At 64.6% G+C, this 53984-nt stretch carries 57 protein-coding genes and 1 pseudogene (2 of these 58 running past the window's edge); 23 read left to right on the top strand and 35 right to left on the bottom strand.

Features of this window, described 5'->3' with window-relative positions:
- The 4 genes from sdhA to ACVJ19_RS12445 all read right to left on the bottom strand — a co-directional run.
- A protein-coding gene (gene sdhA, locus ACVJ19_RS12460; RefSeq protein ID WP_453948881.1) for a succinate dehydrogenase flavoprotein subunit crosses the window boundary here: on the bottom strand, window positions 1–1635 show its 5' portion. The gene continues 201 nt to the left of window position 1, outside the view; only the first 1635 of its 1836 coding nucleotides appear in the window; the start codon lies at window positions 1633–1635; its stop codon lies off the left edge, out of view.
- A gap of 3 nt (window positions 1636–1638) precedes the next feature.
- Window positions 1639–2043, bottom strand: a complete 405-nt coding sequence (gene sdhD, locus ACVJ19_RS12455; protein ID WP_453948882.1) for a succinate dehydrogenase, hydrophobic membrane anchor protein — start codon at window positions 2041–2043, stop codon at window positions 1639–1641.
- On the bottom strand, window positions 2040–2438 hold the full coding sequence (gene sdhC / locus ACVJ19_RS12450) for a succinate dehydrogenase, cytochrome b556 subunit (protein ID WP_453948883.1): 399 nt from the start codon (window positions 2436–2438) through the stop codon (window positions 2040–2042). Before sdhC ends, sdhD begins: the two co-directional genes overlap by 4 nt.
- Before the next feature lie 403 nt (window positions 2439–2841).
- Window positions 2842–3747, bottom strand: coding sequence for a LysR family transcriptional regulator (locus ACVJ19_RS12445; protein WP_453948884.1), 906 nt, complete (start codon window positions 3745–3747; stop codon window positions 2842–2844).
- A gap of 170 nt (window positions 3748–3917) precedes the next feature.
- Here ACVJ19_RS12445 and ACVJ19_RS12440 point away from each other — a divergent pair, with 170 nt between their 5' ends.
- Window positions 3918–4775, top strand: coding sequence for a sulfite exporter TauE/SafE family protein (locus ACVJ19_RS12440; protein WP_453948885.1), 858 nt, complete (start codon window positions 3918–3920; stop codon window positions 4773–4775).
- 208 nt (window positions 4776–4983) lie between these two features.
- Here ACVJ19_RS12440 and ACVJ19_RS12435 read toward each other — a convergent pair whose 3' ends face one another.
- Window positions 4984–6513: a malonate--CoA ligase gene (locus tag ACVJ19_RS12435; RefSeq protein WP_453948886.1), complete on the bottom strand. Its 1530-nt coding sequence runs from the start codon at window positions 6511–6513 to the stop codon at window positions 4984–4986.
- A gap of 95 nt (window positions 6514–6608) precedes the next feature.
- Here ACVJ19_RS12435 and ACVJ19_RS12430 point away from each other — a divergent pair, with 95 nt between their 5' ends.
- The 4 genes from ACVJ19_RS12430 (at window position 6609) to ACVJ19_RS12415 (ending at window position 9867) form a co-directional block, all read left to right on the top strand.
- Window positions 6609–7370, top strand: coding sequence for an SDR family oxidoreductase (locus ACVJ19_RS12430; RefSeq protein ID WP_453948887.1), 762 nt, complete (start codon window positions 6609–6611; stop codon window positions 7368–7370).
- 332 nt (window positions 7371–7702) lie between these two features.
- Window positions 7703–8257: a fasciclin domain-containing protein gene (locus tag ACVJ19_RS12425; protein ID WP_453948888.1), complete on the top strand. Its 555-nt coding sequence runs from the start codon at window positions 7703–7705 to the stop codon at window positions 8255–8257.
- A gap of 183 nt (window positions 8258–8440) precedes the next feature.
- Entirely contained in the window at window positions 8441–9070 is a 630-nt protein-coding gene (locus tag ACVJ19_RS12420) for a cytochrome b/b6 domain-containing protein (RefSeq protein WP_453948889.1), read from the top strand.
- A gap of 14 nt (window positions 9071–9084) precedes the next feature.
- On the top strand, window positions 9085–9867 hold the full coding sequence (locus tag ACVJ19_RS12415) for a molybdopterin-binding protein (RefSeq protein ID WP_211405238.1): 783 nt from the start codon (window positions 9085–9087) through the stop codon (window positions 9865–9867).
- A 118-nt stretch (window positions 9868–9985) separates the two neighbouring features.
- Here the strand turns inward: ACVJ19_RS12415 and ACVJ19_RS12410 are convergent, their stop codons facing one another.
- Window positions 9986–11188, bottom strand: a complete 1203-nt coding sequence (locus tag ACVJ19_RS12410) for a YbfB/YjiJ family MFS transporter (protein ID WP_453948890.1) — start codon at window positions 11186–11188, stop codon at window positions 9986–9988.
- A 132-nt stretch (window positions 11189–11320) separates the two neighbouring features.
- Between ACVJ19_RS12410 and leuB the strand changes: the two genes are divergently transcribed.
- On the top strand, window positions 11321–12433 hold the full coding sequence (leuB, locus tag ACVJ19_RS12405; protein WP_453948891.1) for a 3-isopropylmalate dehydrogenase: 1113 nt from the start codon (window positions 11321–11323) through the stop codon (window positions 12431–12433).
- Between the two features lie 186 nt (window positions 12434–12619).
- Complete coding sequence (locus tag ACVJ19_RS12400) at window positions 12620–13255, top strand: DapH/DapD/GlmU-related protein (RefSeq protein ID WP_453948892.1); 636 nt, start codon at window positions 12620–12622, stop codon at window positions 13253–13255.
- A 187-nt stretch (window positions 13256–13442) separates the two neighbouring features.
- Here ACVJ19_RS12400 and ACVJ19_RS12395 read toward each other — a convergent pair whose 3' ends face one another.
- Both ACVJ19_RS12395 and ACVJ19_RS12390 read right to left on the bottom strand, forming a co-directional pair.
- Window positions 13443–13826 carry a hypothetical protein gene (locus tag ACVJ19_RS12395; protein WP_453948893.1) on the bottom strand — a complete coding sequence of 128 codons (384 nt, stop codon included), beginning with the start codon at window positions 13824–13826 and terminating at the stop codon, window positions 13443–13445.
- Window positions 13827–13982: 156 nt separating this feature from the next.
- The gene (locus tag ACVJ19_RS12390; protein WP_453948894.1) at window positions 13983–14765 is read right to left on the bottom strand and encodes a hypothetical protein; all 783 of its coding nucleotides are present in this window, start codon (window positions 14763–14765) and stop codon (window positions 13983–13985) included.
- Window positions 14766–14881: 116 nt separating this feature from the next.
- Between ACVJ19_RS12390 and ACVJ19_RS12385 the strand changes: the two genes are divergently transcribed.
- Entirely contained in the window at window positions 14882–15916 is a 1035-nt protein-coding gene (locus ACVJ19_RS12385) for an aspartate-semialdehyde dehydrogenase (protein WP_453948895.1), read from the top strand.
- A 232-nt stretch (window positions 15917–16148) separates the two neighbouring features.
- On the opposite strand, the gene ACVJ19_RS12380 is transcribed toward ACVJ19_RS12385, so the two are convergent.
- Window positions 16149–16793, bottom strand: a complete 645-nt coding sequence (locus ACVJ19_RS12380; RefSeq protein ID WP_453948896.1) for a carbonic anhydrase — start codon at window positions 16791–16793, stop codon at window positions 16149–16151.
- A 111-nt stretch (window positions 16794–16904) separates the two neighbouring features.
- On the opposite strand from ACVJ19_RS12380, the gene ACVJ19_RS12375 reads away from it, so the two are divergent.
- Window positions 16905–17786: an HpcH/HpaI aldolase/citrate lyase family protein gene (locus ACVJ19_RS12375; protein WP_453948897.1), complete on the top strand. Its 882-nt coding sequence runs from the start codon at window positions 16905–16907 to the stop codon at window positions 17784–17786.
- Between the two features lie 4 nt (window positions 17787–17790).
- Here ACVJ19_RS12375 and ACVJ19_RS12370 read toward each other — a convergent pair whose 3' ends face one another.
- Window positions 17791–18639, bottom strand: coding sequence for a Crp/Fnr family transcriptional regulator (locus ACVJ19_RS12370; RefSeq protein WP_453948898.1), 849 nt, complete (start codon window positions 18637–18639; stop codon window positions 17791–17793).
- Between the two features lie 280 nt (window positions 18640–18919).
- Between ACVJ19_RS12370 and ACVJ19_RS12365 the strand changes: the two genes are divergently transcribed.
- Complete coding sequence (locus ACVJ19_RS12365) at window positions 18920–20584, top strand: caspase family protein (protein ID WP_453948899.1); 1665 nt, start codon at window positions 18920–18922, stop codon at window positions 20582–20584.
- Between the two features lie 132 nt (window positions 20585–20716).
- Window positions 20717–21490, top strand: coding sequence for an N-acyl homoserine lactonase family protein (locus ACVJ19_RS12360; protein ID WP_453955102.1), 774 nt, complete (start codon window positions 20717–20719; stop codon window positions 21488–21490).
- A gap of 9 nt (window positions 21491–21499) precedes the next feature.
- On the opposite strand, the gene ACVJ19_RS12355 is transcribed toward ACVJ19_RS12360, so the two are convergent.
- Window positions 21500–21919, bottom strand: coding sequence for a hypothetical protein (locus tag ACVJ19_RS12355; protein ID WP_453948900.1), 420 nt, complete (start codon window positions 21917–21919; stop codon window positions 21500–21502).
- Between the two features lie 234 nt (window positions 21920–22153).
- Window positions 22154–22939: a hypothetical protein gene (locus ACVJ19_RS12350; protein ID WP_453948901.1), complete on the bottom strand. Its 786-nt coding sequence runs from the start codon at window positions 22937–22939 to the stop codon at window positions 22154–22156.
- A 532-nt stretch (window positions 22940–23471) separates the two neighbouring features.
- On the opposite strand from ACVJ19_RS12350, the gene ACVJ19_RS12345 reads away from it, so the two are divergent.
- Window positions 23472–24815: an IS1380-like element ISBdi2 family transposase gene (locus tag ACVJ19_RS12345; RefSeq protein WP_208086440.1), complete on the top strand. Its 1344-nt coding sequence runs from the start codon at window positions 23472–23474 to the stop codon at window positions 24813–24815.
- Window positions 24816–25047: 232 nt separating this feature from the next.
- Here the strand turns inward: ACVJ19_RS12345 and leuD are convergent, their stop codons facing one another.
- From leuD to ACVJ19_RS12330, 3 genes are all read right to left on the bottom strand, one after another.
- Window positions 25048–25653 (bottom strand): 3-isopropylmalate dehydratase small subunit, encoded by a 606-nt coding sequence (gene leuD / locus ACVJ19_RS12340; RefSeq protein ID WP_456739381.1) that lies wholly within the window; start codon window positions 25651–25653, stop codon window positions 25048–25050.
- 135 nt (window positions 25654–25788) lie between these two features.
- A complete protein-coding gene (locus tag ACVJ19_RS12335; RefSeq protein WP_453948902.1) occupies window positions 25789–26367 on the bottom strand; it encodes a hypothetical protein in 579 nt (192 codons plus the stop codon).
- A gap of 56 nt (window positions 26368–26423) precedes the next feature.
- Window positions 26424–26822: a metallopeptidase family protein gene (locus tag ACVJ19_RS12330; protein WP_453948903.1), complete on the bottom strand. Its 399-nt coding sequence runs from the start codon at window positions 26820–26822 to the stop codon at window positions 26424–26426.
- 172 nt (window positions 26823–26994) lie between these two features.
- On the opposite strand from ACVJ19_RS12330, the gene ACVJ19_RS12325 reads away from it, so the two are divergent.
- Window positions 26995–27282 carry a hypothetical protein gene (locus ACVJ19_RS12325; RefSeq protein ID WP_453948904.1) on the top strand — a complete coding sequence of 96 codons (288 nt, stop codon included), beginning with the start codon at window positions 26995–26997 and terminating at the stop codon, window positions 27280–27282.
- Window positions 27283–27682: 400 nt separating this feature from the next.
- Here the strand turns inward: ACVJ19_RS12325 and ACVJ19_RS12320 are convergent.
- Window positions 27683–27733: pseudogene (locus ACVJ19_RS12320) on the bottom strand (DUF1330 domain-containing protein); the annotation flags it as partial.
- A 13-nt stretch (window positions 27734–27746) separates the two neighbouring features.
- The gene (locus tag ACVJ19_RS12315) at window positions 27747–27947 is read right to left on the bottom strand and encodes a DUF1330 domain-containing protein (RefSeq protein WP_453948905.1); all 201 of its coding nucleotides are present in this window, start codon (window positions 27945–27947) and stop codon (window positions 27747–27749) included.
- Window positions 27948–28062: 115 nt separating this feature from the next.
- Here ACVJ19_RS12315 and ACVJ19_RS12310 point away from each other — a divergent pair, with 115 nt between their 5' ends.
- Window positions 28063–28599 carry a hypothetical protein gene (locus tag ACVJ19_RS12310; RefSeq protein ID WP_453948906.1) on the top strand — a complete coding sequence of 179 codons (537 nt, stop codon included), beginning with the start codon at window positions 28063–28065 and terminating at the stop codon, window positions 28597–28599.
- Between the two features lie 105 nt (window positions 28600–28704).
- Here ACVJ19_RS12310 and ACVJ19_RS12305 read toward each other — a convergent pair whose 3' ends face one another.
- The 7 genes from ACVJ19_RS12305 to ffh all read right to left on the bottom strand — a co-directional run bounded on the left by ACVJ19_RS12305 (window position 28705) and on the right by ffh (window position 34767).
- On the bottom strand, window positions 28705–28914 hold the full coding sequence (locus ACVJ19_RS12305; protein WP_453948907.1) for a hypothetical protein: 210 nt from the start codon (window positions 28912–28914) through the stop codon (window positions 28705–28707).
- Between the two features lie 91 nt (window positions 28915–29005).
- The gene (gene leuC / locus ACVJ19_RS12300; protein WP_453948908.1) at window positions 29006–30412 is read right to left on the bottom strand and encodes a 3-isopropylmalate dehydratase large subunit; all 1407 of its coding nucleotides are present in this window, start codon (window positions 30410–30412) and stop codon (window positions 29006–29008) included.
- Window positions 30413–30882: 470 nt separating this feature from the next.
- Entirely contained in the window at window positions 30883–31263 is a 381-nt protein-coding gene (gene rplS / locus ACVJ19_RS12295; RefSeq protein WP_018643929.1) for a 50S ribosomal protein L19, read from the bottom strand.
- 108 nt (window positions 31264–31371) lie between these two features.
- Complete coding sequence (gene trmD, locus ACVJ19_RS12290) at window positions 31372–32127, bottom strand: tRNA (guanosine(37)-N1)-methyltransferase TrmD (protein ID WP_453948909.1); 756 nt, start codon at window positions 32125–32127, stop codon at window positions 31372–31374.
- A 104-nt stretch (window positions 32128–32231) separates the two neighbouring features.
- Window positions 32232–32777, bottom strand: a complete 546-nt coding sequence (gene rimM, locus ACVJ19_RS12285) for a ribosome maturation factor RimM (protein ID WP_453948910.1) — start codon at window positions 32775–32777, stop codon at window positions 32232–32234.
- 9 nt (window positions 32778–32786) lie between these two features.
- On the bottom strand, window positions 32787–33119 hold the full coding sequence (gene rpsP / locus ACVJ19_RS12280; protein ID WP_166811321.1) for a 30S ribosomal protein S16: 333 nt from the start codon (window positions 33117–33119) through the stop codon (window positions 32787–32789).
- Between the two features lie 100 nt (window positions 33120–33219).
- The gene (ffh, locus tag ACVJ19_RS12275; protein WP_453948911.1) at window positions 33220–34767 is read right to left on the bottom strand and encodes a signal recognition particle protein; all 1548 of its coding nucleotides are present in this window, start codon (window positions 34765–34767) and stop codon (window positions 33220–33222) included.
- 436 nt (window positions 34768–35203) lie between these two features.
- Between ffh and ACVJ19_RS12270 the strand changes: the two genes are divergently transcribed.
- Both ACVJ19_RS12270 and ACVJ19_RS12265 read left to right on the top strand, forming a co-directional pair.
- Window positions 35204–36268, top strand: coding sequence for an MBL fold metallo-hydrolase (locus tag ACVJ19_RS12270; RefSeq protein WP_453948912.1), 1065 nt, complete (start codon window positions 35204–35206; stop codon window positions 36266–36268).
- A 175-nt stretch (window positions 36269–36443) separates the two neighbouring features.
- Entirely contained in the window at window positions 36444–36854 is a 411-nt protein-coding gene (locus ACVJ19_RS12265; RefSeq protein ID WP_453948913.1) for a hypothetical protein, read from the top strand.
- Window positions 36855–36890: 36 nt separating this feature from the next.
- Here ACVJ19_RS12265 and ACVJ19_RS12260 read toward each other — a convergent pair whose 3' ends face one another.
- Window positions 36891–37592, bottom strand: a complete 702-nt coding sequence (locus ACVJ19_RS12260; protein ID WP_453948914.1) for an SIMPL domain-containing protein — start codon at window positions 37590–37592, stop codon at window positions 36891–36893.
- A 5-nt stretch (window positions 37593–37597) separates the two neighbouring features.
- A complete protein-coding gene (locus tag ACVJ19_RS12255) occupies window positions 37598–38320 on the bottom strand; it encodes a GyrI-like domain-containing protein (protein ID WP_453948915.1) in 723 nt (240 codons plus the stop codon).
- Window positions 38321–38556: 236 nt separating this feature from the next.
- On the opposite strand from ACVJ19_RS12255, the gene dapF reads away from it, so the two are divergent.
- Entirely contained in the window at window positions 38557–39432 is an 876-nt protein-coding gene (gene dapF / locus ACVJ19_RS12250) for a diaminopimelate epimerase (RefSeq protein WP_453948916.1), read from the top strand.
- On the top strand, window positions 39432–40685 hold the full coding sequence (gene mtaB, locus ACVJ19_RS12245) for a tRNA (N(6)-L-threonylcarbamoyladenosine(37)-C(2))-methylthiotransferase MtaB (RefSeq protein WP_453948917.1): 1254 nt from the start codon (window positions 39432–39434) through the stop codon (window positions 40683–40685). The genes dapF and mtaB overlap by 1 nt, the downstream gene beginning before the upstream one ends.
- A gap of 194 nt (window positions 40686–40879) precedes the next feature.
- Here the strand turns inward: mtaB and ACVJ19_RS12240 are convergent, their stop codons facing one another.
- Together ACVJ19_RS12240 and ACVJ19_RS12235 are read right to left on the bottom strand one after the other, a co-directional pair.
- Window positions 40880–41989, bottom strand: coding sequence for a DUF2336 domain-containing protein (locus ACVJ19_RS12240; protein WP_453948918.1), 1110 nt, complete (start codon window positions 41987–41989; stop codon window positions 40880–40882).
- 265 nt (window positions 41990–42254) lie between these two features.
- Entirely contained in the window at window positions 42255–42956 is a 702-nt protein-coding gene (locus ACVJ19_RS12235; protein WP_453955103.1) for an RluA family pseudouridine synthase, read from the bottom strand.
- 57 nt (window positions 42957–43013) lie between these two features.
- Here ACVJ19_RS12235 and ftsY point away from each other — a divergent pair, with 57 nt between their 5' ends.
- Complete coding sequence (gene ftsY / locus ACVJ19_RS12230; protein ID WP_453948919.1) at window positions 43014–43958, top strand: signal recognition particle-docking protein FtsY; 945 nt, start codon at window positions 43014–43016, stop codon at window positions 43956–43958.
- A gap of 122 nt (window positions 43959–44080) precedes the next feature.
- Window positions 44081–44683: a septation protein A gene (locus tag ACVJ19_RS12225; protein WP_183249435.1), complete on the top strand. Its 603-nt coding sequence runs from the start codon at window positions 44081–44083 to the stop codon at window positions 44681–44683.
- Between the two features lie 92 nt (window positions 44684–44775).
- On the opposite strand, the gene ACVJ19_RS12220 is transcribed toward ACVJ19_RS12225, so the two are convergent.
- The 5 genes from ACVJ19_RS12220 to ccmA all read right to left on the bottom strand — a co-directional run bounded on the left by ACVJ19_RS12220 (window position 44776) and on the right by ccmA (window position 47955).
- The gene (locus tag ACVJ19_RS12220; RefSeq protein WP_453948920.1) at window positions 44776–45360 is read right to left on the bottom strand and encodes a DsbE family thiol:disulfide interchange protein; all 585 of its coding nucleotides are present in this window, start codon (window positions 45358–45360) and stop codon (window positions 44776–44778) included.
- A complete protein-coding gene (ccmD, locus tag ACVJ19_RS12215) occupies window positions 45357–45542 on the bottom strand; it encodes a heme exporter protein CcmD (protein ID WP_453948921.1) in 186 nt (61 codons plus the stop codon). The genes ACVJ19_RS12220 and ccmD overlap by 4 nt, the downstream gene beginning before the upstream one ends.
- A complete protein-coding gene (locus tag ACVJ19_RS12210; RefSeq protein ID WP_453948922.1) occupies window positions 45539–46324 on the bottom strand; it encodes a heme ABC transporter permease in 786 nt (261 codons plus the stop codon). The genes ccmD and ACVJ19_RS12210 overlap by 4 nt, the downstream gene beginning before the upstream one ends.
- A gap of 76 nt (window positions 46325–46400) precedes the next feature.
- Window positions 46401–47069, bottom strand: a complete 669-nt coding sequence (gene ccmB / locus ACVJ19_RS12205) for a heme exporter protein CcmB (protein WP_130362890.1) — start codon at window positions 47067–47069, stop codon at window positions 46401–46403.
- Between the two features lie 283 nt (window positions 47070–47352).
- Window positions 47353–47955, bottom strand: a complete 603-nt coding sequence (ccmA, locus tag ACVJ19_RS12200) for a heme ABC exporter ATP-binding protein CcmA (RefSeq protein ID WP_453948923.1) — start codon at window positions 47953–47955, stop codon at window positions 47353–47355.
- A 241-nt stretch (window positions 47956–48196) separates the two neighbouring features.
- On the opposite strand from ccmA, the gene acnA reads away from it, so the two are divergent.
- The 3 genes from acnA (at window position 48197) to ACVJ19_RS12185 (ending at window position 52928) form a co-directional block, all read left to right on the top strand.
- Entirely contained in the window at window positions 48197–50917 is a 2721-nt protein-coding gene (gene acnA, locus ACVJ19_RS12195) for an aconitate hydratase AcnA (protein ID WP_453948924.1), read from the top strand.
- 233 nt (window positions 50918–51150) lie between these two features.
- A complete protein-coding gene (locus ACVJ19_RS12190) occupies window positions 51151–51927 on the top strand; it encodes a DUF1223 domain-containing protein (RefSeq protein WP_453948925.1) in 777 nt (258 codons plus the stop codon).
- A gap of 629 nt (window positions 51928–52556) precedes the next feature.
- Window positions 52557–52928 carry a DUF2794 domain-containing protein gene (locus tag ACVJ19_RS12185; protein WP_453948926.1) on the top strand — a complete coding sequence of 124 codons (372 nt, stop codon included), beginning with the start codon at window positions 52557–52559 and terminating at the stop codon, window positions 52926–52928.
- A gap of 119 nt (window positions 52929–53047) precedes the next feature.
- Here the strand turns inward: ACVJ19_RS12185 and ACVJ19_RS12180 are convergent, their stop codons facing one another.
- Both ACVJ19_RS12180 and ACVJ19_RS12175 read right to left on the bottom strand, forming a co-directional pair.
- Window positions 53048–53578: an N-acetyltransferase family protein gene (locus ACVJ19_RS12180; protein WP_453948927.1), complete on the bottom strand. Its 531-nt coding sequence runs from the start codon at window positions 53576–53578 to the stop codon at window positions 53048–53050.
- Between the two features lie 304 nt (window positions 53579–53882).
- Window positions 53883–53984 carry the end of a Bax inhibitor-1/YccA family protein gene (locus ACVJ19_RS12175; RefSeq protein WP_453948928.1) on the bottom strand. The gene runs 690 nt beyond the window's last position, so 102 of the gene's 792 nt are visible here — the last part of the coding sequence; the start codon falls outside the window, past its right edge — the gene reads right to left on this strand; its stop codon occupies window positions 53883–53885.

The raw sequence follows: 53984 nt of genomic DNA, 5'->3' as shown, positions 1-53984 counted from the left end.
CATCGTCACCACCGCCTGCGAGATCAGATTGTCGAACTCCAGCGTCTCGACGAGGTCCGAATTCCACACCAGCGAGCGGTCGGACACGGCGATGTCGGTGATGCCGCTGTGGACCTTCTGGATCAGGTTCTGGCCTTCGCTCAGGACTTCGCCGGTGCGGAACACCGCGCAGTTGTTCTGCATCACGTGCTGCATGCCCTCGCGCAGCTTGGCGGTCGGGGTGCCGCCGGAGGCGTAACGATAATGGTCGAGACGGCCGAGCGCGAGCTCGGCCGAGTTCGCCGGCAGCTCCGGCTGCTTGGCGTTGGGCGTGAGCTTCTCGGCGAGGCGGAGCGCGGCGGCGCGGCCGAACACGACGAGATCGATCAGCGAGTTGGAGCCGAGGCGGTTGGCGCCGTGCACGGAGACGCAGGCGGCTTCGCCGATCGCCATCAGGCCCGGAATGATCGCGTTGTCGTCGCCATCCTTCTTGGTCAGCACTTCGCCGTGATAGTTGGTGGGGATGCCGCCCATGTTGTAGTGCACGGTCGGCACGATCGGGATCGGCTCGCGCGTCACATCGACATTGGCGAAGATCTTTGCCGATTCCGAGATACCCGGCAGGCGCTCGGCGAGCACCGCGGGATCGAGATGGTCGAGATGAAGGAAGATGTGGTCCTTCTTCTTGCCGACCCCGCGGCCTTCGCGGATCTCGATGGTCATCGCGCGCGAGACGACGTCGCGCGAGGCGAGGTCCTTCGCGGACGGCGCATAGCGCTCCATGAAGCGCTCGCCTTCGGAGTTGACGAGATAACCGCCTTCGCCGCGCGCACCCTCGGTGACGAGACAGCCCGAGCCGTAGATGCCGGTCGGGTGGAACTGCACGAACTCCATGTCCTGCATCGGCAGGCCGGCGCGCAGCACCATGCCGCCGCCGTCGCCGGTGCAGGTGTGCGCCGAGGTGCAGGAGGCGTAGGCGCGGCCATAGCCGCCGGTCGCCAGAATCGTGGTCTGGGCGCGGAAGCGGTGCAGCGTGCCGTCGTCGAGCTTGAGCGCGATGACACCGCGGCAGGTGCCCTGGTCGTCCATGATCAGGTCGATGGCGAAGAATTCGATGAAGAACTCGGCCGCGTGGCGCAGCGACTGGCCGTACATCGTGTGCAGCATGGCGTGGCCGGTGCGGTCGGCGGCGGCGCAGGTGCGCTGCGCCTGGGCCTTGCCGAACTCGGTGGTCATGCCGCCGAACGGACGCTGGTAGATCTTGCCGTCCTCGGTGCGCGAGAACGGCACGCCCCAATGCTCGAGCTCGTAGACCGCGTCGGGCGCGTTGCGCACCATGTATTCGATCGCGTCCTGGTCGCCCAGCCAGTCCGACCCCTTCACGGTGTCGTACATGTGCCAGCGCCAGTCGTCCTTGTGCATGTTGCCGAGCGAGGCCGAGATGCCGCCCTGCGCCGCAACCGTGTGCGAGCGGGTCGGAAACACTTTTGTGATGCAGGCGGTGCGAAGACCGGCCTCGCTGCAGCCGACCACGGCGCGCAGGCCTGCGCCGCCGGCACCGACGACGACGACGTCATAGGTGTGGTCTTCGATCGGATAGGCTTTGCCGTTGGTGGCGGGAGCGCCGTTGCCCTTGCCATTCGTCTCGTTGGCCATGGGTTACACTCCGGAAGACAGTTTCAGGATCGCGTAGGTCGAGGCGAGCGCCACGGCGACCGAGAAGAAGTTGTTGAGCATGATCGCGGTGAGCTTCAGCTTCTCGTTATGGACGTAGTCCTCGATCACGACCTGCATGCCGATCTTCATGTGCCAGGCGCTGGCGAAGATGAAGAGGAGCAGGATCACCGCGACGGGAATGGAGCTCAGGGTCTGCGCAGCGTAGACCTGGTTGCGGCCGAGCAGCATCATGATGATCACCAGCGCCGGGATCATCAGCAGCGTCATGGCGACGCCGGTGATGCGCTGGCGCCAGAAATCGGACGTGCCGGAATGCGCGGCGCCGAGATTGCGGACGCGGCCGAGCGGGGTGCGCATGCTGCGCTTCGGCGTATCGGCTGTGCTCATCGGCCGCCTCCGTTCGCATAGGCGATGATCCAGATCAGCACCGTCAGCGCGATGCCGCCGATCAGGGCGCCCCAGGTCAGCGCCTCGCGCTCATTGGCCTTGAAGCCGTAGCCAAGGTCCCAGACGAAATGCCGGATGCCGCTGAGCATATGGTGCATCAAGGCCCAGGTGTAGCCGAACACGATCAGGCGGCCGATGATGCTGCCGGTGAAGGCCTGGACGTGCGCGTAGGCGGCGGGGCCGGAGGCTGCCGCGATCAGCCACCAGACCAGCAGCAGGGTTCCGACATAGAGGGCGATACCGGTGGCACGATGGACGATGGACAGAGCCATCGTCAGCGTCCAGCGATAGACTTGCATGTGTGGTGAAAGCGGTCGTTCGATCCGTGCGGTCATGGGCTTTGATGTTGTATGGCGGCCCTTGAGGGCGCGCGCGGGGATCGCGAAAGGTCGGCTCTATTTACGGAGTCGATTTGGCCTGCGCAATCACCAAATCGCCATAAATCGAACCTGGGTTCATCCCTACAGCCTTGATGAAACAAGGCCAATCAGGGGCTTGGTATACCAGGGCGTCGGTCCGCCAACAAAGAAGCGAACATATATTCATATCTTTTGAGAGCGCTGAGGCGCGTTGAAATTGCTATTGGAACACCTCTAAACGGACCATGCCGTCCAAACCGGGCAGATATCGGCCAAAGGCACCGCCAGCCTTGTTCAACCGGGCGCCTAGCTTCCTCCTCACCATTCGATTTGATCGGGTCCGGATATGCACATCCTGCATCCCACCCCGCCACGGAGATCACCGGCTGAGCGGATCGCTTCCGCGCCAGCGCGCGACCAGGAAATCGATGAAGGTGCGAATCTTGGTCGAGCCGAGTCGCGACGGCTGATACAGCGCTTGCAGCGGCGCCGGCGCAGGCTCGTGCGCGCGCAGGAGACGTCGCAGGCGTCCTTCCGCCAGCTGCCTCTCCACCTGCCATGACGGCACGCGGACGATGCCTGCGCCGTTCTCGGCGGCGGCGGCGAGCGCATCGAGGCTGTTGATCCAGAGCCGTCCCGAGATGCGAACTCGCGTTCCGCCGTTCGCCTCGCGGCCGAAGCGCCAGGTTGCAGCGCCCGGCGCGTCGGAAAACACCAGGCAATCATGCTGCGCCAGATCGGCAGGCGCATCTGGTTCGCCGCGGCGTGCGAGGTAATCGGGCGAGGCGCAGTGAATCATCTGCACCTCCGCGAGCTTTCGCATCACCAGCTGCGAATCGGGCATGCGCCCGACGCGAAGCGCCAGGTGAACATCCTCCTCGATCAAATCGACGTTGCGATCGACCAGCAGCAGGTCCACGGAGAGCGATGGGTAGGCGCGGAGGAAATCGCCGAGCAGCGGCGCGATCAGCAGGCGTCCCATCAATGTCGGTGCGCTCAGACGCAGTCGTCCCGACGGCTCGCGGCGATTGCCGGCCAGCCCCTCTTCGATTTCCTTGAGCTCGCCCAGGATCGACTTGGCGCGCTCGTAGAGCATGCGCCCATCCTCCGTGAGCGCGAGCTGCCGCGTCGTCCGCATCAGCAGGCGCGTGCCGAAATGCCGCTCGAGCGCGGAAATCTGCCGGCTCACCGATGTCAGCGAGCTCGGCAATGATCGCGCCGCCGCCGACAGGCTGCCGGCGTCCACGGCCCGCACAAAGGTCGCCATCGCCGCTAGCTGGTCCATCGCGATCCTTCCGAAATTCGCAAGGGAGCGTTCCGCTTGCAAAGAATAGCCCCGAAAATCGGAAGGGTCTAGCTTGGCCGGATCCAAGCAGACCGGGACTTGCCCATGCCCACCCATGTCAGCCTGACCTCCATCGTGCATCCGCGAGGGCTGCCGACGGATCGCCGCCGATGAGCGGCCTCGAGGTTTTTGACGTCGTCGAGCTCGCGCTGCTGCTGATGGCAACTGGTGCGCTCTCCGGATTTCTGGCCGGTGTGTTCGGCATCGGCGGCGGCGCTATACTCGTGCCGGTGTTCTACGAATGCTTCCGCATCGCCGGCGTGCCGCTGGAGGTGCGGATGCCGCTGTGCGTCGGCACCTCGCTCGCCGTGATCATCCCGACCTCGATCCGATCGTTCCAGGCGCATTACAAGCGCGGCGCCGTGGATATGTCGATTCTGCGCGTCTGGTGGCTGCCGATCGTGATCGGCGTCGCCGCCGGTAGCGTCATCGCGCGCTACGCGCCGGAGCGGCTGTTCAAGTTCGTGTTCGTCGCCGTCGCCTGGTCCGCGGCCGCGCGTCTCATCTTCGCGCGCGAAGGCTGGAAATTCGGCGACGATCTGCCTGAGGGACCGCTGATGCGGGTCTACGGCTTCTGCGTCGGCATTCTGTCCACGCTGATGGGCATCGGAGGCGGCTTGTTCTCGAACCTGCTGATGACTTTCTATAACCGGCCGATCCACCAGGCGGTCGCGACCTCGTCGGCGCTCGCGGTGCTGATCTCGATCCCCGGCGCGCTCGGCTACATCTATGCCGGCTGGCCGGCGGCGGCGACCTATCCCGCCGTCGCAGCGCTGCAGATCCCCTTCGCGCTCGGCTTCGTCTCGCTGATCGGCGCCGTGCTGGTGATGCCGATGAGTCTTGTCACCGCGCCGCTAGGTGTGAGAGCCGCGCATGCAATGTCGAAACGGACGCTGGAGGCCGCGTTCGGGTGTTATCTGTTGATCGTCGGCAGCCGGTTTGTGATGAGCCTGGTGGGCGGGCAGTGACGGCTTGAGGCGAGCCCTGCGCCACATACTCCGCTGTCATCGCCCGGCTCGACCGGGCGATCCAGTATTCCAGAGACAGCAGTGATTGAATCGAAAAGTCGCGGCGTACTGGATGCCCCGGTCAAGCCGGGGCATGACAGCTTGTTGTGTGGTGACGAGCTCGTCTTGATCGCAAGCTGCGCCGAGAGCACGCTCGCGACGAGCGCCGCTATTTCTTCGCGTAGATATCCTTGTACGTATCGCGCAGCACGTTCTTCTGCACCTTGCCCATCGTATTCCGCGGCAGCTCGTCGACGACGAACACCCGCTTGGGCATCTTGAATTTGGCGAGCCGCCCGTCGAGCGCCTTCAGCACCGAGGCCTCGTTGACGCCGGCGCCCTTGTTGCAGACCAGCACCGCCGTGACGCCTTCGCCGAAATCGGCATGCGGCACGCCGATCACGGCGGACTCCACCACGCCCGGCATGGCGTCGATCTCGCTCTCGATTTCCTTGGGGTAGACGTTGAAGCCGCCGGAGATCACGAGATCCTTGCCGCGGCCGAGGATGTGGACGTAGCCCTTGTCGTCGATCTTGCCGAGGTCGCCGGTGATGAAGAAGCCGTCGGGCCGGAATTCGGCCTTGGTCTTCTCCGGCATGCGCCAGTAGCCCTTGAAGACGTTCGGGCCCTTCACCTCGATCATGCCGATTTCCTCGCGCGGCAATTCCTTGCCGGTCTCGGGTTCGGTGACGCGGACCGAAACGCCGGGAAGGGGGAAGCCGACCGCGCCGGGCACGCGCTCGCCGTCGTAAGGGTTCGACGTGTTCATGTTGGTCTCGGTCATGCCGTAACGCTCGAGCACGGCGTGGCCGGTGCGCGCCGACCATTCGCGATGGGTGTCGGCGAGCAGCGGCGCCGAGCCCGAGATGAACAGCCGCATGTGCTTGGTCGTCTCCTTCGACAGCGCCGCGTTCTGCAGCAGGCGGGTGTAGAAGGTCGGCACGCCCATCAGCACCGTTGCGCGCGCCATCAGCTTGATGATCAGGTCCGGGTCGAGCTTCGGCAAGAAGATCATCGACGCGCGCGAGAACAGCGTCACGTTGGTCGCCACGAACAGGCCGTGCGTGTGATAGATCGGCAGCGCGTGGATCAGCACGTCCTTGTCGGTGAAGCGCCAGTAGCCGACGAGCGAGAGCGAGTTCGACGCGAGGTTGTCGTGGGTGAGCATCGCGCCCTTGGAGCGGCCGGTGGTGCCCGAAGTGTAGAGGATCGCGGCGAGATCGTCGCTCGCGCGCGCAACGGTCGTGAATTCGCTGCTCGCCTTGTCGGCGGCGTCCGTCAGCGAGCCCTTGCCGTCAGCGCCGAGCGTCTCGACCTTGGCCGTCACCTTGGCGGCGATCGGGGCGAGCCCTTCCGCCTTGGAGGGATCGCAGATCACCAGCGACGGCTCGGCATCGCCGATGAAGTAGTCCAGCTCGTTCAGCGTGTAGGCCGTGTTCAGCGGCAGATAGACCGCGCCGGCGCGCACGGTCGCCAGATACAGCACGATGTTGGCGACGGATTTCTCCACCTGCACCGCGACGCGGTCGCCGGGCTTCACGCCGCGCGCGACCAACACGTTCGCCATCTGCCCCGCCCGCGCGATCAGGTCGCCATAGCTGATATGGGCGCCGTCCTGCGTCTCGATCGCGAGGCGCTTTGGATCGTCGAGGCCGTCGAACAGGCGGGAAAACAGGTTGGCGTTCGCTGCGTGGTTCATGCAAGATTTCCTCGACCGCAAGACTGACAAGGCCGGTCAAAACCGAGGGCTGGATTAGCAAAAACCGCCCCAATGAAGCAACGGAGACAGTTTGCATGTCAAAAAATGGGAAACGCGTGGCCTGGGTGACGGGCGGCGGCAGCGGGATCGGGGAGGCCGGCGCCGAGGCGTTAGCTGCCGACGGCTGGACGGTGGTCGTGTCCGGCCGCCGCAAGGACGCCCTGGATACCGTGGTGGCGAAGATCGCCGGGGCGGGCGGGACGGCCGAGGCCATTGCACTCGACGTGTCCGACGCGACTGATGCCCAGAAGGCGGCCGATCAAATTGTCGCCAAACATGGCCGCATCGACCTTCTGGTCAACAATGCCGGCATCAATGTTCCCAAGCGCAGCTGGCAGGACATGGAACAGGAGGGCTGGGACAAGCTGGTCCAGGTCAATCTCAACGGCGTGCTCTATTGCATGCGCGCGGTGCTGCCGACGATGCGCAAGCAGCAGGACGGCTCGATCATCAACGTCTCGTCCTGGGCCGGCCGCCATGTCTCGAAGATGCCGGGCCCGGCCTACACCACCACCAAGCATGCAGTGCTGGCGCTGACCCATTCCTTCAACATGGACGAATGCGTCAACGGCCTGCGCGCCTGCTGCCTGATGCCGGGCGAGGTGGCAACCCCGATCCTGAAGCTGCGCCCGGTGGTGCCGAGCGAGGCGGAGCAGGCCAGGATGCTGCAGCCCGAAGACCTCGGCCGCACCATCGCCTTCATCGCCTCGATGCCGCCGCGCGTCTGCATCAACGAGCTGCTGATCAGCCCGACGCATAATCGCGGGTTCATTCAGACGCCGTTGAGCAGGGATTGAGGCGGGCACACTGCCGCAACGGGCGTACTGCCGTAGGGTGGGCAAAGGCGCGAAGCGCCGTGCCCACCGTCTCTCTCCGCATTTGCGTTTGGTGGGCACGCTGCGCTTTGCCCACCCTACGACACCGAGCGCTGAGCGCGCGCACACACACGAATACGCCGCCCGATAGTTTCACGCATCACAAAGAATTTTTCCCCGAAACCACTTCGCAAACCCTCCCGTAGTTCGGCCAACGACGGCGCTGCTGCTTCTCGCCAAGAGGTCGCAAGCACCGTTGTTGCCCAACTCAAGCACCGGCGAGTGCCGGTCTCAATTCAATCGGGAGATTCTCCATGTCGAAGCGCATTGCCTATCTCGCTGCCGCCGCCTTCAGCGCCCTCGCCATCACCGCGACCGTCGTCGCGCCGGTGCGTGCCGAGGAAAAGACCGTCATGGTCGGCGGCGCCGCGATGTTCCCGTCGAAGAACATCGTCCAGAACGCGGTCAACTCGAAGGACCACACCACGCTGGTGGCGGCGGTGAAGGCGGCCGGCCTCGTGCCGACGCTGGAAAGCAAGGGCCCGTTCACGGTGTTCGCGCCGACCAACGCCGCCTTCGGCAAGCTGCCGGCCGGCACCGTCGACAACCTCGTCAAGCCCGAGAACAAGGCGACGCTGACCAAGATCCTCACCTACCATGTCGTGCCCGGCAAGCTCGAGGCCTCCGACCTCATCGACGGCAAGAAGCTGAAGACCGCCGAAGGCGAGGAGCTCACGGTCAAGAAGATGGACGGCAAGACCTGGATCGTCGATGCCAAGGGCGGCACCTCGATGGTGACGATCACCAACGTCAACCAGTCGAACGGCGTCATCCATGTGGTCGACACCGTGCTGATGCCGGCGACGTAACACCGCGCGCCCCTGTTTCATCCCCGAACAGGGTGCTTCGAGACGGCGAGCCGGGGGTGCCCCGGCTCGCTTTTTTGTGACCACCATAGCCTGCGGGCATCGATTCGATGGCCAATGGGACGTAACGAAAGCGCGCGCACCGGCGTATAATCGCTGTCACACGACGTTCAGGACGGAACCACCATGGCGAGCCTCACAGCCACCGACGAGCAGGTCAGGGCCACCCCGACCAAAGTGATCCAGCCGGCCTGGGTCCGCGTCATGCATTGGATCAACGCCCTCGCCATGATCCTGATGATCCTGTCGGGCTGGCAGATCTACAACGCCTCGCCGCTGTTCGGCTTCAGCTTCCCGCGCGAGTACACGCTCGGCGGCTGGCTCGGCGGCGGCCTGCTCTGGCATTTTGCGGCGATGTGGCTGTTGATGATCAACGGCCTCGCCTATCTCATTACGGGCTTCGCCACCGGCCGCTTCCGCAGGAAACTGCTGCCGATCACGCCATCCGGCGTGCTGCACGACGTCAGGGCGGCCCTGACCTTCAAGCTCGGCCATGACGACCTCACCGTCTACAATTACGTGCAGCGCCTGCTGTATGCCGGCATCATCGTGGTCGGCGTGCTGATCGTGCTCTCGGGCCTCGGCATGTGGAAGCCGGTGCAGCTCTATTATCTCGTGATGCTGTTCGGCGACTATCCGACCGCGCGCTACGTGCACTTCTTCTGCATGGCCGCGATCTGCGCCTTCCTCGTCATTCACGTCCTGCTCGCGCTGCTGGTGCCGAAGAGCCTGCGCGCGATGATCATTGGCCGCTGATTAGGAGAATTGTCATGGCCAAGCGTTCATTCCTGATCCCCGGCGTCGACAAGCGGTTGCTCATCAAGGACGCCATCAAGACGATGCCGGATTTTACCCGTCGCCGCTTCATTGCGGGCGGCGCCAGCCTGGGGGCGCTGACGCTGCTGACCGGCTGCGACGTTGTGGACTCGTCCTCGGCCGATACGCTACTGGCGCAGGTCTCGAAGTTTAACGACGCGGTACAGGCCTTCATCTTCAATCCCGACGCGCTCGCGCCGACATTCCCCGAGAGCGCGATCACGAAGCCGTTTCCGTTCAACGCCTATTACGATCTCGACGACGCCCCTGACGTCGATGGCAAGGACTGGAAGCTCGAAGTGCGCGGCCTCGTCGACAACAAGAAGTCCTGGACGCTGGACGAGCTCTACAAGTTGCCGCAGGTCACGCAGATCACGCGCCACATCTGCGTCGAGGGCTGGAGCGCGATCGGCAGCTGGACCGGCACGCCGCTCCGCGATTTCCTCAAGCTGATCGGCGCCGACACGCGCGCGAAATATGTCTGGTTCCAGTGCGCCGACAAGGACGGCTACAACTCGCCGCTCGACATGCGCAGCGCGCTGCATCCGCAGACCCAGATGACGTTCAAATACGCGAACGAGATTTTGCCGCGCGCCTACGGTTTCCCGATGAAGATCCGCGTACCCACGAAACTCGGCTTCAAGAACCCGAAATACGTGGTCTCGATGGAAGTCACCAACGACTACAAGGGCGGTTACTGGGAAGACCAGGGGTATAATTCGTTCAGCGGGAGCTGATGGCTTCGTAGGGTGGGTTAGCCTCGCGGCTGCGCGAAGCGCAGTCCGCCAGGCGTAACCCACCAACTTCGTCCGGCAAACGCGGAAGCATGGTGGGTTACGCTGACGCTAACCCACCCTACGGCACCGTTGATTTGGCCGGCCCCACCTTCCGTTGACACAGCGCCGCCACCGCCCCTAGCGCCAGCAGCGCCGCCGACACATTGAGCGCGTAGCTCAAGCTCCCCAGCGCATCCGTGATCGCGCCGACCACGATCGGGCCGAGCGTTTGCCCGACGCCGAACGAGATCGTCATCGCCGCGATCGCAGTCGGCCACACCTCCGGCGGGTAGTTGAAGCGCACGAAGGCGGTGGTCGAGCCGACCACGGCGAAGAAGGCGACGCCGAACACGACCGCCGACACCGCGAGCCAGGCCGGCGAATGTCCGAGCATCGGCAAGGCGGCCCCGAGCGCGTTGGTGCCGAGGATGATGGCGGTGGCGAGCCCGCCGCGGTCGAGCGCCAGCACGCCGCGCCAGGCCCAGGGCGTGACGAAGGCGCTTAGGCCGATCAGGCTCCAGAACGCCGCCTGCGCCGCGGCGCCGCCGCCGCCGTCGCGCACATAGGCGATCATGAAGGTCATGTAGGCGATGTAGCCCGCGCCGAACAGGAAATAGCCGGCCAGATAAATCAGCACGGGCAGAATCGCGAAAGCGGCGTGGCTGCCTTCCGAGAAGCGCGCCCGGCTCTCGATGCGGATCAGGAACAGCGGGATCGTCATCGCGACGGACAGCAGTGTCAGCGCCCACCACACCAGCCACCACGAGCCCGGCCCGAAATATTGCAGCGTGAACGGGGCGATCAGCCCGGAGGCGAGGATGCCGATGCCGGGCCCGGCATAGAACAGGCTGAGCAGGAAATTGGCCCGCTCCGGGCGCGACTGCGCGATCGCCGCGGCCAGCGCGCCGCCGGCGACGAAGCCGGCCGCCGCCCCCAGGCCCAGCACGAGGCGGGCAAGGCTCAGCGCGACGAAATTGCCGGTCAGTGCGCAAGTTGCGAGCGCGGCGACGCAGGCGAGGGTTCCGCCGCGGATCGCGGCCGACCAGCCGACGCGCCGGATCAGCCGGGACGCCACCAGTGCGCCCACGAGATAGCCGACAGCGTTGATCGTGTTCATGAAACCGGCCGCCGAGTAGGACCAGCCGAGGTCCTCCCGCATGTCGGGCAGCACCAGCGCATAGGCAAAGCGGCCGATGCCGAGCCCGACCGTCGCCGCCAGCGACATGGTCAGGATCAGCCGCGCAGGATGTGCATCGAGCGGGGGGCGATCAGGGGCGTGCAAGGGATACTCCGGCAGCCCGCACTGTGGCAGGCCCTGCCGGTCTTGCACAGCCGCGGCGCGGCAATGGTGTCTTGCCAAGCGCGCAACGCCGCTCTAGCACTCCGGCCGAATTCGATCTCAGAGGAAACGACCATGGCGACCCACAAATTGCTGCTGCTCCCTGGCGACGGTATCGGCCCGGAGGTGATGGGCGAGGTGAAGCGGCTGATCGACTGGCTGAATTCGGCCGGGATCGCCAAATTCGAGACCGACACCGGCCTCGTCGGCGGCTCCGCCTATGACGCCCACAAGGTGTCGATCTCCGAGGGCGACATGGCCAAGGCGCTTGCCGCCGACGCCATCATCTTCGGCGCGGTCGGCGGCCCGAAGTGGGATGCCGTTCCCTACGAGGTGCGCCCGGAAGCCGGCCTCCTGCGCCTGCGCAAGGATCTCGCTTTGTTCGCCAATCTCCGTCCCGCGGTGTGCTACCCGGCGCTGGCGGATGCCTCGAGCCTGAAGCGCGAGGCGGTCGAGGGCCTCGACATCGTCATCGTGCGCGAACTCACCGGCGGCGTCTATTTCGGCGAGCCCAAGACCATCACCGATCTCGGCAACGGCCAGAAGCGCGCTGTCGATACCCAGGTCTACGACACCTATGAGATCGAGCGCATCGGCCGCGTCGCCTTCGAGCTTGCCAAAAAGCGCAAGAACAAGGTGACGTCGATGGAGAAGCGCAACGTCATGAAGTCGGGCGTGCTCTGGAACGAGGTCATGACGGCGGTCCACAAGCGCGAATATCCCGATGTCACGCTCGAGCATCAGCTCGCCGATTCCGGCGGCATGATGCTGGTGAAGTGGCCGAAGCAGTTCGACGTCATCGTCACCGACAATCTGTTCGGCGACATGCTGTCCGACATCGCGGCGATGCTCACGGGCTCGCTCGGCATGCTGCCCTCGGCCTCGCTCGGCGAGGTCGACGTCAAGAGCAAGAAGCGCAAGGCGCTGTACGAGCCCGTGCACGGCTCGGCGCCCGATATCGCCGGCAAGGGCCTCGCCAACCCGATCGCGATGATCTCGTCCTTCGGCATGGCGCTGCGCTACTCCTTCGACATGGGCGATCTCGCCGACAAGGTCGACGCCGCGATCGCCGCGGTGCTGGCCAGCGGCCTGCGCACCGCCGACATCAAGTCGGAAGGCACCACGGCCGCTTCCACCACGCAGATGGGCGAAGCGATCCTGAAGGAACTGCAGAAGCTGCACGCGTAAGCGGCACGTGCTGTCATTCCGGGATGGTCCGAAGGACCAGACCCGGAATCTCGAGATTCCGTGTTCGGCTCTTCGAGCCGCCCCGGAATGACGAGGCCACCACCTCTATCGCGATTGCCGAAAGATGGTGGGCACGGCGCAAGAGCGCCTTTGCCCACCCTACGGCACCTGCTCCGGAGCCGCCTCATGGACACGCCCCGCCCCAAGATCGCGGAAACCATCATCCATGAAACGGTGCGCCTGCGCGAGGCACAAATCGGGCGCCGCTGCGAGGTGCTCGCCAACACCCGCATCGAATATGCCATGCTCGGCGACTACTCCTATCTCGGCGAGAACTGCGACGTAGCCGATGCGACAATCGGCAAGTTCACCGCCATCGCCAATTCGGTGAGGATCGGCGCGCCCAACCATCCGATGGGCCGTGCGTCCCAGCATCGCTTCACCTATTGCCCCGAATATTACGAGGCGGGCGCGACGCGTGACCGCGACTTCTTCGCCGAGCGCCGCGGCGATCGCGTCATCGTCGGCAATGATGTCTGGATCGGTCACGCGGCGATCCTGCTGCCGGGCGTGAACGTCGGCGACGGCGCAGTGATCGCCGCGGGCGCTGTCGTCAGCCGCGATGTCGAGCCCTACACCATCGTCGGCGGCGTTCCCGCGCGCCCGATCCGCGAGCGCTTTCCTGGTGCCGTCTCGGCAAGTCTGCGCCGCATCGCCTGGTGGGATTGGCCGGATGTGCTCATCTTCGAGCGTCTCGGCGATTTCCGCTCCGAGGCGATCGAGGAGTTTTGCCGGCGGTATGATCCGGCTGCGAACGCGTGAGGCGCGCACATCTCACCCAAGCAACAGGAATCGTAGGGTGGGCAAAGCGAAGCGTGCCCACGCATTTTTCGTGATCGAGAGAGATCGTGGGCACGGCGCTTCGCGCCTTTGCCCACCCTACGGCACCTCCCAAAACAAAAATGGCCGGGGGTGAGCCCGGCCATTTTGATTCGGAGGATATGTCCGCTCAGTACAGCGGGAAATTCCGAGGATAGCCGCCGACGTCGGCCGGCGTGCTCAGCGGCTGGCGATCGATCGGCCGGTTGTTGTTCTCGCGTGCGAAGGTCGGATAGCCGATCTCCGGCGGGAAGGCGTAATCCATGAACTTGCGATCACCCGGATTGACCTCGGTGCCGCCGTCCAGCCAGGAGCGCTTGCTCACATAGATGCGGGTGCGGCCCTGCTGATAGACCGCGTTGGGGCCGCTCGGGCCGTAATAGGGGCGGCCGCGCTCGTCATAGCGCTTCGTCTTGGTGTCGGCCGAGGCCGGCGTCGCGAAGGCCATCGCAACCACGGCGCCCGCCGCAAGCCAGGTCGCCAGTTTGTTTGCGGCAGAAAAATTCGAGCTCATCACGTCCCCTTCAGGCGGCACGCCGCCAGTCGATTTCGCCCCATAATAGCCCGGCCGGGGTGGCCGCAACTAGGTCTATTGGGTCACACCACGCCGGAATAATCGGGCGCGCTGGCAAAAGTTGCATGCAAACCAGCCACTTGAGCTTGATGCCGGTCAAAGCGCTCCGCGCAATTGCGCGTTCGCGGCGCCGAGCAGCCAGTCCGGCGAACCCTGGGTATCGCACCCCCTGCGCTTGAGTTCGGCACGGGCGAACAATTCCGCCAGCTTCGGTTCGTTGCCGGAGGTGAGCAGCGTCAGCCGGTTCAGCGTGCAGGCGATCGCCGCGCGCCGGGCCGGCAGCGTATCGCCCTGGCAGGAGAAGCCGGAGATCTGCAGCGCCGGCTCCTCGCTGCGCTTGAGGTAGCCGAGGCAGGCGCCTTTCGCCGTGCCGGTCGGCCGGAACAGGGCGACCGGGCCGAATTTGGTGTCGATCAGGCCGGCCTGCTCGAGCGGGGTGTCCGCACCCAGCCCCATCTGGACGGCGAGGTCGGCTGCTGCCGGGCGCGTCACGTCAAATTCGCCGCCCTCCCGGTAGATCTCGAGCTGGGCCAGCGGCTTGTCCGCCTCGCTCGCCCAGCGCATCACGTCCTTGCGGCCGCCTTCGGGATGCCGAAGGATGGCGTAAGATGCTGTTTTGTCGGATGAATCGAGCCGGCTGAGAGCGAAGGCCGGATGCGAGCGGTCGGCCAGGCTCCAGCCCGGCTTCGAGGCGGGCTCATCGTCGCGCAGGTCAGGCAGCTGGCCGAGGCCGGCGAGGCCCAGGATGGCAAACAGGACCAGCGCCCCCACATAGGCGAACAGGCGCGCCAGCGTGCCGACGACCTCGTCGGCGAAGGCTGCAAGCGCCAGATGGATCTGGGTGGGAGTTTCGGCCGTCCTGGCCTCAGGCGACTGCATCCACGGCCTTCGGGCATGGTCCGACGTTGTCTTGAGGCCGGTTCTCGCATAGAAGCGCTGCTCTTCCTGTTTAAGCGTCAGCTTCAGGAACGGGCTTTTTCATCGGAGAGTGAACGATGGGTTACAAAGTCGCAGTCGTCGGCGCGACCGGCAATGTCGGACGGGAAATGCTCAACATCCTCGACGAGCGCAAATTCCCCGCGGACGAGGTCGTGGCCCTGGCGTCGCGCCGCAGCGTCGGCGTCGAGGTCTCCTATGGCGATCGCACCCTGAAGTGCAAGGCGCTCGAGCACTATGATTTCTCCGATGTCGACATCTGCCTGATGTCGGCGGGCGGCGAGGTGTCGAAGGAATGGTCGCCGAAGATCGGCGCCGCCGGCGCGGTCGTGATCGACAATTCCTCGGCCTGGCGCATGGACCCGGACGTGCCGCTGATCGTGCCCGAGGTGAACGCGGCCGCGACCGAAGGCTTCAAGAAGAAGAACATCATCGCCAACCCGAACTGCTCGACCGCGCAGCTCGTCGTCGCGCTGAAGCCGCTGCACGACAAGGCGACGATCAAGCGCGTCGTGGTCTCGACCTATCAATCGGTGTCGGGCGCCGGCAAGGACGGGATGGACGAGCTGTTCTCGCAGACCAAGGCCGTCTACACCAATGACGAGCTGATCGCGAAGAAATTCCCCAAGCGCATCGCCTTCAACGTCATCCCCCACATCGACGTCTTCATGGAGGACGGCTACACCAAGGAAGAGTGGAAGATGATGGCGGAGACCAAGAAGATCCTTGATCCCAAGATCAAGCTCTCCGCGACCTGCGTGCGCGTGCCGGTGTTCGTCGGCCACTCCGAGGCGGTCAACATCGAGTTCGAGAATCCGATCACCGCCGACGAAGCCCGCGATATCCTGCGCAAGGCGCCCGGCTGCCTCGTCATCGACAAGCAGGAGCCCGGCGGCTACGCCACGCCTTATGAAGCGGCCGGCGAGGACGCCACCTATATCAGCCGCATCCGCGAGGACGCGACGGTGGAGAACGGGCTCGTCCTGTGGTGCGTGTCCGACAACCTGCGCAAGGGCGCAGCGCTCAACGCGATCCAGATCGCGGAAGTCCTGATCAACCGCAAGCTGATCACCGCGAAGAAGAAGGCGGCGTAAGCCTTCGCCCACGCCTCTCGTCGTCCCGGACAAGCGCGCCAAAAGCGCGCGCAGATCCGGGACCTCCGCGCGAGCGCTTGCGCTCGTCGCGATAGCCACAGAAAGTGGTTTGGCGAAGACTCGTGGTTGTCAGCTTGCGCGACAACGTAAGCCTGGGGTTATGGGTCCCGGATCTGCGCTTGCGCTTGTCCGGGACGACGATCTCATTTGATGCGGCAGTATACGAAACCGCTCAAGCCACGCCGCGCGCGTTCCGAAATTCCTTCGCGACCTTGTCAAGCACGAACAGCGATCCCTCCGCGACGCCGAAATAGGCGCCGTGGGTCTGCATCTGGCCGGCATCCACCGCCTTGCGCACGAACGGGAAGGTCATCAGGTTTTCCAGGCTGCGGAACACCGCGGCCTTCTCGATGCGCTCGACGAACTGCGCCATGCTCTCGTGGTCGCGCTGCTCGACCACTTCACCGGGCTTGATGAACATCTGCATCCATTTGCCGATGAAGTCGCCCGGCGTCAGCGGCTCGATCTTGTCGACGAAGGCGCGGATGCCGCCGCATTGCGCGTGGCCGAGCACCACGATGTGCTTCACCTTCAGCACCGTCACGGCATATTCCAGCGCCGCCGAGACGCCGTGGGCGTTGCCGTCGGGCTGATACACCGGCACGAGGTTGGCGATGTTGCGCACGACGAACAATTCGCCCGGGCCGACATCGAAGATCACCTCGGGTGAGACGCGGCTGTCGCAGCAGCCGATCACCATCACTTCCGGCGACTGCCCCTTCACCGACAGGTCGCGGTAGCGGGTCTGCTCGGTCGGCAGCCGCTGGGTGGCGAAGGCCTTGTAGCCTTCCAGCAAATGCTCTGGGAATGTCGTCATGGCCTATGCCTAACCATAGAGCCCGGGAGCGAACAAGCCTTTCGAATGAGCAGGCCAAGTGCTATCGGCTTCGGTCAGAAGACAGACGAGGAAACCGGAAGGAACGATCGCATGACCCGCCCGCGCCGCAGCCATCTGTTCATGCCCGGCTCCAACCCCCGCGCGCTGGAAAAGGCGCGGAATCTGGCCGCCGATGGCCTGATCCTCGATCTGGAAGACTCCGTCGCCCCCGAGGCCAAGGCGGTGGCCCGCGACGGCATCGCCGCCGCGATCGCGGCCAAGGGGTTCGGCAAGCGCGAGGTCCTGATCCGGACCAACGGCCTCGACACGCCCTGGTGGGCCGATGACGTCGCGATGGCCGCCAAGGCCTCGCCGGACGGCATCCTGGTTCCAAAAGTTTCAAGCATCGAAGATCTCGACGCCATCGGCCGCCGCCTCGCCGAGCTCGGTGCCGCGCCCACCGTCAGGGTCTGGGCCATGATCGAGACGGCGCGCGCGGTGCTTCATGCCGAGGAGCTGGCCGCCGCCGGCCGCGATCCATCGAGCCGCCTGTCAGGCTTCGTGTTCGGCCCGAACGACATTTCGCGCGAGACGCGCATCCGGATGCTGCCGGGACGCGCGGCGATGATCCCGATGATCACCCATTGCATCCTCGCGACGCGCGCGCACGGCCTCGAGATCCTCGACGGCCCCTACAGCGACATCGCCAATTCCGACGGCTTCGCCACCGAATGCGCGCAGGGCCGCGACCTCGGCTTCGACGGCAAGACGCTGATCCATCCCTCGCAGATCGACGCCTGCAACGCGATCTTCACCCCGCCCGAGGAGGAAGTCGCGCGCGCGCGAAAAATCATCGCGGCGTTCGAGCTCCCGGAAAACGTCTCGCGCGGTGCGATCCGGCTCGATGGCGCGATGGTGGAGCGCCTGCACGCCGACATGGCGCGGCGTACGATCGAGATCGCGGACGCGATCGCGGCGATGGGGAAGGGCTGAGGCGTCAACTCGAAAACGCGATATCTGCTTTTCCGCGCCTGGATTCCAGGCCTTGCTCTCTATTGGCAGGCTGCGGCGGCGCCAATTCCTGGCAATACATCCGATCGATCTTGCGCTGCATGAGCCCATAGCAATCGCATGCGATCCTCTCGAGCCGCGCCCGATGGATTTCGACAAACCCGCGCCGCTCGGCCGGGACGGCGCCGGCCTCACGTAGCTTGTTCATCGTCAGAGTCACTGTCGGCCGCCGCACCCCAACCAATTGCGCCAGCGTCTCGTGCGTCACTGGAAGCAGGTCCTCGGGAACGCGATCGTGAAGCTGCAGGAGCCACCGCGCCATGCGGCCATCCACCCGGTGCAGTGCGTTGCAGGCGGCGACGTGCTGGAGTTGCAACAGCACGGCGCGGGCGTGGACCTGCACGACATTCCTGATGGCTGCACTTTGCGCATGGGCAGCGCGAAATCTGGCGGCGGAAATCAGCGATGCCGTGCCGGCTATGCGGGCAATCGCGGTCACGGATGAAGGCGACGGGCCGAGCACGGAGAACGAGGCCAAAGCGCCTTCCCGTCCCATCAAGGTCGTCGCGACCGTTTGCCCGTCCGGCATATCGAGCATGAAGGCGATGGCGCCGCTATGGGGAAAATAGACCGGGTCGAGCTCATCGCCCGATCGCACCAGGACGGCATCGGGTTCGAACGAGACCTTCTGGAAGTGGGGGGTGAGCAAACCGAGGTCCGCCGGCGGCAGCGCCGCCAATAGCCGATTCCCGATGCCCTTGCGGTGGGCAGTCACGGTGCCCTCTTGTGGACGAGCCCCCAATGCAAGACGGCCTCCATCGATTTCATTTGCCATGATTATCCGAAATACGAAATCCCCGAACGGCAATGATCCAAACAGAGCCAATAGTCGAGATCAAGCACGGATAATTGCGGTGACCTTGCCGGCATCCTCGCCGCGCAAACAGTCATACTATTAACGCCCGTTGCCGCCCGGCGATGCGCACAAGGTGGGAGCTCTGCTGTCCGCCGCCACCAGCGGTCCGGCAGATAGTCGAGGCTATCCCGTTGCGGTGGTGAACGGGGGTGCTACCCTCAAAGCCGTTATTAGATCATTAGATCCGGGCAATCCATTGATGCGGTTTTTTGGGGCAGCCGTCCTTCTCGTCACGTCGCTTTTGTTCACTCAGCCGGTCCTTGCGCAGTCTCGGGTTGCTCTTGTTATCGGCAATGGCGCCTACGAAAAGGTGCCCGAGTTGCCGAACCCGACCCGCGATGCGGCCGATATTGGCCGCGCGCTGGAGCGGCTGGATTTCAAGGTCACCCAGGTCAAGAACGTGACCGCGCAAGAGATGAGGAAGGCCGTCGTCGAGTTCGGCCGGTCCGCCGAGGGGGCCGACCTCGCTGTCGTGTTTTACGCCGGGCACGGCATGGAAGTCGGCGGCGAGAACTGGTTGATTCCGATCAGCGCAGAGCTGCGCAGCGACACCGACATCGAGAGCGAGGCCATCAGCCTGCGTTCGGTGAGCCTTCAGGTTTCGAAGGCACGGAAACTGGGCCTCGTCATCCTCGACGCCTGCCGCAACAATCCCTTCGCCGCGAAGATGAAGCGGTCGATCAGCACGAGGGCCGTGGCTCGCGGACTGGCGCCGACCGAACCGTCCGACAACGTTCTGATTGCGTACGCCGCCCGCGACGGGACCACGGCGAGCGACGGCGATGGCCGGAACAGCCCTTTTACCGCGTCGCTGCTTCGTCACATCGAAACACCGGGCCTCGAGATATCGTTTCTGTTTCGCCGGGTCCGCGACGACGTGATGGCGGCGACCAGGCGCGAACAGCAACCCTTCGTGTATGGCTCCCTGTCGAAGGAGGAGATTTACCTGAAGGCGCCTGCCGCGAGCGCTCAGTCGCCAGCCGCATCACCGCCGGCGGCTGCGGCTCCTGCGGAGGACGAGAAGTTTTGGCTGGCGATCCAGACGTCGACCGTGGCAGGCCTGTTTGAGGATTTTCTGGCAAGATATCCGCGCAGCGGCCATGCTGCAGAGGCTCGCCAGCGGATCAAGGATCTCAAGGCCAGCGAATTGGCGGCCCTGCCGTCCCTCACCGCCTCTCCGGCATCGGATGCGAGCGGGCGCCAGGGGCCAGATACGAAAGCCGTCGTCCGAAATGTTTTTGCGCCCGAGGATAACCAGAAAGTTGCTGCCATCGCGGCCGCTCAGCAGCTCAAGCTGCCGAGCTTCACGATCTCGTCCAGTCGGGACGTCCAGCCCAAATCCGATTCCAGATTTGTTGGCGTGTGGTCCAACAAGCGTGGGTGGACGAATGGCAAGGGACGCTACGCCATGCTGATCGTTACCGAGGTGTCCGCCTCGGGATTGGCCAAGGGGTACTATCTCTGGGGACCGCCGACAAAGGCATCGTGGGTCAAAGACGAGGCCGGCTATCGATCGTTCGCTGAGTACATTACGGACAACAAATTCTCGATCTCCGGGACGCCTGTTTCTGTCAGAATGGAGAAGAACGTTCTGGCCCTCTCTTCCTTCAGGAAGGAGAAGCCATCCGAGACGGCGAGCCTGGAGCTTCGCCCGGTCTGGCAGCTTGTGCCGGTGCCGGAGGATGTCGAGCCTTCAACCAAGCGCGAAAAGACCTCGCAGCCTGCCGTCAAAAAGGAAAGTACCGCCGAGCACGCTTCGGGGGGCGTCGGCGGAGCGAGCATGGAAGAGCGCTATCGGGCCTGCAAGAAGCTCGTGAAGGGATTTGCCCGGCGCGAGGCTTGCGCGCGAACTGGCGCGATTTAGCAGCGCATCTGGTCGGCTACGAAAGCGTCACACAATTCACACGGCAATATTGTCGGCTGTTTTTCGTGCCGCCGGGACGCGACATGCGCGAAGCGAAGCGGCGTATTGAATCGGCGGCTTGAAGAGTTCCCAATGACGACGATTGACAGGATCTACATCCTCGACGGAGGCATTGCGGAGGTCGAAGACGGTTCGATCTATTCTCCGGGCATCAATGTCGGCGTCCCCATGACATTGAGCTGCAATGCCTATCTCATCCGTCATCGCGGCGAGTGGCTGATCTGGGACACGGGCATAGAGGATCAGCTGGCGAAGCATCCGGAAGGGCGCATCATCGCGCATGGCATACGCGGCATCGTGCGCCATCCCATCGCGGACCAATTGGATGAAATCGGGGTGCGGCCCCGCGATATCCGCACGATCCTCCTTTCCCATGCGCATTTCGATCATATCGGAAATGTCGATCTGTTCGAAAATGCAAGATGGATCGCTCAGCGGGCTGAATTCGAGGCCATGTTCGGACCGGAACCTGAAGAATTCGGCTATTCGCTTCAGCACTACGAGGCCTTGAAGGAACGGCCTTACGAGATCGTCGATGGTGACCACGACATATTTGGCGACGGCGCGGTGCGCATGATCTTCACGCCCGGCCATACGCTCGGTCATTGCTCGCTGATGGTGAGGCTGCCGCGGCGCGGCGCCGTGCTGCTGAGCGGCGACGTCGCGCACAATCGGGAGAACCTCCGGCACATGCGCGTGCCCTCATTCAATGCCGATCAGCAGGCAACGGTCGCATCCATGGCCAAGGTGGTCGAGCTGCTTCGCGCCGAGAACGCCGAAATCTGGATCAATCACGATACTGCAGAGAGCGTCGAGCTACCTCACGCGCCGGATTGGATCGCGTGAAGACGCGCGTCACCGCGGCGCGAGGCCGGCGCGGTCGAGCGACTCCAGCGTCGCGGCGTTGCCGCAATAGCCGTGATAGTTCTCCGCGGCGGTGCCCTCAGTGAGATCGCGGTCGCACTCTCCCTTGTGATTGCAGAGCGAGCAGACCCGCTCCATGTCGCGCAGCAGCAGCGGCTGTGCGCGGCCGAGCCCTTCGGCACTGATACCAAGCTGCGCGAGCATCTTTGGCAGCTCGTCGGCGGCATGCTTGCCGTGGCGAACCAGCTCTTCGAGATCGTCAGGCGCGATCCGGAGATCGCTCGCGATCCGGTCGAAATCGGCGCGATCGAGCTGCCGCATCTCGTTCATCTCGCGGCGATGCTTCAGCCAGTTCGCGAAGGACTCGATGAGGTCCTGAACGATGGGATAAGGCCTGCTTGCGGTGCTCATGCGAGGCTCCGTTGGGATCGTGGAATTGGAGCCAGACTAGGCACAATGGTGCAGGAGCGCGTTGCGCTGGATCAAATTTAAAACCGGGCTGCTCAACCTCTCCCGCTTGCGGGAGAGGTCGCGCCGAAGGCGCGGGTGAGGGCTCTCTCCTCTGGGGGGAGTCTTACTGTGGAGACACCCTCTCCCCAACCCTCTCCCGCAAGCGGGAGAGGGAGCGCACTTCCTGCGCAGCAGCTAGCTAAATCTTTCCGCCGCCCATGCATACAGGCTGCCCGGAATCGGCTTCTCGCCGCCGCGGCCTTTTGGCGAGATGTGCAGGCCGACGATCTCGGGGTTGGTGACGAGGCCGAGATAGCTCGAGGGGTCGAAGAACAATTTCGGCTCGGCATGCACGGCGTAGAACGACTGCTTCGGCAGGGCGTTCTGCAATTCACCGGTGCGGCGCGCGAGCGCGGTGAGCGCCGCGGGCCCGTAGATCGCGACGCGAATATCCGAGAGCCGGTTCGAGCCGCCCCGCAGGCGGCGCATCATGAAGGTGATGCGATGGCGCAGCGACAGCCAGTTCGGCGTCAGCTCCTCCTGCTCCATCAGCTCCTCGAACGCGCGCACGATGCCGTGCTCCGCCGGCAGATAGATCACGGAATTGCCGAGTTGGCGCGGCCGCTCCCAGGCGAAGTAGGGTTTTGCCGGATCGATCTCGACCGGCCTCAGCAGCAGCACGTCGGCGTCGAGCCAGAGGCCGAGATTCTTCGCCATCAGCTTCATGCGGAAGAAGTCGCTGAACTGCAGCGTGGTCCAGTCGCGCCAGCTTCCGTCTGGCTGCGGCGGCCGCAACCGTTCGGAGAACGCATGCGGCAGGATCGCCTCGGCTTCGGCATTCTCGACGCCCGCCGGCAGGCCGGGAATGGTGTCGAAGCTGTAGACCGTGACCTTGTGGCCGGCAGCGAGCTGCGAGCGCAGACAGGTCTGGCGCAGCGCGTCCATCGGGCCATGCCAGAAGGTGACGATCTCGGGCAGCATGCCAAAGCTATACGGGATTAGCAGGGCAAAGAAAAAGCCCCGGCGCCGTGGACGCCGGGGCTCGAACGAAAACTAGCCCGTCTTATTCGCGAGAGGGCGCCTGAGAGGCTGGCGAGCGTGGTGTAAAGCGCTGATGCGGCGTAGGATTCGGTTGCGAAGCCACCCCATCACCTTCAACCGCGAACGCCACGCCCGCCATGACCGATGATACGATTTCAGACCACTATCGAGAAGCAAGAATTCAACACAAATAAAACCTCTGCCTCGCGCTCGATCTCTTCATGCTTGATAGTCTCGTTTCGGAGGCTGAGCACCTACCGCGTCTAATAGGCCGCTCGCGCCGGTTTCTTTGGACGCGGCACGACCGCGACTCCACGTTTCGGCACAGAAATGATCGGGAGTCACTCAATCTTTCTTCAACTTAACCCGTCTTATTCGTAAGAGTGCGCCTGAGGGGTAAAGCGCTGATGCGGCGTAGGATTCGGTTGCGAAGCCAACCCCATCACCTCCAACCGCGAACGCCACGCCCGCCATGACCGACGATACGATTCCGCCCTTCTCGTTTCCAGCCGTTCACGCCAAGAAAGTCACAGCTGCCTTCGATGGTGGGCGCCTAACCTCGAACGGGGGCGTGATGCTTCTGGCGATGGCCGAGCGGCGTCTCGGTTTGGCCAACAATCTGGCCCGGGTGTTCCCGGATCGGCGCGATCCGACGCGGGTCGTGCACAGCCTGGTCGATATGTTCCGCGCTCGCATGTTCGCGATCTGCTGCGGCTACGAGGACGCCGACGACCTCGATCATCTGAGGTCCGATCCGGCATTCAAGCTGGCCTGCGGTCGCCTACCGGACACGGGCCGGGATTTGTGTTCCCAGCCGACGCTGTCGCGGCTGGAGAATGCTCCGCGCCTGCGCGACGTGATCCGGCTGACCTACACTTTGGTCGACGCATGGATGGATAGCTACCCGCGCGAGCCGGCATCCGTCACGCTCGACATCGATGATACCTGCGACGTCGTCCACGGCCATCAGCAGCTCTCGCTGTTCAACGCTCATTATGACGAACGCTGCTTCCTGCCGATCCACGTCTACGACACGGAGAAGAGCCGGCCCGTGGCCGTCGTGCTGCGGCCCGGCAAGACGCCGGGCGGCGTCGAGGTGCGTGCCCATCTGCGCCGCCTGGTACGGCATATCCGGACGCGATGGCACAACACGCAAATTACGTTCCGTGGCGACGGGCACTATGCCCGGCCGGAGGCAATGGCGTGGTGCGAGACCAACGGCATCGACTACATCTTCGGTCTGTCCGGCACCAAGCCTCTCGCCAGAAAAGTCGACGAGGTCGCCGACGACATCCGCACGCGACGCGCCATCGAGAACCTGCCGGTTCTGCGTGGCTATACCGAGACGCGCCACAAGGCAAAGTCCTGGGATCGCGAACGGCGCACTGTCGCCCGTATTGAGGCGACGATGCTCGGCCTCGACATCCGCTTCGTCGTCACCAGCCTCGATGTCGGCTCGGCCGAGTGGATCTACGACAGCCTGTATTGCGCGCGCGGCCAAGCCGAGAATCTGATCAAGCTGCATAAGACGCAGCTCGCCTCCGATCGCACCAGCTGCCGTTCGGCGCTCGCCAACCAGGTCCGTCTCGTGCTCCATACGGCCGCTTATTGGCTGATGCTGACCGTGCGCGACGCCATTCCCAAAGCCCGGGAATTGGCCGCTGCCGAGTTCGCGACGCTGCGTCTTCGGCTCTTGAAAATCGCCGCCCGTGTCGTCGAGACCACGAGCCGCATTCGCCTTGCGTTTGCCGCGGCATGTCCCGAAGCCGACCTGATCTGCGGCTTGCCCGGCGCGCTGCTGCCGCTCGGTCCTTGACCGGCGGGGCGTCCGCCCCCGTTCGCCCAACCCATCCCTCAAGCGCGTTGCAAAGTACCGGTCGTCAGGCGGCGAAAAGCCGAAGGCAATCCTGTGCGCCTCGTCAGACAAGATGTGCGGCCGCATCAATCGGGCCCAAAAGCCGCACTCTCACGAATAGGACGGGCTAGAGCATGATCCGGAAAAGTGTGCAGCGGTTTTCCGGAAAGATCATGCTCAAAGAAATATGCGATCAGGCCCAGGCGCGTTCGTGCTTGAGCTTGTCCTCATAGGTGTCGATCGAGGACTTCTTCTCCATGGTGAGACCGATGTCGTCGAGGCCGTTGATCAGGCAGTGCTTGCGGAACGGGTCGATCTCGAACTTGACCTTGCCGCCGTCGGGGCCGCGGATTTCCTGGTTCGGCAGGTCGATCGTCAGCGTCGCGTTGGCGCCGCGCTCGGCGTCGTCGAACAACTTGTCGAGGTCTTCCTGGCTGACGCGGATCGGCAGAATGCCGTTCTTGAAGCAGTTGTTGTAGAAGATGTCGCCGAACGAGGTCGAGATCACGCAGCGAATGCCGAAGTCGAGCAGTGCCCAGGGCGCATGCTCGCGGCTCGAGCCGCAGCCGAAATTGTCACCGGCGACCAGCACCTTCGCGTTGCGATAGGCGGGCTGGTTGAGGACGAAATCCGGGTTCTCGCTGCCGTCGTCCTTGTAGCGCTGCTCGGAGAAGAGCCCCTTGCCAAGGCCGGTGCGCTTGATGGTCTTGAGGTACTGCTTCGGAATGATCATGTCGGTGTCGACATTGATGATCTTCAGCGGCGCCGCGACGCCTTCCAGCGTGGTGAACTTGTCCATGGTTGCGCTTTCCCGCAGGTGGTTCAGGGAACCGGCTATTTATCGCGATCGGGGCAGGAATCCTAGGCCGAATTCGGCAGATCTCGTCTGCGAGGCGATGCGGCAGCCTCCAAAATTGCCCCATGATCAGCCGCATTAGGGAGTGTCGGACGGTGTTCGCGCCGCGGCAGGCAGCTTCGCCAACGTGGCTTCGGTTTCCCCGACCGGCTCGTCGTTCGACCAGCCAAGATACTCGACGAGGCTCCCAATCGTCTTCTTTGCCGCAGATACACCTGCGGCAACGTCATTGACGCTTGCGCCTAGGCTTTGCAACGCCGAGGTCAGATCGTTTGGTTCGACGGATAGCGCCTCGGCTTGCGCTGTCAGCGCCAAGGACGCCTGAGGCAGTTTTGAAAGCTCGACGGTCACGACTGCGATCTCTTCGATCCGCTTAGACAGTTGCTGGAGCGTATCCGCTTGGAGTGTCACGGTTTTTTCGAGTGCGCTCAACCCGCTGAGGTTTGCTTGCGCCGTTTTGATAATGATCCCGCCCTTTGTGAACGACACGGTATTGAAGATTCCCGCTCCTGAGAGTGCCGTTGATATGACTGCGAGTGCGATCGGGCTCCAATCAGATCGCTGCTCCACGAGAATTGCGTACAGCGAGCCAAGAAAGCCGAAAACGCCGATGGTGAGGGGAACGATCCATTGAATAAACTGGATACGGTTGCTCATGGGAAATCCATTCTACTGAAAGTAGAAAGACTAGCTCCCCAAAATGGGCTGTCAACCTAGGGGGCCTTAGCCTCAATTGCCTCCATATCGTCGTCCGAGAGGCCGAAATGGTGGCCGATCTCGTGGATCAGGACGTGGCGGACGATATGGCCGAGGCTTTCGTCGTGCTCGGCCCAGTAATCCAGGATCGGCCGGCGGTAGAGCCAGACCATGTTGGGCAGCCGCGCCACGTCGCCAAGACTCTGCTGGGGCAGTCCGACGCCCTGGAACAGGCCGAGCAGGTCGAACTCGCTCTCGCATTCCATCTCGTCCAGGACCTCCTCGGTCGGGAAGTCGTCGACGCGGAGAATCACGCCCTCGCAGAGCTTTCGAAACTCCGCGGGCAGGCGCTCGAAGATGTCATGGGCCGTCGCTTCCATTTCGGCCAGCGATGGCGCTTTCAATTCCGTCCACATGCGACTCTCTTAACGCGGGTTCCGTGGCAATGCATCCGGCTTTATAGGATGGGGCCAAGAAGGAGCGTTGACGTCGCGCGCGAAAACGGGGAGCGTACGGCGCATCAAGGGGTTGGCAGAGGTCGGTGGTGATGTGATGCGGGCGGGAACAGCAGTACCGGTTCTACTGTGCATGGGGTTGTTTTTGACTTTTTTTGTCGGCGCAGAGGCCAATGCCCAGACGGCCAGGCCCGAGATCCGGCTGGCCCAGGCGGCGTCGCCCGACGACGTCCCCCCACCGCGCAGGCGGCCCCCGGCGCGTCTGCGCGTCACGCCCTATTACACCCCTGATGGCGTCTATCCCCGCTACAATCCCGGCCCCGACGCGGTCCGCGAGTGCAACGCCACCTATGTGCAGGAATACAGGCCGAGCGGCACGGTGATCGTGCCGCGTATGAGCTGCTACTGGCGGCGAGGCTGACGCCCGCGTCGGGGAGCATCGCGGTGGCCTCGTGAGGATCGTCATGGCGAGATGGATTGCACTAGCCGCCGTTGCCGTCGCGCTTGCCAGCGTGCCTCGCGCGTCCGCTGCGCCAAGATCTGATGCGCCAAGGGTGACGATACCTGAGGCCTCGGCGGGGATCGCGGTTTTCGATGTGCGGCGACACGCGCGAGCCCCTGACGTCGTGCGGCCGGCCGTGCGCCGTGATCCACGCTATTACGCGCGGCCGGTCACCTACCGTCCCTTTCCCTACGGCGTGCCCGCACCCTTCGTGTTCGGCTACGGGCCGTTCTGGTGATCCGCTAGCCGGGCGCAAATCCTTGACCAGCAGCACCGTTGCTTGCGCGCCCGCCTTGCGGTCGCGCAAGATGTCTTCGTATTCGGGCGAGCTCGAGAAGGCGAGAAACGCGGCCTCGTCGGGAAACGACATCATGACGAGCTTGTCATGCGGCCATGCGCCTTCGAGCACAGCGCGGCTGTTCATCGGCGGCGAGCAGCCGCCCGTTGTACTTCCTGAACACGTCGAAGAACCGCGCCTGATAGCGGTCATAGGCCGCGCGGTCGGTCATCTTCAATTGCGAAATCGCGTAGACCGTCATTTTCAAAGTCCTTGTGGCATCGCGCCCCGGCGAGAACGTCGTCATTCATGAGGCATTCACGTCGCTGTCCGTAACTTAATCTTGGGAGCGAGTGCAAATGAACAGCGGCGGCGCGAGACGCTGCGCCACAAAGCCGCTGTCCACATACAGGGAGGACTCCATGCTGAGGAGTTTTGGTCTCAGGGCAAGCCCGATGCGCTTGCTCGGGATTGCGGCTGCCGCGACGCTGATGCTGACGGCCGGGACGGCGCGCCGCGCCGAAGCGCTCACCTTGATCAATCCGGCGACATCACCCGCGACGAAAGCTGCGGCCAACGACCTCGTCACGCAGGTCCGGCATGGCGGCGGTGGACATGGTGGTGGCGGACATTTTCACGGCGGCGGTGGCTTCCGCGGTGGCGGAGGACATTTCGGCGGTTTCCGCGGCGGCGGCTTTCATGGCGGCGGCTTCCGCGCCGCGCCGGCCTTTCACGGTGGCGGCATTCGTTACGGCGGATTTCGTCATTACGGCGGCTACCACCGCCACTGGGGCTATCGCCCCCATTTCGGCTATCGCCACTTCCACCGGCGCTATTATTACGGCGGCTACTATCCCTATTACCAATATCCGCGCCGTTGCCGGATCATCTGGACCTATTACGGCCCGCGCCGCATCTGCCGCTGGCATCGCTGGCACTATCCGTACCGCTATTGGTGATGTGAGCTACGCCCGAAATCGACATCGTCATTCCGGGGCGATGCGAAGCATCGAACCCGGAATCTCGAGATTTCGCCTATGGCGCCCCGGAATGACGTGCCAGGCTTAAAGCCAATCCTTCAGCTTCCACGACGCCGACTTCCACCGCATCAGCGTCTCGACCTTCCATTGCCGAAACATCGCCGGTGGCCAGCGGCTCAGCTTCGAGGTCTCCGCGACCTCCGACTTGGCGACGATGCGAAGCGGCGTTGTGCGCCGCCGGTGCTGGCGCGTCGCCTCGCTGATCAGGTCGACATATTCGGGCTTGTTGGCCATGGGGCGTCCTCGCGAACCGTCGCGAGGACGCAGTCTCGTTGCGAGCGATTAACGGCGGTTTGCCGCGATCGCTACAATTGCAGGGAGCGGCTTACCGCCAGTCCCGGACGTCGACGAAGTGACCTGCGATCGCGGCTGCAGCCGCCATTGCCGGCGACACCAGATGCGTGCGGCCCTTAAAACCCTGGCGGCCCTCGAAATTGCGGTTCGAGGTCGAGGCGCAGCGCTCTTCCGGCTTCAGCTTGTCCGGGTTCATCGCGAGGCACATCGAGCAGCCCGGCTCGCGCCATTCGAAGCCGGCCTTGATGAAGATCTTGTCGAGACCTTCAGCCTCGGCCTGCTCCTTCACGATGCCGGAGCCCGGCACGACCATGGCATTGACGCTCGCCGAAACGGTCTTGCCTTCAGCAATCTTCGCTGCTGCGCGCAGGTCCTCGATGCGGCCGTTGGTGCAGGAGCCGATGAAGACGCGGTCGAGCTTGATGTCGGTGATTTTCGTGCCCGCGGTCAGGCCCATGTACTTCAAGGCGCGGTGCTTGGAGAGACGCTTGGCCTCGTCCGCGATCTTGTCCGGATCAGGCACGATGCCGGTCACCGAGATGACGTCCTCTGGGCTCGTGCCCCAGGTCACGATCGGCGGCAGTTTTGCCGCATCGAGGCGCAGTTCGTGGTCGAAATGCGCGCCTTCGTCGGAGCGCAGCTTCTCCCAGTAACGCATCGCCGCGTCCCAGGCCGCGCCCTTCGGCGACTTCGGCCGGTCGCGCAGGAAGTCGTAGGCCTTCTGGTCGGGCGCAACCAGGCCGGCGCGGGCGCCGCCTTCGATCGACATGTTGCAGACTGTCATGCGGCCTTCCATCGAGAGCGCGCGGATCGCATCGCCCGCGTATTCCAGCACGTAGCCGGTGCCGCCCGCGGTGCCGATCTCGCCGATGATGGCAAGGATGATGTCCTTGCCCGTCACGCCGTCAGGCAATTTGCCGTCGACGGTGACGCGCATGTTCTTGGCCTTCTTCTGGATCAGCGTTTGCGTCGCCAGCACGTGCTCGACCTCGCTCGTGCCGATGCCGTGCGCGAGAGCGCCGAACGCGCCATGCGTCGAGGTGTGGCTGTCACCGCAGACGATGGTGGTGCCGGGCAGCGTGAAGCCCTGCTCGGGGCCGATGACGTGGACGATGCCCTGGCGCTTGTCGAACTCGTTGTAATATTCGATGCCGAATTCCTTGGCGTTCTCGGCCAGCGCCTTGATCTGCTCGATGCTTTCAGGATCGGGATTCGGCTTGGTGCGGTCGGTGGTCGGCACGTTGTGGTCGACGACCGCGAGCGTCTTCTCGGGCGCGTGCACCTTGCGGCCCGTCGCGCGCAGGCCTTCGAACGCCTGCGGCGAGGTCACTTCGTGCACCAGATGGCGGTCGATATAGAGCAGGCAGGTGCCGTCGTCGGCTTCGTGCACCAGATGGTCGTTCCAGATCTTGTCGTACAGGGTGGTCGGCTTGGACATGAGCTTGAGCTCCGGGAATGTTGTGTCAGCGGATAGCGCGGCAGGCCGCGCGGGCAACAAATCGTCAGCGCAGCTTTTAGGCTGCGCGGCTAAGCTCTGACGTTGCCGAGGTCGCGAAGCGTCCGAAGAACCGGCCAGGCAGCCGCGAGCGATCGTCGATGACGATGCGCTGGACGGGGGCGAGGCTGGTCAGATCTGGAAACATTCCAAGAATATATAGCAGGCCGAATTGGAAGCGCGAGTGGTTTCAAATGCCGGCCAACGCGCGCCATGCATGCCCCTCATCCTGAGGAGCGCGCTTCTAGCGCGCGTCTCGAAGGATGAAGGCCCGGCCGGTGGCCTCGCCCTTCGAGACGCGCGTTCCGCGCTCCTCAGGGTGAGGAACGGGCACCGCGGCGCGCCGCACTGACGCAACAAAAAAGCGCGGAGCCGAGCCCCGCGCTTTCGAAAAACTTGCCTGGTGGCGAAGCTTACTCGCCGACGGCGGCCTGACGGTCCTGCTTCTCGACGATGCGGGCCGACTTGCCGCGAAGGTTGCGGAGGTAATAGAGCTTGGCGCGACGCACCTTGCCGCGGCGCACCACCTTGATCGAGTCGATCATCGGGGAGAGCAGCGGAAACACGCGCTCGACGCCCTCGCCATAGGAGATCTTGCGGACGGTGAAGCTCTCGTTGAGGCCACCGCCGGAACGGCCGATGCAGACGCCCTCATAGGCCTGCACGCGGGTGCGGTCGCCTTCGACGACCTTCACGTTGACGATCACGGTGTCGCCGGGGGCGAATTCCGGGATCTCCTTGGTGGCGGAGAGCTTCTCGAACTGCTCTTTTTCAAGCTGTTGGATCAGGTTCATGGGGTAATCTCCATCGGCGCGCCCAGCCGCAGATCGGGGGCTGCGCGAAATTCGTCTATCCAGCTATTGCGGATGTGGCCGCTCCTATAAGGCAAGCCGGAGCGTTTGTCACCCGTCTGTCTTGTTTTTTGGCGTTTTTTGGCGACGGGGGCGATTCGGGGGCTTGGGCGGGATTTGGGCCCATAAATCCGGCCGTCGGGCTTCTGTCAGCGCCTCGGATTGCGCCCGCCGCCAGCTAGCAACCTTGGCGTGGTCGCCCGAGGTCAGGATGTCCGGGATAGGGACCCCCTCGAACAGCTGCGGGCGGGTGTATTGGGGGTATTCGAGCAGGCCGTCGGAGAAGCTTTCCTCGGTTCCCGAGGCTTCCTTGCCCATCACCCCCGGCAGCAGCCGGACGCAGGCGTCGATCAGGGCCAATGCTGCGATTTCGCCCCCGGAGAGCACGTAATCGCCGATCGAGACCTCCTCCAGGCCCCGAGCGTCGATCACTCGCTGGTCGATCCCCTCGAACCGCCCGCAGACGATCAGCGGGCCGGGCCCCTGGGCGAGCTCGGCGACGCGGGCCTGGGTCAATGGCCGACCCCTAGGGCTCATGAGGAGGCGAGGCCGCTCCGGGCCGATCCCGGCCGCATCGATGGCGGCTGCCAGAACATCGGCCCGCAGCACCATGCCCGGGCCACCGCCGGCGGGGGTGTCGTCGACGCTGCGGTGGCGGTCGGTGGCGGAGGCGCGGATGTCTCGCGCCTCGATCTCCCACAGCCCCGAGGCCAGCGCCCGGCCGGCCAGGCTCACGCCGAGCGGTCCCGGAAACATCTCGGGAAACAGCGTCAGCACCGTCGCGCGCCAGGGTGAGGGGTGGGTCATTGTTTCCCGATCTCGTCGTCCCGGCGAAGGCCGGGACCCATAGCCACCGCAGCTGGTTTTGCGATGGCTGGAGCGATCAGCTTAGCCAAAACCACGCTTTGTGGTTATGGGTCCCGGCCTTCGCCGGGACGACTCGCGGAGGGATCGTCGCCCTCGATCTCCTGCGGCAGCTCGATCACGACACGGCCGCCTTTGAGATCGACCTCCGGCACCACCGCATTGGAGAACGGCAGCAGCATCGTCGTGCCCTTGAGAGGCGCGATCTCGATGATGTCGCCGGCGCCGAAATTATGGATAGCGAGCACGCGGCCGAGCGCCTCGCCGTCGGTGGTGACGGCGGCGAGCCCGATCAAATCGGTGTGGTAATATTCGTCCTCGTCCGTCGCGGGCAGTTTTTCGCGCGCGACGTAGAGCTCGATGCCGTTGAGGCGCTCGGCCTCATCGCGGGTCGTGACGCCCTTGAACGTCGCGACCAGATGGTCTTTCGCCTCGCGCGCCGTCGCAACCTCGAACTGGCGCTTGCCGTCCTTGGCGAGAAGCGGACCGTAGCGCTTCACGGCAAACGGATCCTCCGTGAAGGTCCATAGTTTGACCGCACCGCGCACACCATGCGCGGCGCCGATCCGCGCGACGCAGACCAGCGCCGACATGATCTAGCCTTAGCCCTTCGCGGCGGCTTCGGCCTGCGCCTTGCGCTCCTTGCGCGGCACGGCCTTCTCGGGGTTGTTGCGCGCTTCGCGCTTCTTGACGCCGGCGGCGTCGAGGAAGCGGGACACGCGGTCGGACGGCTGCGCGCCCTTGGCGAGCCAGGCCTTCACCTTCTCCATGTCGAGCTTCAGACGGGTCTCGTTGTCCTTCGGCAGCAGCGGGTTGAAATAGCCGAGACGCTCGATGAAGCGGCCATCGCGGGGGAAACGCGAGTCAGCGACGACGACGTGATAGACGGGACGCTTCTTGGTGCCTGCGCGGGCGAGGCGGATAACGACGGACATTCAGTTCTCCTTCGAAGTACGGTTTGCAAAGTACGTTTTGTTCGGTTGATTGGTATTCCGCGTCACGCGAGACCGGTTGAGATCCCGTGCGACGAATTCCTCATTTCTTCTTGCCCGGGAAACCGCCGAGGCCCGGCAGCGTCGGCTTGCCGCTCAGCCCGGTCAGTCCGGGAAGGTTCGGCAGACCTTGGCGAAGACCGGCCGGCAGATCCTTCGGCAAATTCGGCAGGCCTTGTCCGCCGCCGCTCTGCATCTTCTCCTGCATCGCCTTCATCTCTTCGGGCGAGGGCATCTTCATGCCGCCGCCAAAGCCCATCGCCTGCGCGATGCCGGCGAGCGGGCCGCGCTTGCCCGAGCCCATGGCCTTCATCACGTCGGCCATGTTCCGGTGCATCTTGAGCAGCTTGTTGACGTGCTCGACGCTCTGGCCACTTCCTGCAGCGATGCGCTTCTTGCGGCTGGCCTTGAGCAGATCCGGATGACGGCGCTCGTCGCGCGTCATGGAATCGATGATCGCGACCTGGCGCTTCAAAATCTTGTCGTCGATGCCGGCCGCCGCGATCTGGTTCTTCATCTTGGAGATGCCGGGCATCATGCCCATCAGGCCGCTGATGCCGCCCATGTTGGACATCTGCAACAGCTGCTCGCGCATGTCGTTGAGGTCGAACTGACCCTTGCGCATGCGCTCGGCGGTGCGCGCGGCCTTCTCGGCGTCGATATTGGCGGCGGCGCGTTCGACCAGCGAGACCACGTCGCCCATGCCGAGGATGCGGCCGGCGATACGATCAGGGTGGAAATCCTCCAGCGCATCGGTCTTTTCACCGGTGCCGATCAGCTTGATCGGCTTGCCGGTGACCGCGCGCATCGACAGCGCAGCACCGCCGCGGCCGTCGCCGTCGACGCGAGTCAGCACGATGCCGGTGAGGCCGACGCGCTGGTCGAACGAGCGCGCGAGGTTCACCGCGTCCTGGCCGGTGAGGCTGTCGGCGACCAGCAGCACTTCGTGCGGATTGGCCGCGGCTTTGATCGCCGCCGCCTCCGCCATCATCTCTTCGTCGAGCGTGGTGCGGCCGGCGGTATCGAGCAGCACGATGTCGTAGCCGCCGAGCTTGCCGGCTTCCAGCGCGCGCTTCGCAATCTGCGGCGGCTGCTGCCCTGCCACGATCGGCAGGGTCGGAATGTCGAGGTCGCGGCCGAGCACGGCCAGCTGCTCCATCGCCGCCGGGCGATAGACGTCGAGCGAGGCCATCAGCACCTTGCGCTTGTCACGCTGGACCAGGCGGCGGGCGAGCTTTGCGGTGGTGGTGGTCTTGCCGGAGCCTTGCAGGCCGACCATCATGATCGGCACCGGCGGCACCGAATTGACGTCGATGGTCTGGCCTTCGGCGCCGAGCGTGTTGATCAGCTCGTCATGGACGATCTTGACCACCATCTGGCCGGGTGTGACCGACTTGACGACGGTGGCGCCGATCGCCTGCTCGCGCACGCGCTCGGTGAAGCTGCGCACCACTTCGAGCGCGACGTCGGCCTCCAGCAGCGCGCGGCGCACCTCGCGCATCGCGGCGTCGACGTCCTTTTCGGTCAGCGCACCGCGCCCCGTCAGACGATCGAGAATGCCACCAAGCCGTTCCGACAGATTGTCGAACAATGCCGTTGTCCTTCTTTACCTCTCCCCGCCTGCGGGGAGAGGTCGCCGCCCTCTTGGGCGGCGGGTGAGGGGGTACGGGACCATCTACGCGCATCACACGCGGAGAGAGCCCCTCACCCCGACCCTCTCCCCGCAAGAGCGGGGCGAGGGAGCAGAAAACCAAACACCTTTGCGCCCGAGGGCGCACAGCGCTGTCGGGCGTTGACCTCCGGCCTCGAGGGCCGGTCGGCGGGTCGAAAAGAAAGCCTTTCCGAGAAAGTGGCGGGGTTAAACGCCGCTCCCGCCCAAAAGTCAAGGAAAGTTAGGGTGCCGGGGCGCCTTTTGTAAGATAAGACTATGAAAATAAAGTATTTTTGGCGACGGGTTCCTTTTCCGCCGGCCCCGCCCATATAGGCGGTGATGTCTTACCACCCCGACCATCCCTAGAAGCTCGCCCGTGCCGGTCACCCGTCGCCGCCTTTTCGGACTGCTTGCCGGAGCCGGTGCGCTGGTCGGCGTCCCCTCCCTCTGGATGTCCCGCATGAAGACCTACGACGGCCCCGCCTCCGACCATTTCAACGGTCTGCACTTCTTCGATCCGGACGGCGCGCCGCCAAAATCGCTTCGTGAGGTGCTGCGCTGGCAGTTCAGCGGCAAGCGGCAGCGGGCGGCCTGGCCGGACTGGGTTCCGAGCCCCCATGCCGACACGCCGCCGGAGCGGGTCGATGGCGGCAAGGTGCGGCTCTCCTTCGTCGGCCACGCCAGCTGGCTGATCCAGGCCGGCGGCCTCAACATCCTGGTCGATCCCGTCTGGTCGTCGCGGGTGTCGCCGGTCAACTTTGCCGGGCCGAAGCGGCACAACGATCCCGGCATCGCCTTCGAGAAGCTGCCGAAAGTCGACGTCGTGCTGGTTTCGCACGGCCATTACGACCATCTCGACATGGCGACGCTGTCGCGGCTCGCCAAGAATTTCGGCCCGCGCGTGGTCACCCCGCTCGGCAACGACGTGACGATGCGCGGCGTAGATCCCACGATCAGGGCGGAGGCGTTCGACTGGCACGACCGCGTCGAGCTCGGCGAAGGCGTCGCCGTGCATCTCGTGCCGACCCGGCACTGGACCGCGCGCGGCCTGTTCGACCGCAACAAGGCACTGTGGGCGAGTTTCGTCTTGGAGACACCGGCGGGGAAAATCTACGTGGTCTGCGATTCCGGCTATGGCGATGGCCGGCATTTCCGCCGCGTCGCCGAGAAGCACGGAAAGCTGCGCCTCGCCATCCTCCCCATCGGGGCCTACGAGCCGCGCTGGTTCATGCGTGACCAGCACATGAATCCCGAGGACGCCGTGAAGGCATTGGCCGATTGCGGCGCCGAGGCCGCGCTAGGGCATCACCACGGCACGTTCCAGCTGACGGACGAAGCAATCGACGCGCCGGCCAAGGCGCTGGTGGAAGCGCTCGATGCCGCGAAGATTCCGCAGGAGCGGTTTGTGGCGATGAAGCCCGGGCAGGTGGTGGAGATTTAGGTCGTGTACCCGTAAACCCGGCGGCGTGATGCGACGAAAGCAATGTCGCTTTGGTCCTATCGCGACAAGTTCGTGCGGCTCTGCGCCGTTGAACCAGAAAGCCCATGACGCAACAAAACACCATGGATTTCTTTCGGTCGGAAGACCTTGATTGATCGATGGATGGAGCCGGCCTGTGGGATTTTTGCTGAGAATTGTGCTTGCAACCGCTCTCGTGAACCTTGCTCCAGCCGTCGTCCAGGCGAAGAACGCCGTCGCTTCTCCTGCCTTGCAGAAGGAATTCGATGGCTTCATCGAGAAGTTTCGCGCGGCGCTGAAGGCAAACGATTCCGTCGCCGTCGCCGGTATGACACGATTGCCGTTCATGAACGACAACGCAATTCGCGACGCCGCGCAATTTGGCGCCAAGACCTATCGGACCTCGTTCACGGCGAAAAATCGCGCGTGCATCCAGCGCGGCAAGGCCGTCTACGATCGCGATGATTATAAGAACGACAGTTACTTCGTCTTCTGCGGCGAGCTCATCTTCGTCTTTACCAAGACGCCGGCGGGGTTCCTTTTTACTGATATCAGCGCGAATGATTGATTAGGTGTTGCGGCGATGTGCCTCTTACGAAAGAGGTTACTGCCCCGCCTTGATCGCCCAGCTCACATTCACCGTCACCGACAGCGTTTCCTCGCCCGGCGCAACCGCCGCCGGCGCGGCCATCGGCGCCGTTGCCATCCGCGCCTTGAACAGCGGCACCGGGGCGCCGCCTTCCGACACGCTCAGCGGCGCGCCAAGCGTCACGCCGGTGGCCTTCGCATAGATCTCCGCCTTGCGCCGGGCGTCGGCCACCGCCTGCTCGCGCGCGTCGTCGAGCAGCCTCGAGGCCTGCGTCACCTCGAACGAGATATTGCCGATGTCGTTGGCGCCGGCGCCGACCAGCGTGTCGATGATGCCGGCCACCTTGGTCACGTCGCGGATCTTCACGGTGACGCGGTTGGAGGCGCGGAAGCCTGTTACGGGCGAGGCGCCGGTGGATTTGTTCTGGCCGTATTGCGGCTGCAGCGAGAGCCGCGAAGTCTGGTAATCCTTCTCGGCGATGCCGGCGCCCTTCAGCGCCAGCAGCACCTTGCCCATCGCGGCGTTGTTGGCATCGGAAGCTTCTTTCGCCGTCTTGGCGTCATTGGCGACACCGGCGTCGATCTGCGCGAGATCAGGCGCCACCGATACGGTGGCTTCGCCGTTCACCGAGATCGCGGCGGGAAAATCGTCGGCGCGCGCGGGCGCGGCCAGCAGCGTGATGGCAAAGACGGCGGCGAGTACGGCAGGCTTTTTCATCAGTCTCACTTCAGCGGCACGAAAACATTGATCACGAGCTTGTCCTCGGCCGTCTTCAGGGGATCGGTGAGGTACTCCTCGATGAAGGTGTCCTTGGCTTCCAGTCTCTTGTCGTCGAGGTGATTGGTGATCGCCTCATAGGTGTTGTCCATGTTGTCGTAGGAGCCGCGATGGACGAATTTCAGCGCCTTGCCCTCCGGCGATTTGCCGACGCTCATGTCCTTGGGCAGGTTCTTGGGATCCTGATCGACCGGGATCTCGGCGAGGAAAGTGAAGCCGGTGTCATCCGTCGAGGTGTAGACGATCATCGAATTGCCGGCGTGCTTGATGCCCTGCTTGTCCAGCAGCGTGTTCAGCGCCTTGAAGGCGTCGATCAGCGTGTCGAAGGCGGAATCCCAATTGGCAGTGCCCTTGACCATCACGACCTTCTTTGGCTCGAGCGTGGTCTCGAGGCCGAAGGGATCGGCAGTCTGCACCGGGGCAGGAGTGGCGGCCGCAGCCGGCGGGACGGTCGGGCTCGGTGAGGGCGAGGCGCTGGCCGCCGGCGACGGTGTTGCGACAGGGGCGGGCGACGCGCTCGCGGCCGGGGAGGGCGATGCCGATGGCGCCGGGCTTGCAGAGGCGGCGGGCGCCGGGCTCGGGGACTGCGCCAGAACCTCGGACAGGCCAAGCGACAAGGCCGCTGCCGGGATCAGCGCGGCCAGAGCGAGACGACGAAAACTGGTCATTACTATTCTCCCCAAGGCCCCCGGTCCGCCAGGGCCTCAATTCATCAAGACCTTACCCACCAAGGCCTTAACCCGGCCGCGCGTCCCGGTTCGCGCGAGCCGCGCCGTTCTAACACGCGAGCGCCGAATTCGTCCCATGACAGATGCGTCATGGCAGATGTCCTGCTAGCGGTGGCAAATCACTGGCCAAGCAGGCAAGGATCGCCATATAAGGCAGGCGAAATTCGGGAATTTTCATGAGCGCGCTGGCCAACCACGCATTTGCCAAGATGAACGGCATCGGCAACGAGATCGTCGTTGTCGACATGCGCGATTCCGCAGGCCGGGTGACGCCGGACGATGCCCGCGCCGTGGCGTCGGCGCAAGGCGGCGTGCCCTACGACCAGCTCATGGTGCTGCAGAAGCCGCGGCTCGACGGCACCGAGGCCTTCATCAGCATCTACAACAATGACGGCTCGGAGGCCGGCGCCTGCGGCAACGGCATGCGCTGCGTGGTCCGCCGCATCTTCGAGAAGACCGGGCAGGCCACGGCGACGTTCGAGACCGCCGCGGGCCTGCTCAATGCCTGGCAGGGTCCGGCGGCTGATCTCTACACGGTGGACATGGGCGCGCCAAAGTTCGGCTGGCAGGACATTCCGCTGGCGGAAGAGTTTCGCGACACCCGCTACATCGAATTGCAGATCGGGCCGATCGATAATCCCATTCTGCATTCGCCCTCAGTGGTGAGCATGGGCAATCCGCACGCGGTGTTCTGGGTCGACGACGTCAACGCCTACGATCTCGGCCGCTTCGGTCCGCTGCTCGAAAATCATCCGATCTTCCCCGAGCGCGCCAACATCACGCTCGCCCATATCGTCGATCGCGAGCACATCACGATCCGCACCTGGGAGCGCGGTGCTGGTTTGACGAGGGCCTGCGGTTCGGCGGCTTGCGCCACCGCCGTTGCGGCCGGGCGCCTGAAGCGCGCCGCGCGCAAGGTCGAGATCACCCTGCCCGGCGGCAAGCTCGGCATCGAATGGCGCGAGCGCGACGATCACGTGCTGATGACGGGCACGGCGACCTTCGAATATGAGGGCAATTTCGATCCGGCGCTGTTCGCGCCGGTCGGGTAATGACCGTCGAGATCGTCACCTTCGGCTGCCGCCTCAATGCCTTCGAGGCCGAGGTGATGCGCCGCGAGGCGGAGGGCGCGGGGCTTTCCGATACCATCGTCATCAACAGCTGCGCCGTCACCAACGAGGCGGTCGCGCAGGTGCGCCAGTCGATCCGCAAATTGAAGCGCGAGCGCCCCGAGGCACGCATCGTCGTCACCGGCTGCGCGGCGCAGACGCAAAGCCAGATGTTCGCCGATATGGCCGAGGTCGATCGCGTCGTCGGCAATGACGACAAGATGCGCGCATCTGCATGGCAGCAAACGCGTAATGCTTTCGACATCGGCGCCAGCGAGAAGATCGCCGTCAGCGACATCATGGCTATCAGGGAGATGGCGCCGCATCTGATCGACGGCTTTGCCAGCGGCCTGCCGCGCGTGTTCGTGCAGGTGCAGAACGGCTGCGACCATCGCTGCACCTTCTGCATCATACCGTTCGGCCGCGGCAATTCGCGCTCGGTGCCGATGGGTGCAGTGGTCGATCAGGTGCGGGCGCTGACCGAGCGCGGCCATGCCGAGATCGTGCTGACCGGCGTCGATCTCACCAGCTATGGTGCTGACCTGCCGGGCGCACCAAAACTCGGCATGCTGACGAGGCAGATCCTGCGGCATGTGCCGGAATTGAAGCGCCTGCGGATCTCCTCGATCGATTCGATCGAGGCCGATGCCGATCTGCTCGACGCCATCGCCGACGACGCGCGCCTGATGCCGCATCTGCATCTGTCGCTGCAGTCAGGCGACGACATGATCCTGAAGCGCATGAAGCGGCGGCACTTGCGGCAGGATGCGATCGCGTTCTGCAACCAGGTCCGCCGCCTGCGCCCGGATATCGCCTTCGGTGCCGACATCATCGCGGGCTTCCCGACCGAGACCGAGGAGATGTTCTCGCGCTCGCTCGACCTCGTCGAGGAATGCGGCCTCACGTTCCTGCACGTCTTCCCCTATTCCCCGCGCCCCGGCACGCCCGCCGCGCGGATGCCGCAGGTTGCGGGCGGCGTGATCAAGGAGCGTGCGAAGCGACTTCGTGCGGCTGGTGAAGTGGCCTTGCGGCAGCGGCTGCAAGCCGAGATCGGCGCAACGCGCGAGGTGCTGATCGAGAGCGCGGGGCAGGGCCGCACCGAGCACTATCTGCCGGTGGCGATTGCGGGCGAGCGCGTGGGAAGCATCGTGCCGGTGATGATCGCCGGCAGTGATGGCGAGCGGCTGACGACGTAATCTGCGGTCATCCCACAACTGCATCCCCAACGTCGTCCTGGCGAAAGCCAGGACCCATTACCCCAGGGCGGAATTGTTGTATGCGATTGATAACCACCAGCCTTCGCAAAACCAGGGCCGGTGGTAATGGGTCCTGGCTTTCGCCAGGACGACAGCGGAATATTTGACCCGTAGCACGCCCCAAACGCGCTCTGCTACGACGCCCTGACCTGCCAGAACCGCAGCGTGCGCCGTGCATTCTCCGCCGTCATTCTTGCGTAATGCCCCTGCGCCTTGGCAAGGTCGGCCGGCTTCATCGCACCGGTCGCAAAACGGCTTTCGAGCACGGCGGCTGTCGTTTCCCAGCTGAGCTGCGCCGCCTTGCACGGCACCAGGAGGCCGTCCTCGCGCAGGCTCTGCATCAGCGGTCGAATCACCTCGACGGTCGATCCGGACAACGCCGCCAGGGCGGCGGCGGTCTCCTCATAGCGTCGCTGTCTGGCAAAGCCGGACAGCGTCGCCTCGTTGAGCTGGCCGGTGGCCTTGAGGCCCGCGATGGCGCGCTTGGCGCCTTCGAAATCGCGAACGCCCGACATCTCGCGCTCGACGCCGACGGTGACGGCGGCAATCGCGCTCTGGATCTCCTCGAACAGGTGCGGCGGCGCGCGCGACAACAGGCGCGTGCGCACCACATCCGTCGCCGAGCGCAGCAGCCGGCGGCGCATATCCGAGGGCAGGTCGACACGGACGCCGACGCTGACGGCGAGCTCGGGATCGCTTTCGGCCTGGCCGACGATGACGGCGAATCCGTTTCCGGAGACGCGCGCGCCGGGATTGGCGGCGAGCCGCCGGCTGACGCTGGGATAGCGCCGCGCCAGCAGCGCATCGGTGACGATCTCCTTCAGCCACCAGCGGCCGGCGACCGCGAGCAGATGCGGCTCGCCCTTATTGGAGGCGATCTTCACCAGCTCGCCGTCGTCGAGGCGCGCGGATTCCTGCAGCACGGGGCCGGCAATGCGGATCTCGTCATTGTTGGCGAGGCGGCGGATCACCGAGGGCGGCGCCTGCGCGATCGGCGCAAGCTGCGCGCTGATCTCGGCCAGCGCGACGCGTGCACCCATGTCGGCAATGGCGCGCAGCTCGATGGTGCGGATCAGACGCTCGAGCACGTCGTCGAACAGCGCGATCTGCTCGTCGCTGAAACTGCCGGCGGAGGACAGGAACAGGTCGGTGACGCGCCGCGCCGTTTCCAGGCCCTTTTCCGGCGAGCCGATCCGAAGTGCGGATTCGACCTCGTCGATGATCGATAGCTCGGCCTTGGGCATGACGCGCGGCTCGTCCTGAGCGGATTGACGGAAGCTTGTTCTAAGCAACCGTTATCATTAGAGGCGAGCACTGAACGTTTCGTAAACCATGGCGCGGATGAGAACGAGGTGCCGGCCGCAGCGGCGCTGTGCTCCCTCTCCCGCTTGCGGGAGAGGGTTGGGGAGAGGGTGTCTCCGCGGTGAGACTCCCCAAGAGGAGAGAGCCCTCACCCGCGCCTTCGGCGCGACCTCTCCCGCGAGCGGGAGAGGTTAAGCAACACCGCCGCTATTCCCCATTCCAGCCGCAGGCGCGGAGCTTCTCGTGCATATGCGGCGGGGCCGGGGCCACCACGCGGACCGGCTCCTTGTTCCGGGAGATCGGCACCACGATCTCGCGAGAGTGCAGATGCAGGCGCGGCTCGCCAAAGCGCGGGCCGTTGCCGTAAATGTTATCGCCGAAGATCGGCCATCCGCTCTCGGCCGAATGCACCCGCAATTGATGGGTCCGCCCGGTCACCGGTTCCATGGCGAGCCAGGTGAAACCGTCGCCCCGGCCCATCACTTTCCAGTTGGTGATGGCCTTCTGCCCGTCCGGGTCGGGCTTCTGCCACCATCCGCGTTCGGCATTGAGCCGGCCGAGCGGCATGTCGATCGTGCCTTCATCTTCGGCAGGGCCGCCCTCGACCACGGTCCAGTAGGTCTTGCCGATCTTGCCATGCTTGAACAGCAGGCCCAGCGATGCTGTCGCCTTGCGATGGCGCCCGAGCACGAGGCAACCGGAGGTGTCCTTGTCCAGCCGGTGGGCCAGCACCGGCGGCCGCGGCAGGCCGAAGCGGAGCGCGTCGAAGGAGTCCTCCAGATTGGCGCCGCCCTTGGGGCCGCGATGCACCGGCAGGCCGGCCGGCTTGTCGATGATCAGCATCAGCCCGTCGCGATGGAGCACGCGGGCCTGGATCTCGTCGGCGGTCAATTCGGGAACATCGAGCAATTGCAAGACTTTCGGTCAAGGCTTTCGTTTGCGAGCCGGAACGGCTAACACGCCACCATGAACGATACCACCTCCGACACCCCCAAGCTGAGCTGGTGGCGCCGCCTGTCCAACGGGCTGAAGCGCACCTCGTCCTCGCTCGGGACCGCGGTCGCCGACCTCGTCACCAAGCGCAAGCTCGACCGCGCCATGCTCGACGACATCGAGGACGTGCTCTTGCGCGCCGACCTCGGTACCTCCGTCGCGGTGCGGATCGCGGATGCCGTCGGCGCGGGACGCTACGACAAGGCGATCTCGGCGGACGAAGTCAAGGACGTCGTTGCGACCGAGGTCGAGAAGGTGCTGTCGCCGGTGGCAAAGCCGCTCGAGATCGATGCGGCCAGGAAGCCGTTCGTGATCCTCGTGGTCGGCGTCAACGGCTCCGGCAAGACCACCACCATCGGAAAGCTCTCGCAGAAATTCGCATCCGAAGGCCGCAAGGTGATGCTCGCCGCCGGCGACACGTTTCGTGCCGCAGCGATCGAGCAGCTCAAGGTCTGGGGCGAGCGGACCAAGACGCCGGTCATCGCGGGCGCGCAAGGTTCGGATTCGGCCAGCCTCGCCTTCAACGCGCTCACCGCCGCGAAGGAGCAGAACATCGACGTGCTCCTGATCGACACCGCCGGCCGGCTGCAGAACAAGGCCGAGCTGATGAACGAGCTCGAAAAGGTCGTGCGCGTGATCCGCAAGGTGGATGACACTGCGCCGCATGCCGTGCTGCTGGTGCTGGATGCTACTGTCGGCCAGAACGCGCTGTCCCAGGTCGAAGCCTTCCATCGCACCGCCGGGGTCACCGGCCTCGTGATGACCAAGCTCGACGGCACCGCGCGCGGCGGCATCCTGGTGGCGCTCGCGGAGAAGTTCAAACTGCCGGTGCACTTCATCGGCGTCGGCGAAGGCGTCGACGACCTCGCGCCGTTCACCGCGCGCGATTTCGCCCGCGCGATCGCCGGAATCGAATAGCTTCATCCTTCGAGACGCCGCTTGCGCGGCTCCTCAGGATGAGGTCGTGCCACATAAGAGGTCCTCATCCTGAGGAGACCGCGAAGCGGTCGTCTCGAAGGATGGGAGAGACGGAAGAGAGAATGGACAAGACCCAGCCGCATCCGCTGTTCAAGCTTGCGACCGAGCTCGGTCCGCTGCTCGTGTTCTTCTTCGTCAATGCGAAGTTCAACCTGTTCGCCGCGACCGGCGCCTTCATGGTCGCGATCGTCGCGGCGATGGCCGCCTCCTATGTGGTGACGCGCCACATCCCGATCATGGCGATCGTGACGGGCGTGATCGTGCTGGTGTTCGGCACGCTGACCCTGGTGCTGCACGACGAGACCTTCATCAAGGTCAAGCCGACCATCATCTATGGCCTGTTCGCCGCGATCCTCGGCGGCGGCTTGTTGTTCGGCCGCTCCTTCATCGCCGTGATGTTCGACCAGATGTTCAACCTGACGCCGCAGGGCTGGCGCATCCTCACGCTGCGCTGGGCGCTGTTCTTCGCCGGCATGGCGGTGCTGAACGAGATCGTCTGGCGCACCCAGAGCACGGATTTCTGGGTGAACTTCAAGGTGTTCGGCGTCACCCCGATCACGATGATCTTCGCCATCGCCCAGATGCCGCTGACCAAGCGCTACCACCTCGAGCCGGTGTCGCTGGAGACCAGCGAGGCCGAGGCGGGGGACGTGCGGAAGGGATAGCTCTTTCATGTCATTCCGGAGCACGCGAAGCGTGAATCCGGAATCTCGAGATTCCGGGTTCGGCTCTGCGAGCCGCCCCGGAATGACGGTGATTACTTCAGCGCCTTCTCCATCTGCGGCAGCAACACCTTCTGCAGATTGTCCGGCGTGATCGGGCCGACCAGCTTGTAGACGATGGTGCCCTCGCGCCCGACGACGAAGGTTTCGGGCACGCCGTAGACGCCCCATTCGATCGAGGCGCGGCCGTTGGCGTCGACGCCGACGCGGCTGAACGGGTTGCCGTAGCGCCCGAGGAAGCGGCGCGCGTTGTCGGCCGCGTCCTTGTAGTTGATGCCGACGAGCTGGAAGCGCTTGTCTTTGGCGAGTTCGGTCAAGAGCGGTGCTTCGTCATGACAGGGCACGCACCATGACGCCCAGACGTTGACGAGGCTGACCTGGCCCTTGAACGCGGCGGGATCGAGCCCCGGCACCTGTGCGCCGTTGTCCTGCAATCCCTCGAGCTGCGGCAGCGCGGTCTGAGGCGCGGGCCTGCCGATCAGCGCGGAGGGAATCCGCGAGGGATCGCCGCTGCCGAGCCGGAACCAGAACAACAGCGCCAGGGCGATGAAAGCGATCAGCGGCAGCACCATGAGGAAGGTGCGGCGCTGCGGCGCGCCGGAGGTCGATTGATTGCTCATGACGCGTCCATCGCGCTGCGGCCCGAGCGGCGGGTGACGCCGCTACGGTCGAGCTCGCGCAAGCGCTGCGTTTGGCTGCGATAATCGAGTACGATCCAGCCGATCAGGATCGCGATCACGAGGGCCGCAGCGGCATAGGACGTTACGATGAAGGATGCGTAGGGGCCGAGCGACATGATCATGCGGCCCCTGTTGACACGTTTTCTTCACGCGGACCGGTGCCGACTTCGCTCGAAAACGCGACGCGGCTCGCCTGCATCATCTGCAGCGAGCGGACACGGCGGCGCAGGATCTCGTTGCGCATCGCCGCCAGATGCAGCGTGACGAACAGCAGCGTGAAGGCGATCGCCATCACCAAAAGCGGAATCAGGAAGGATTTGTCGAGCGTCGAGCCGCCCATGCGCATCACCGAGGCCGGCTGGTGCAGCGTGTTCCACCAGTCGACCGAGAACTTGATGATCGGCAGGTTGATCGCGCCGACCAGGGTCAGCACCGCGGCGGCGCGCGCCGCGCGCGAGGGATCGTCGACCGCACGCCACAGCGCCATCAGGCCGAGATACATCAGGAACAGGATCAGCACCGAAGTCAGCCGCGCGTCCCATTCCCAATAGGTGCCCCACATCGACCGGCCCCACAGCGAGCCCGTGAGCAGCGCGAGGAAGGTGAAGCTGGCGCCGATGGGAGCCGCCGCTTTTGCGGCGACGTCGGCGAGCGGATGCCGCCAAACCAGCGTGCCCAATGAGGCGATGCTCATCACGCCCCACACGAACATCGACAGCCACGCGTTGGGCACGTGGATGAACATGATTTTGACGGTCGCGCCCTGCTGGTAGTCGTCGGGCGCAAGCGCGGATTGATAGAGGCCGACGGCGAGCAGGATGACGGTCGCGGCCGCAAGCCACGGCAACACCCGCGTTGTCAGCGCGAGGAACCGCGTGGGGTTGGCGAGGTCGATCAGCGTCATGGTATCCTGATAATCACCGGGGGCTGCTCACGCAATCAGCATAAAAGTGGGCAGCGAAAGTTGATCGGGGTCAAGGTCAGTCCAGCCCATGCCGCAGGCTCGCCGCCGCCGCGAAGGGCCCGACCACGAGGCTGACCAGCGACAGCGCGCACAGGATCGAGAACGGCGCCCCGAACGTCATGGGACCGACGATCGCGGCCTGCGAGGCGGCAACGCCGAAGATCAGCACGGGAATCGACAGCGGCAGCACCAGCACCGCCATCAGCAGCCCGCCCCGATGCAGCGTCACCGCCAGCCCGGCGCCGATCATGCCGGTGAAGGTCAGGGCCGGCGTGCCCGCCAAGAGCGTCAGTGCCACCGCGCCGGTTGCGACCATGTCGAGGTTCAGCAACAGGCCGAGCACCGGGGTTGCGACAATCAGCGGCAGGCCGGCGGCCAGCCAATGCGCCAGCGCCTTGGCGGCGCAGGCCAGTTCCAGCGGGGTCCGGCTCATCGTGATCAGGTCGAGCGAGCCGTCCTCGTGGTCGGCCATGAACAGCCGGTCCAGGGTGAGCAGGCTCGCCAGGAGCGCGCCGAGCCAGAGGATCGCCGGTCCCAGCCGCGACAGCAGCGCCAGGTCCGGCCCCACCGCGAACGGCATCAGCACCACCACGGTTAGGAAGAACAGCACGCCGATCAGCGCCCCGCCGCCGACGCGGAGCGCGATTCTGATATCCCGGCGGATCAGGGCGGACAGGGCCGTCATGGGGTGCTCCCTTCGTGCCCCAAAGGCGGTGCGCTCCCTCCCCCGCTTGCGGGGGAGGGTTGGGGAGAGGGTGTCTCGACAACGAAGACTCCCCCAGAGGAGAGATCCCGCACCCGGCGCCATAGCCGATGCAAAGCATCGGCGTTCTTAAGAAACGGCGGCCAAGGGCCGCCTATGCCGACCTCTCCCGCAAGCGGGAGAGGCGAGGGAGCCCGCGGCGACGGCTGCGTCCCGGGTGCGAGAGCTTCGCCTGGCCGCTTGGAAAGCTGAGGGTCCGCCATCTTCACGCCGCACCCCCGATCCGCAGCTCCCGCGAATCGATCCCGAGCGGCGCGTGGGTGGCGGCGATGATCATGCCCCCGCGGGCCAGGTGCTCGCGCATCAGGCCGCCGAACATGTCCTGGCCGGCTACGTCCAGTGCGGTGGTCGGCTCGTCCAGCAGCCAGATCCGGCGCCTGATAGTGAGCAGCCGGGCCAGCGAGAGCCGGCGGCGCTGGCCGGCGGACAGGAAGGCCGCGGGCAGATGGGTGGCGTGGTCGAGGCCGACGGCCTTGAGGCTCGCGGCGGCGTCAGAACGCTCGCCGCCGAGAAAATCGGCCCAGAATGCCAGATTTTCCTTAACGCTCAGCGCCGGCTTCAGGGCGTCGCGATGGCCGAGATAGTGGCATTGCTCGGGCAGCGTCATTTCGGTGTCGCCCCCGTCCAGTACGATCGTCCCGCCGGCGGGAATGAGCAGGCCCGCGATCAGCCGCAGCAGTGACGTCTTGCCCGACCCGTTGCGACCCGTCACCGCCACCGCCTCGCCGGAGGCCGCCTCGAAATCGAGCCCGGAAAACACCTCGCGCCCGCCGCGCACGCAGGCGACCCCGCGTCCGGACAGCTGCATCTTGCCTTGGTCCAATCCGCTCAAAGCCAGGCCTCAGGAAATCTTGGGGTAGCGCATGGGAATTTTTGGCTCAGCAATTGCTGCGGCACGATTGTGGCTGTGGCGGCGCGGTTAGAAAGCTTCTATAAGCCCGGAACTACTTGATGCAGCAACTCAACCTGCCCCTGCAAGCGACCCAGCCTGCTACGCTGACGGTGTTAAAATACCCTGCCGGGTATAACTAACAATTGGGATTTCCTACATGACCTCGCTCGACAGCTTCAAATGCAAAAAGACCCTCAAGGTCGGCGCCAAGACCTATGTCTATTACAGCCTGCCCACGGCCGAGAAGAATGGTCTGAAGGGAATTTCGAAACTCCCCTATTCGATGAAGGTCCTGCTCGAGAACCTCCTGCGCAACGAGGACGGCCGCTCGGTCAAGAAGGAGGACATCGTCGCGGTGTCGAAATGGCTGCGCAAGAAGTCGCTGGAGCATGAGATCGCGTTCCGCCCGGCCCGCGTGCTGATGCAGGATTTTACGGGCGTTCCGGCCGTGGTCGATCTGGCCGCAATGCGCAATGCCATGCAGAAGCTCGGCGGTGACGCCGAGAAGATCAATCCGCTGGTGCCGGTCGATCTCGTCATCGACCACTCCGTGATCGTGAACTTCTTCGGCGACAACAAGGCCTTCGGCAAGAACGTCGCCGAGGAATACAAGCAGAACCAGGAGCGCTACGAGTTCCTGAAGTGGGGCCAGAAGGCGTTCTCGAACTTCTCCGTCGTGCCGCCCGGCACCGGCATCTGCCACCAGGTCAATCTCGAATATCTCTCCCAGACGGTCTGGACCAAGAAGGAGAAGATGACGGTCGGCAAGAAGACCGGCACCTTCGAGGTCGCCTATCCCGATTCGCTGGTCGGCACTGACTCCCACACCACCATGGTCAACGGTCTCGCCGTGCTCGGCTGGGGCGTCGGCGGCATCGAGGCGGAAGCCTGCATGCTCGGCCAGCCGCTGTCGATGCTGCTGCCCAACGTCGTCGGCTTCAAGCTGAAGGGCGCGATGAAGGAAGGCGTCACCGCGACCGACCTCGTGCTGACCGTCACGCAGATGCTGCGCAAGCTCGGTGTCGTCGGCAAGTTCGTCGAATTCTTCGGCCCGGGCCTCGACAACCTCTCCGTCGCGGACAAGGCCACGATCGCCAACATGGCGCCCGAATACGGCGCGACCTGCGGCTTCTTCCCCGTTGACGCTGCCGCGATCGATTACCTCAAGACCTCCGGCCGTGCGGCGCCGCGCGTCGCGCTGGTGCAGGCCTATGCCAAGGCGCAAGGCCTGTTCCGCACCGCCAAGTCGGCGGATCCGGTGTTCACGGAAACGCTGACGCTCGACCTTGCCGACGTCGTGCCGTCGATGGCCGGTCCGAAGCGTCCCGAAGGCCGCATCGCGCTGCCGTCGGTCGCCGAAGGTTTCTCGGTTGCGCTCGGCACCGAGTACAAGAAAGCCGAGGAGCCGAAGAAGCGCTTTGCCGTCGAAGGCAAGAATTTTGAGATCGGCCATGGCGACGTCGTGATCGCCGCGATCACCTCCTGCACCAACACCTCGAACCCGAGCGTGCTGATCGGCGCGGGCCTCTTGGCGCGCAACGCCGCTGCGAAGGGCCTCAAGGCAAAACCGTGGGTGAAGACCTCGCTCGCCCCGGGCAGCCAGGTGGTCGCGGGCTATCTCGCCGATTCCGGTCTCCAGGCCGATCTCGACAAGGTCGGCTTCAACCTGGTTGGTTTCGGCTGCACCACCTGCATCGGCAATTCCGGTCCGCTGCCGGAGGAGATCTCGAAGTCGATCAACGACAACGGCATCGTCGCCGCGGCCGTGCTCTCCGGCAACCGCAACTTCGAAGGCCGCGTCTCGCCGGACGTGCAGGCGAACTATCTGGCCTCGCCGCCGCTCGTCGTCGCCCACGCGCTCGCGGGCAGCGTGACGAAGAATCTCGCCGTCGAGCCGATCGGCGAGGGCAAGGACGGCAAGCCGGTCTACCTCAAGGACATCTGGCCGACGACGAAGGAGATCAACGCCTTCATGAAGAAGTTCGTGACTGCGTCGATCTTCAAGAAGAAGTATGCCGACGTGTTCAAGGGCGACACCAACTGGCGCAAGATCAAGACCGTCGAGAGCGAGACCTATCGCTGGAACATGTCTTCGACCTATGTGCAGAACCCGCCCTATTTCGAAGGCATGAAGAAGGAGCCGGAGCCGGTCACCGACATCGTCGAGGCGCGCATCCTCGCCATGTTCGGCGACAAGATCACCACCGACCACATCTCGCCGGCCGGTTCGATCAAGCTCACCTCGCCCGCGGGCAAGTATCTCAGCGAGCACCAGGTGCGCCCCGCCGACTTCAATCAGTACGGCACGCGTCGCGGCAACCATGAAGTGATGATGCGCGGCACCTTCGCCAACATCCGCATCAAGAACTTCATGCTGAAGGGCGCGGACGGCAACATCCCCGAGGGCGGTCTCACCAAGCACTGGCCCGACGGCGAGCAGATGTCGATCTACGACGCCGCGATGAAGTACCAGCAGGAGCAGGTGCCGCTGGTGGTGTTCGCCGGCGCCGAATACGGCAACGGCTCCTCGCGCGACTGGGCCGCGAAGGGCACGCGTCTGCTCGGCGTGCGCGCCGTGATCTGCCAGAGCTTCGAGCGCATCCATCGCTCCAACCTGGTCGGCATGGGCGTGCTGCCGCTGACCTTCGAGGACGGCACCTCCTGGTCGTCGCTGGGCCTCAAAGGCGACGAGAAGGTCACGCTGCGCGGCCTCGTCGGCGATCTGAAGCCGCGTCAGAAGCTGACCGCGGAGATCGTCTCCGGCGACGGTTCGTTGCAGCGCGTTTCGCTGCTCTGCCGCATCGATACGCTGGACGAGCTCGACTACTACCGGAACGGCGGCATTCTGCACTATGTGCTGCGCAAGCTCGCGGCCTAAGCGCGAATTTGTGAACGGTGGCTCACTGCGACGTGAGTAGAAGGTTAAACGAAGGCGGCCTATCACAAGGCCGCCTTCGCGCGTTTGCGGCATGCTTTGGATGGGCCCATCCGGCGGAAACTCGGCTTTGCACGGTTTCCTGGATGGTTGAGCAGGCCGCGCCCCGTAAGACTACGGTGACCATCAATCGATAAGATTCCCCCTCCCACGAGCTTTGGTGTGCGGCGTTCGACATGACAACAATGACGGCTTCTCCCCTGATTTCACGTTGGTCCGGTGCCCTCTGGTCGGGAGCACTCGGCATCTGTGCGATCGTCGCCGTCATCCGTCCCGCCCACGCCGATCCCCGCGCCGTTGTCGAATTGTTTACCTCGCAGGGCTGCTCGTCCTGCCCGCCCGCCGACAAGATCATCGGCGATCTCTCCAGCGATCCCTCGATCATCGCGCTGAGCATGCCGATCGACTATTGGGACTATCTCGGCTGGAAGGACACGCTGGCGGATTCGCGTTTCTCTGCACGGCAGCGTGCCTATTCACGCATGCGCGGCGACCGCGAGGTCTACACGCCGCAGGTCGTGGTGAATGGCTCGACGCATGTCATCGGCAGCGATCGCGCCGGCATCGAAAGCGCGATCGGCAAGACCGACAAGGGCACCGGCGTGATGAGCGTGCCGGTGACGATGTCGCTCTCGGGCAAGCAGATTAACGTGTCGGTGGCCGCGAGCAAGGAGCCGGCGGTCTCGCACGGCGAGGTCTGGATCTGCTCGATCGCCAAGTCGGTGCCGATCTCGATCGCCAAGGGCGAAAATCGCGGACAGCAGATCACCTATCACAACGTGGTGCGCAACCTGCTCAAGGTCGGCGACTGGACCGGCCGTCCGGAAAGCTGGACGGTGCCGCTGGAGAACCTCACGCGCGACGGCGTCGACGGCGCGGTGGTCTATGTCCAGGACGGCAGCCGCGAGAAGCCGGGCCCGATGCTCGGCGCGGCGTACACCTCGCTGCACTGATTCGAATTTCTCTTGAGCGTCGCACTCTGCTCTCAACCCTCATGGTGAGGAGCGCGCCCTTGCGCGCGTCTCGAACCATGTAAGGCCCCGCTGATGCAGCGTGGCCTCGCATCCTTCGAGATGCCGCGCGAAGAGCGCGGCCCTCAGGATGAGGGGAGAGAGTTTGCGCAGCGGTGGCGGGGAAGGTTTGTCGCGGCCGGAAACATCCCGACACAAACAAAAAAGGACCAACTCGCGTTGGCCCTCCTTGTCGCGCGTACAGACCCGATCCTGTTCGACCCCGGGGGGCTGGGGGCTGAGGAATCCGGAACCGAAAGGACCGGGTCAACGCACACCCGTCTTTTCGCAATGCAGGGCGGCAGGCGCTTGGCGGAAAAGCGGCGAGACTAAGATTCTTGCGCACGATCCCGTGACGGTTCGTCGCGACAGAGTTCCACCCCTGCGTGTGGTCTGGTTCGCATCCGATTCCATCGGTTGAGCCGTTCGGCTCTTGGGCCTCTTTTCCGGGTTCCATCGAGAGGCCTTGCGGAGAACAGCGGTTGGCGCAATCATGCAACTGTCATGATCCGCGGGTTCCGGGGACGGTTTTCGCGGACGCGGTCATGTTGTGCGATGAGGAGGCGCTTCCCATGAGCCTGATGCCGGAGGATGCCGATCCGAGCGGGCAGCGCGCGGCGGTGCGCCCCGCCGCTGCGAACGCGCAGTCGAACCGGGTGACCTTCAACCGGCTCGAGCTGCATCGTATTCTCAATCTCTACGGCCGCATGGTTGCCGACGGCGAGTGGCGTGACTACGCCATCGACTTTCTCAGGGATCGCGCGGTGTTCTCGGTCTATCGCCGCGCCTCGGAAGTGCCGATCTATCGCATCGAGAAGGATCCGCGCCTCGCGCGCAAGCAGGGCATGTACAGCGTGATCTCGGCGACGGGTTTGATCCTGCGCCGCGGCCACGAGCTCGAGCGCGTGCTGCTGGTGATCGATCGCAAGCTGGCTGTGGTGTAGCAGCACGAACGGTGCCGTAGGGTGGGCAAAGGCGCAAAGCGCCGTGCCCACCATTCATTCCCCAATCGCCGAGCAACATGGTGGGCACGCTATTGCTTTGCCCACCCTACGAGACCGAGCTATTTGGCTGGCACCGTGCGCGCGCCCTCGCCGAGGTCGCGCTGCATCATCACCGTATCCAGCCAGCGGCCGAATTTCAGCCCGACATTGGGATGCGTACCGATCATCTTGAAGCCGCCCTTGGTGTGCACGCCGATCGAGCCGGCATTGGCGGAATCGCCGATGACAGCGATCATCTGGCGGAAACCGCGCGCCTCGCATTCGGTGATCAGCCGCTCCAGCAGCTTTGAGCCGACGCCACGGCGGTGGAAGGACGGGTCGAGATAGATCGAGTTCTCCACCGTGAAGCGGTAGGCCGGCCGCGGCCGGTAGGCCCCGGCATAGGCGTATCCGGCGACGCGCCCGTCGAGGATCGCGACGAAATAGGGATAGCCGCCGTCGACCAGCGCGCGGTAGCGGCGCGTCATCTCGGCAAGGTCGGGCGGGTCCAGCTCGAACGTCGCCGTGCCCTCGCGGACGGCCTGCTGGTAGATGGCGGTGATGGCGGGAAGGTCGGCCTCGGTTGTGGGCCTGATTTCAGGTGCGGACATGAGGGGAAGATTAGAGGCTTCCCGCGGGCGCTGGAAGGGGCCTGGGTGCATCCCACATCCTCCGTCATTGCGGGCGGAGCGACCTCCATCTCCTCCGCTGTCATTCCCCGCGAAGGCGGGGAATCCAGTACGCTGCGGCCTCTCGATTCAATCACCGGCGTCACGGAGTACTGGATCGCCCGCCCCAGTGCGCAATTGCGCACAAGGCGGGCGATGACACCGAGTATGTGGCTGCCACCGAGGCCCAAAAACAAAAACCCCGGCCTCTCGGCCGGGGTTCGTGTCGTTCGCTCGGGTCTATCGCTTAGTCGCGCTGGCCGAGGAGCTGCAGGAGCAGCGTGAACAGGTTGATGAAGTTCAGGTACAGCGACAGCGCGCCGGTGATGGCCGCACGCTCTGCGATCTC

The sequence above is a fragment of the Bradyrhizobium sp. USDA 376 genome (assembly GCF_054063675.1).
Note: the sequence above shows the minus strand (reverse complement) of the source record. Positions and strands in the feature narration are given on the sequence as shown.

What these genes read in the sequence shown, in the direction of transcription:
- sdhD (WP_453948882.1), bottom strand. Translation starts at nt 2,043, where the DNA reads ATGAGCACAGCCGATACGCCGAAGCGCAGCATGCGCACCCCGCTCGGC.
- sdhC (WP_453948883.1), bottom strand. Translation starts at nt 2,438, where the DNA reads ATGACCGCACGGATCGAACGACCGCTTTCACCACACATGCAAGTCTAT.
- ACVJ19_RS12445 (WP_453948884.1), bottom strand. Translation starts at nt 3,747, where the DNA reads ATGGACCAGCTAGCGGCGATGGCGACCTTTGTGCGGGCCGTGGACGCC.
- ACVJ19_RS12440 (WP_453948885.1), top strand. Translation starts at nt 3,918, where the DNA reads ATGAGCGGCCTCGAGGTTTTTGACGTCGTCGAGCTCGCGCTGCTGCTG.
- ACVJ19_RS12435 (WP_453948886.1), bottom strand. Translation starts at nt 6,513, where the DNA reads ATGAACCACGCAGCGAACGCCAACCTGTTTTCCCGCCTGTTCGACGGC.
- ACVJ19_RS12430 (WP_453948887.1), top strand. Translation starts at nt 6,609, where the DNA reads ATGTCAAAAAATGGGAAACGCGTGGCCTGGGTGACGGGCGGCGGCAGC.
- ACVJ19_RS12425 (WP_453948888.1), top strand. Translation starts at nt 7,703, where the DNA reads ATGTCGAAGCGCATTGCCTATCTCGCTGCCGCCGCCTTCAGCGCCCTC.
- ACVJ19_RS12420 (WP_453948889.1), top strand. Translation starts at nt 8,441, where the DNA reads ATGGCGAGCCTCACAGCCACCGACGAGCAGGTCAGGGCCACCCCGACC.
- ACVJ19_RS12415 (WP_211405238.1), top strand. Translation starts at nt 9,085, where the DNA reads ATGGCCAAGCGTTCATTCCTGATCCCCGGCGTCGACAAGCGGTTGCTC.
- leuB (WP_453948891.1), top strand. Translation starts at nt 11,321, where the DNA reads ATGGCGACCCACAAATTGCTGCTGCTCCCTGGCGACGGTATCGGCCCG.
- ACVJ19_RS12400 (WP_453948892.1), top strand. Translation starts at nt 12,620, where the DNA reads ATGGACACGCCCCGCCCCAAGATCGCGGAAACCATCATCCATGAAACG.
- ACVJ19_RS12395 (WP_453948893.1), bottom strand. Translation starts at nt 13,826, where the DNA reads ATGAGCTCGAATTTTTCTGCCGCAAACAAACTGGCGACCTGGCTTGCG.
- ACVJ19_RS12390 (WP_453948894.1), bottom strand. Translation starts at nt 14,765, where the DNA reads ATGCAGTCGCCTGAGGCCAGGACGGCCGAAACTCCCACCCAGATCCAT.
- ACVJ19_RS12385 (WP_453948895.1), top strand. Translation starts at nt 14,882, where the DNA reads ATGGGTTACAAAGTCGCAGTCGTCGGCGCGACCGGCAATGTCGGACGG.
- ACVJ19_RS12380 (WP_453948896.1), bottom strand. Translation starts at nt 16,793, where the DNA reads ATGACGACATTCCCAGAGCATTTGCTGGAAGGCTACAAGGCCTTCGCC.
- ACVJ19_RS12375 (WP_453948897.1), top strand. Translation starts at nt 16,905, where the DNA reads ATGACCCGCCCGCGCCGCAGCCATCTGTTCATGCCCGGCTCCAACCCC.
- ACVJ19_RS12370 (WP_453948898.1), bottom strand. Translation starts at nt 18,639, where the DNA reads ATGGCAAATGAAATCGATGGAGGCCGTCTTGCATTGGGGGCTCGTCCA.
- ACVJ19_RS12365 (WP_453948899.1), top strand. Translation starts at nt 18,920, where the DNA reads ATGCGGTTTTTTGGGGCAGCCGTCCTTCTCGTCACGTCGCTTTTGTTC.
- ACVJ19_RS12360 (WP_453955102.1), top strand. Translation starts at nt 20,717, where the DNA reads ATGACGACGATTGACAGGATCTACATCCTCGACGGAGGCATTGCGGAG.
- ACVJ19_RS12355 (WP_453948900.1), bottom strand. Translation starts at nt 21,919, where the DNA reads ATGAGCACCGCAAGCAGGCCTTATCCCATCGTTCAGGACCTCATCGAG.
- ACVJ19_RS12350 (WP_453948901.1), bottom strand. Translation starts at nt 22,939, where the DNA reads ATGCTGCCCGAGATCGTCACCTTCTGGCATGGCCCGATGGACGCGCTG.
- ACVJ19_RS12345 (WP_208086440.1), top strand. Translation starts at nt 23,472, where the DNA reads ATGACCGACGATACGATTCCGCCCTTCTCGTTTCCAGCCGTTCACGCC.
- leuD (WP_456739381.1), bottom strand. Translation starts at nt 25,653, where the DNA reads ATGGACAAGTTCACCACGCTGGAAGGCGTCGCGGCGCCGCTGAAGATC.
- ACVJ19_RS12335 (WP_453948902.1), bottom strand. Translation starts at nt 26,367, where the DNA reads ATGAGCAACCGTATCCAGTTTATTCAATGGATCGTTCCCCTCACCATC.
- ACVJ19_RS12330 (WP_453948903.1), bottom strand. Translation starts at nt 26,822, where the DNA reads ATGTGGACGGAATTGAAAGCGCCATCGCTGGCCGAAATGGAAGCGACG.
- ACVJ19_RS12325 (WP_453948904.1), top strand. Translation starts at nt 26,995, where the DNA reads ATGGGGTTGTTTTTGACTTTTTTTGTCGGCGCAGAGGCCAATGCCCAG.
- ACVJ19_RS12315 (WP_453948905.1), bottom strand. Translation starts at nt 27,947, where the DNA reads ATGACGACGTTCTCGCCGGGGCGCGATGCCACAAGGACTTTGAAAATG.
- ACVJ19_RS12310 (WP_453948906.1), top strand. Translation starts at nt 28,063, where the DNA reads ATGCTGAGGAGTTTTGGTCTCAGGGCAAGCCCGATGCGCTTGCTCGGG.
- ACVJ19_RS12305 (WP_453948907.1), bottom strand. Translation starts at nt 28,914, where the DNA reads ATGGCCAACAAGCCCGAATATGTCGACCTGATCAGCGAGGCGACGCGC.
- leuC (WP_453948908.1), bottom strand. Translation starts at nt 30,412, where the DNA reads ATGTCCAAGCCGACCACCCTGTACGACAAGATCTGGAACGACCATCTG.
- rplS (WP_018643929.1), bottom strand. Translation starts at nt 31,263, where the DNA reads ATGAACCTGATCCAACAGCTTGAAAAAGAGCAGTTCGAGAAGCTCTCC.
- trmD (WP_453948909.1), bottom strand. Translation starts at nt 32,127, where the DNA reads ATGACCCACCCCTCACCCTGGCGCGCGACGGTGCTGACGCTGTTTCCC.
- rimM (WP_453948910.1), bottom strand. Translation starts at nt 32,777, where the DNA reads ATGTCGGCGCTGGTCTGCGTCGCGCGGATCGGCGCCGCGCATGGTGTG.
- rpsP (WP_166811321.1), bottom strand. Translation starts at nt 33,119, where the DNA reads ATGTCCGTCGTTATCCGCCTCGCCCGCGCAGGCACCAAGAAGCGTCCC.
- ACVJ19_RS12260 (WP_453948914.1), bottom strand. Translation starts at nt 37,592, where the DNA reads ATGAAAAAGCCTGCCGTACTCGCCGCCGTCTTTGCCATCACGCTGCTG.
- ACVJ19_RS12255 (WP_453948915.1), bottom strand. Translation starts at nt 38,320, where the DNA reads ATGACCAGTTTTCGTCGTCTCGCTCTGGCCGCGCTGATCCCGGCAGCG.
- dapF (WP_453948916.1), top strand. Translation starts at nt 38,557, where the DNA reads ATGAGCGCGCTGGCCAACCACGCATTTGCCAAGATGAACGGCATCGGC.
- mtaB (WP_453948917.1), top strand. Translation starts at nt 39,432, where the DNA reads ATGACCGTCGAGATCGTCACCTTCGGCTGCCGCCTCAATGCCTTCGAG.
- ACVJ19_RS12240 (WP_453948918.1), bottom strand. Translation starts at nt 41,989, where the DNA reads ATGCCCAAGGCCGAGCTATCGATCATCGACGAGGTCGAATCCGCACTT.
- ftsY (WP_453948919.1), top strand. Translation starts at nt 43,014, where the DNA reads ATGAACGATACCACCTCCGACACCCCCAAGCTGAGCTGGTGGCGCCGC.
- ACVJ19_RS12225 (WP_183249435.1), top strand. Translation starts at nt 44,081, where the DNA reads ATGGACAAGACCCAGCCGCATCCGCTGTTCAAGCTTGCGACCGAGCTC.
- ACVJ19_RS12220 (WP_453948920.1), bottom strand. Translation starts at nt 45,360, where the DNA reads ATGAGCAATCAATCGACCTCCGGCGCGCCGCAGCGCCGCACCTTCCTC.
- ccmD (WP_453948921.1), bottom strand. Translation starts at nt 45,542, where the DNA reads ATGATCATGTCGCTCGGCCCCTACGCATCCTTCATCGTAACGTCCTAT.
- ACVJ19_RS12210 (WP_453948922.1), bottom strand. Translation starts at nt 46,324, where the DNA reads ATGACGCTGATCGACCTCGCCAACCCCACGCGGTTCCTCGCGCTGACA.
- ccmB (WP_130362890.1), bottom strand. Translation starts at nt 47,069, where the DNA reads ATGACGGCCCTGTCCGCCCTGATCCGCCGGGATATCAGAATCGCGCTC.
- ccmA (WP_453948923.1), bottom strand. Translation starts at nt 47,955, where the DNA reads ATGCAGCTGTCCGGACGCGGGGTCGCCTGCGTGCGCGGCGGGCGCGAG.
- acnA (WP_453948924.1), top strand. Translation starts at nt 48,197, where the DNA reads ATGACCTCGCTCGACAGCTTCAAATGCAAAAAGACCCTCAAGGTCGGC.
- ACVJ19_RS12190 (WP_453948925.1), top strand. Translation starts at nt 51,151, where the DNA reads ATGACAACAATGACGGCTTCTCCCCTGATTTCACGTTGGTCCGGTGCC.
- ACVJ19_RS12185 (WP_453948926.1), top strand. Translation starts at nt 52,557, where the DNA reads ATGAGCCTGATGCCGGAGGATGCCGATCCGAGCGGGCAGCGCGCGGCG.
- ACVJ19_RS12180 (WP_453948927.1), bottom strand. Translation starts at nt 53,578, where the DNA reads ATGTCCGCACCTGAAATCAGGCCCACAACCGAGGCCGACCTTCCCGCC.